Origin of the sequence: Pseudomonas viridiflava, assembly GCF_900602065.1 — a bacterium.
Classification (GTDB): domain Bacteria; phylum Pseudomonadota; class Gammaproteobacteria; order Pseudomonadales; family Pseudomonadaceae; genus Aquipseudomonas.
Genome location: NZ_UWFN01000285.1, coordinates 1 through 57,671, shown reverse-complemented (window position 1 = coordinate 57,671; position 57,671 = coordinate 1). Strand labels below are relative to the sequence as shown.

Below are 57,671 nucleotides of genomic sequence, written 5' to 3'. Positions count from 1 at the left end.
GTCTAGCCTATCGCTACTAAAGTGGATGTCGGCGCTGAAAGGATAAACCTGAGTCGGCGGTAGGAATTTTCTCTAAATATTGTTCGGTATAGCGAAAGGCTTACACGAGGAGGGGAATTTCGCTCTATGAACTGTCACATTTGAGCGCTAGATTGGATCCATCACCGCAGCGAAGGAAGCGCTTCGGGATCAAGGATGATCGACCATTGCCAGGACGGCTACTGACAGGATGTCGGAATGGTCATACAAAAAACCCGCTTCGGCGGGTTTTTTGTTGTCTGCGAGAAATGGAGTTGTCTTTCGTACATCCCTTTGCAGGAGCTGCCGAAGGCTGCGAACAGCAGTGTGTCAGGAGCAGTGCCTTCGCAGCCTTCGGCAGCTCCTACAAGAACTATTCAATCCGGAGCGCAGCCTTTGAGCACCAGCCGGATAATCGTCTGGGTCGCTGCTTCGTAATCGCTGTCATCCAGCTTCGTCTTGCCGGTGACGGTCGATATCTGCCAGTCGAAATCGGCGTAGGTCTGGGTCGCGGCCCAGATCGTGAACATCAGGTGATGAGGGTCCACGGGGGCAATCAACCCGTCGTCTATCCAGCCCTGGATGCACTCGATATTGTGTTTGGCCTGGCCGTTGAGTTGCTCCACCTGCTGCGCAGACAGGTGTGGCGCGCCATGCATGATTTCGCTGGCAAACACCTTGGAGGCGAAGGGCAGGTCGCGAGAGATGATTATCTTCGAGCGAATGTAAGCGCTGAGCACCTCGGCAGGTACGCCATCGCGATTGAAGGGCGTGGAGGCCCGCAGGATTGGCTCGATGATGCTTTCGAGCACCTCGCGATAGAGGTTTTCCTTGGACTTGAAGTAGTAATAGACGTTGGGCTTGGGTACGCCAGCCTTCGCTGCGATATCGCTGGTTTTACTGGCGGCAAAGCCTTTGTCGGCGAACTCCTCACTGGCTGCACGCAGGATCAGCTCTTTGTTGCGCTCGCGAATACTGCTCATAAACCAGAGGTTTCCTTGCCCGATAGGCGGTTGCGCATGGTAGCACCGGCTTCACGGGCCTCTCAAGATTAGCCATTTGCGCAATGTTGATGGTGAATCAATTGCGCAACGGCACCTCTATAGTGATCACTTACGATTGCTCAAGGATATTGACCGTGGCTGCTGGAAGCTTGCTGACCCTACTGGATGACATCGCGACGCTGCTCGACGATGTCTCTCTGGCTGCAAAGAAAACCGCCGGGGTGCTGGGGGATGACCTGGCACTCAACGCGCAACAGGTCACCGGTGTTTCTGCCGACCGCGAACTGCCCGTGGTATGGGCGGTGGCGAAGGGATCTCTGATCAATAAAGCGATTCTGGTGCCTGCCGCATTATTGATCAGCGCCTTCGCACCGTGGGCGATCTTGCCATTGTTGATGATTGGCGGCGCCTACCTGTGTTTCGAAGGTTTCGAGAAAATCTCTCATAAATGGCTGCATCCCGAGACCGCGCAGCAGCGTCAGCAACGCAAGGAAGCTGCGACTGATAAAAACGTGGACATGGTTGCCTTCGAGAAGGAGCGCATCAAAGGTGCGGTCCGTACGGACTTTATTCTCTCGGCAGAAATCATCGTGCTGGCACTTGGCGTCGTGTCCACGCGACCGTTTCTGGACCAGGTTGGCGTGCTGGTGATCGTTGCGGTGTTGATTACCTTGGGCGTTTACGGCCTGGTGGCGGGCATCGTCAAACTGGACGACCTTGGTCTTTATCTGAAGAAAAGCGCCAAGTCGGCCGTTCAACGTTGTGGTTCAGCATTACTGTGGCTGGCGCCGGTATTGATGAAAATCCTTTCCATCGTCGGCACTGCCGCGATGTTCATGGTCGGCGGCGGGATTCTCACCCATGGTGTGCCTGCTGCTCATCACTGGATTGAGGGCGTAACAGAGCATGCGGCCCAAACGGTCGGTGGTTTTTCGATGGTTGTGCCTACTCTGCTGGACGCAGTCGCCGGTATCATCGCAGGAGCATTGGTCCTGCTGCTGGTCACAGTGGCGGGGAAAGTCTGGAAACTCATCCGAGCCTGATGGCGGGTCGACTTGAATGAATAGCCCATTGTTTTCAAGTGTTGTCGCGTATGCCCAGCAATGTGAGCGCCAGTTGGTAGAGATCCTGCATTTGCGGCCCGGTCTGGATCGCAAGCAGGTGTCGGCCTGGGTCGATGAACAAAGCCACGCTCAAACCGAGAGTGATCCATTGGAGTTGCTGCGTGCGATCAACTCGAAAGTGCGGGCGGGTAAGCCGTTGCCGTGGGAGTAATACGCCAAACCTTGTAGGAGCTGCCGCAGGCTGCGATTCAATATGCCTGACATACCGTTTTCGCAGCCTTCGGCAGCTCCTACAAATGCGTGCACGGATCAGAAGAACACTTTCACCAGCAAACTTGCGGTGTTCTGGTTGGTATCAAAGAACTTGGTGTCTTCAATGCCGTATTTGTCTGACCAGTAATCGTATTCAATACCTACATACAGTTGGCGCTCAGGCAAATTGATTGCCTTGCCCAGGTCATATTTGATCTGCGGGTTGAAGTGCACGTTGGATTTGTATTCGCCGTTGTGATCGGACTTGTTGTCCACCACCCAGTCAATGAAACCGTCGATCAGGATGTCGGATTTACCCACCGGGATCGTGTACGACCAGACGGGCGTGACCTGCCAGGCGCCGTAGCCCGCGCGGTGACCATCGGTGTAACGCTTGTAGAAGTTCAACTGGAAGTAATCAAAGCCCGGGATGTTCAGGTCAAAGCCTGGACCGATCAGGTAGGACTCGTTGTCGCCTTCGCCGAACTCGTAAGTGGCCGCCAGCAAGACATCGGAAATCGGGCCGAACTCGAATTTCTGACCAAAGATCTTGCCCATGGACAGGCGCGGGGAGATCTCGCCGTAGTAGGTGTTATCGCCGTTGGTGGCGTCGCCTTTACCGTTGTAGAAAATCTTGTCGATGAACAGAAAGTTATCGCCGTATTTCCAGCCGTCAGCATGTTCGAAGGTGAAGGTTTGCTGATTTGACGGGTTGACTGTGAAGTCGCGACCGTTCAGATAAGTCAGGCTGTTGCTCTGCCATTGCAGCAAGCCGTCGGCCATGCTTTGCCCGGACGCCAGCAGGCTGCCGGCAACTATCGCGCTGGAAATAATACGGTTCATTCAATGCTCCCCTGATGGATCGATATGGTCTTTTTGGGTGCTCTTTTGTAGGCACCTTTTTCGCAGTTAAAACATGTCTGTTTGGTCAACTTTGACTACATAGCAAGAGCTGAGCCAACGCTGATTGAAAAGCGCACGAAAGTGCTATCGGCTGCATTTTTTGCGGTCGATTGAGGCTTTTTTCAGAAAACATGACACTTGACCGGTCGGTCAGTAAGTTGTCTGTTCAGTCAGCATCGCAACACGGCGGGTTTTAACGCGGCGGCGGAGGATATTGGCTGGGGAAGTTTCGTGCAAGTGCTCTGGGACAGGGCAGGGCGAACAATTGTGGGGCGTGGATGGAGGTTGTATGCACTCACTGTAGGAGCTGCCGAAGGCTGCGATGGCGGTGTACCAGGAAGATTGCCATCGCAGCCTTCGGCAGCTCCTACAGTTAGTTCGGCCAGAGATCAGTGGGTCTGCGCACCTGTGGTCACCCACGCTCCAATCAACTCCCTTTCCTGCTGAGTCATCTGGGTGATGTTGCCCAGTGGCATGATCTGCGAGGTGACGGCCTGGGCCTGAATGCGCGGCGCCATTTGTTTGATCTGTTCTGCGGTGTCGAACATCACACCGGCAGGCGCAGTGCTGAACAACTGGCTGGTGGGCCTGGCAGAGTGGCATACCGTACAGCGTTCATGAATCACGCTCTGCACCTTGCCGAAGTCTACGCCTTGATTAGCCGCAGCGACGTCGGCAACAGGTTCCGCAGGTGGCGCTGGCCGAACTTCGTCATGGCGATAGCCGCCGACTGCTGTACCCGGCAATGGTTGATACTCGATCCTGGCTGGCGCAGGTTCTGGCATTGGCGCAGGGCCGGTGACGTAAGCCAGACAAATCATGCCCAGAGCCGCGACTGGCAAGGTCCAGGCGAATTTATGGCTGTTGTGCCGCGTATTGAAATAATGGCGAACCAGCACCGCCAGCACGCCGATCCCGGCCAGGATCAGCCAGTTATACGAGCTGCCGTAAGTGCTCGGGAAATGGTTGCTGATCATGATGAACAGCACCGGCAGGGTGAAGTAGTTGTTGTGGCGTGAACGCAGCAGGCCCTTGGCGGGTAATGAGGGATCCGGTGTGCGGTTCTCGGCAATCGCTGCAACGAGGGCCCGTTGAGCGGGCATGATAATGCGAAACACGTTGCCGACCATGATCGTGCCGATGATGGCGCCGACATGCAGATAAGCCCCGCGACCGCTGAACACTTTGCTGAAACCGTAGGCCGCAGCGATCACCAGTACAAACAGAATCAGCCCGAGCAGAGCGGGGCGTTTGCCCAGCGCCGAATCGCAGAGAAAGCTGTAAACGAACCAGCCGACAAACAGCGAACCCAGCCCTAGTGCTACGCCTTCAATGCCCGACAGGCTGCTGCCCGGTGCAAGCAGATAAAGGGTCGGGTTGGTGTAAAACACCACGCACAGCAGTGCAACGCCCGACAGCCAGGTGAAATAGGCTTCCCATTTGAACCAATGCAGGTTCTCCGGCATGGTCGGCGGTGCGAGTTTGTATTTTTCGAGATGGTAGATGCCGCCACCGTGAATGGCCCATAAATCCCCGGACAGACCATCGCGCGGATTGACCCGGTTCAGGTTGTTCTCCAGCCAGACAAAGTAGAACGATGCGCCAATCCAGGCGATGCCGACAATCATGTGAATCCAGCGCACGCTGAGATTCAGCCATTCCATCAAATGTGCTTCCACGGTATTACCTCAAACCTGCGTCACTTGCCGGACGCTCAGGCTGTTACGGGTGGGGGTCGAGAACCAACTTCTGGCTCTCAGCGAAAAAATGCTCATCGCAGTTATTGCCAGTTCCACTGCGATCAACCACCAGGAAGTCATCCCGCTTTTCGATCGTCAGCACCGGATGGTGCCAGACGCCGCGATGGTAATTGACACCCTGCCTGCCATTGGAAATGAAGGCGCGGGTCAGCTCTGATTCAGGTTCATCGCCAATGGGCGCGACCACGATCAGAAAAGGGTTGCCGAGCAGCGGCACAAACGCCTGACTGCCCTGCGGATGACGCTCCAGCATGCTGATGATCAACGGCATCTGCAGCGCCTCGGCGCGAAAAATGCTGATGATTGCCTTGTCGTCCGGCGTCGCGGTTTGCACCTCGGCCAAGCGATGAAAGCGCTGGGTCGAGCCATTGTTGATCATGAAATGATCGCTGCCGTCGGTTTCAATGACATCACCGAAGGGGGCGAAAGCTTCTTTGGTCAACGGCTCGATGGTGAGTGTGCGCATGCTGGGTCTTCTGTTCTTTTGGAATTGATCAAAGCCCTGTAGGAGCTGCCGAAGGCAATACAACTGACAGACCGCTTTCGCAGCCTTCGGCAGCTCCTACAGGTAATACGTTATTTCGAGACTTTACCCAACACCCGAAGACGACTCACGCCACCATCCGGAAATACATTCAGACGGATATGGGTGATCGGGCCCAGTGCTTTGATCTGCTCGGCGAACTCGTGTTCGGCGTGCATGCTCAGTTTCTGGCTTGGCAACAGTTCGCGCCAGAACAGGCTCTGGGTTTCGATCTGGCTGTCGGTGCCGCCTTTGACGAAAGCGCCCTGGATCGAGCAACTGTCCGGATAGTTACCTTTGAAGTGCAGGGTATCGACGACGACTTTTTCCACTTCACCGGCGTGGCCCAGAGCGATGATCACCCAGTCGTTACCTGGCGTACGACGACGTGCAGTTTCCCAGCCATCGCCCATGTTCACGCCACGCCCTGGATTGAGGATGTTGCTCATGCTGCCGTAATGTTCATCGGAGCATGCCAGGGCGCGACCGCCGTTAAGGGCCGAGACCAGATCGATCTGCTCGGTTTCGCCTACAGCTGACCAGTCACGGAACGGCACGCCGTACACGCGCAGACGTGCAACGCCGCCATCGGGATAGATGTTGAAGCGCAGATGGCTGAAGGCTTGTTCGGCGTTTATTGCGTGGTAGTGATGGCTGTCGCCGTTCAACTCTACGGCGGACAGGATTTCAGTCCACTGAGTGTTCTCGTCCGGATCGCCACTGGCCAGGAAGCACGCTTCCAGCGAGGCAGAGGGCGGGTAGTTGCCGGTGAAGTACGACGTATCGATATCCACACCCTTGATCGAACCCGGCACGCCGAGGCGGATCACTGCGCTGTCATAGCCCTCGAAACGCTTGCGACGCGATTCCCAGCCATCCATCCATTTGCCGTTGTCGTCAAATACACCTTCTTTCCACACCGCCGGAGTCGGTTGGAAAAGGCGATTGGCGTCGGCGAACCAATCGTCGGTCACGGACAGGATTTTAGTGCCCAGGCGCGCATCGGCCAGGTTGACGAACTTCTCGAAGGGTGCGGCGTAAGCTTTCATTCTTTTAGGTCTGCCTTTTGATCAATGGCCTGGGTAGGGCGGTTAGAGGGCTTGCAAACGAAACAGGGCAATCTTGTTGATCTCGGCCAGCGCGCACGCAAATTCGGCGTCGACCGTATTATCGATGCGGGTCTCAAAGGCTGCGAGTATCTGATGCCGGTTACTGCCTTTGACCGCCATGATGAACGGGAAGGCGAATCGGGCTTTGTAAGCGTTGTTGAGTTCGGTGAAGCGTTGAAACTCTTCAGGTGTGCACTGGTGAATACCGGCACCTGCCTGCTCGTTGGTGCTGGCTTCGGTCAACTGGCCTTGCACAGCAGCTTTACCGGCCAGATCCGGGTGAGCATTGATCAGTGCCAGTTGCTGCTCATGATCGGCGTCGAGCAGGATGTGGCTCATTCGCACATGCAGGGTTTCTATATCGTCCAGCTCATCGACTGAGCCTTGATCGTAAGCGGCGGCTGCGACCCACGGCGAATGCTCGTAGATATCAGCAAAGGTGGCAATGAACTCATCGCGGCCCTGCGTCGACGGCTTTAGTGTCGTGAAATGACTCACCGCGCTGTCTCCGGCTGATAGGGATGTTCGGTGTGCCAATGGCGGGCGATGTCGACCCGGCGGGTAAACCAGACCTGCTCGTGGCTTTTGGCGTATTCGATGAAACGCTTGAGTGAAGCCAGCCGTGCCGGACGACCGATCAGGCGGCAATGCAGGCCGATGGAAAGCATTTTCGGCGCCTCGGCGCCTTCGGCGTACAGCACGTCGAAAGCGTCTTTGAGGTACTGGAAAAACTGATCGCCATTGTTGAAACCCTGCACTTGGGTGAAGCGCATGTCGTTGGTGTCCAGGGTGTACGGGATCACCAGATGCGCTTTGCCGGCCGGGTTGTTCGGCTCCCAATAGGGCAGGTCGTCGTCATAGGTATCGCAGTCGTAAAGGAAACCGCCTTCTTCCATGACCAGCCGCCTCGTGTTGGGGCCGGTGCGGCCGGTGTACCAGCCCAGTGGACGTTCGCCGGTGATCTCGGTGAGGATGCGGATCGCCTTGAGCATATGCTCGCGCTCCTTGGCTTCATCCATGTACTGGTAGTCGATCCAGCGATAGCCGTGGCTGCAAATTTCGTGACCGTCGGCGACCATGGCGCGGATAACATCCGGATGACGCTGGGCAGCCATCGCCACGGCAAAGATCGTCAGGGGGATATCGAAGTGTTTGAAAAGCTTGAGGATGCGCCATACGCCCGCGCGGCTGCCGTACTCATAGAGCGATTCCATGCTCATGTTACGCTCGCCCTGCAAGGGTTGAGCGGCGACCATTTCGGACAGGAATGCTTCTGACTCCTTGTCGCCATGCAGGATATTGCGTTCGCCGCCTTCCTCGTAATTGAGCACAAAGGACAGCGCGATACGCGCATTACCCGGCCAGCGTGGATGGGGCGGGTTGCTACCGTAACCGATCAGGTCGCGAGGATAGTCAGCGCTCACTGCAGTCTTCCTTATGTGCGGGGTAACAGAGACGATAACGGGATTGTATACAAAGCGTCTGACCGTTTGTAATTCTGTTCCGAAGGCCGCTGGCCTTGATTACTTTGCTAGCGACCTGCAAGAAACTTGCCTGACTGGTCAGAATATCGCGGGAAAAACCAATTAATTCCTTGAGTCCCGTTGAATCGGGATTGCGCAGGGTTTGAGTGGGGCTGTGCATGAGCGCGGTGGTTTTAATTGTGTACAGCTTTTTACGAAAGTGTCTTAATTCGGCATCTTTCCGTGGTCGTGGGCACTCAAATGGTGCGGTCACCGAATTTTCAATTCTCAGAATGGAGCGCTGATCTGCAATGGGTAAATTGACGACGCATGTTCTGGACGCTGCCCATGGTTGCCCCGGCAGTTCCATAGACATTGAACTGTACCGGGTTGAGGGCTTGAACCTTGTGAAAGTGGCTTCTGCCACAACCAATGCCGACGGCCGCTGCGATGCGCCGCTTTTGCAAGGGGACGCTTATCGGTCGGGGGTCTATCAACTGCAGTTTCACGCCGGCGACTACTACAGGGCGCGGGGCGTAACGCTGCCTGAGCCCGCTTTTCTGGATGTGGTGGTGTTGCGCTTCGGAATCGACGCGGCGCAGGAGCACTATCATGTGCCACTGCTGATTTCGCCCTACAGCTATTCGACCTACCGTGGCAGTTGATCATTTGCCGGACCCAGCAGGGTTGCTTTAGCCCCGCAATGCCGCCTTCATTGTGGCACGGTTAACCTTTTTAAATGCGACTGCGGTTCTTGATAAATATGTAGTCCCTTTTCAGGCCCGCGCTTCTTCAAGCTCCAGCGACTTTGATCAATGGAGCATGACCCCGTGAATGACTCACAAACCACAGCCATCCCCGCAACCCGTGACGAATGGACCGGCCTGGTCCGCGACCTGGTGGTATTCGACAGCCTCCCGCCGAGTTTCCCCGAAGACCTGAATCAATCCCGGATTGCTGAGCATCTGCAGCGCATTTTGAATTACGTGGGGAGCGCCTGTGAGCAGCGCGACGCCCTTGATATCTACCAGAACTGGCGCAGCCGCTTTCACGCCGCTGCACGGGCAGTCAACAGTCTGTTGGAGGCGCTGGGTCGTGTCGATCACATAAGCGGCGACGTGTTGCGGGCACTCAAAACATCGCTGGTTGAACAACGTCAGGCCGCAATGCTGGCTCAAGCACAATTGCAGATATGCGAGGGCACACTGAGCCCGGCTGATTTGCAGGCGCTTCACTATGCGCTGGGGCTTGCCGATGAGCCCGAAGACGACGTGTTACACCTTGAGGTCGGCCTCGGTGACCCGGATGAACCTGTCGTTTTCAATGGTGCGTTTATTGTCAGCACAGAACAGGCCCTGAAGAATCCGGCGCTTGATGAGCCAGCCTTGTTGTTCATGCCGGGGCTGGAGGGTGGGCTGCAAAAATTTGCCTCGTTGCAGGATTTGAAAGAACAACTGGTATTCACGTTGAGGGCGGGCGACGAAATCAGTCTTTGGCAGCATGTCAGTGACGCAGAGCGTGCATCCGCAATGGCTGCGCCGATCAAGCTGACTACCCGGGTCATTACCATGCAGCCTGTTCTCTATGGCGTGAACCGCCAACTCAGGGTGTTTGAAGCTGATAGCCAGGCTCAACAGGCGCGGACTGGCGAGGTAAGCATGGCACAGCGAGACACGCTGGCCAGGCTGTATCGGGCGCTTGCCCACAACGTGGGCGTGGCGCTCGACGAAACGCGCGAGCGAGCCATCGACCTGGTTGCCGAGCAGCAGAGAACGGCCGAGTTGGTGGCGCAGTTACCCGCCTGGTTGCTCAACGCATCGTTGGACGTCCGACAGGACTATGCACAGAAGCTGGTCGCATTTCACGCGGCGGCGGCGCGGCTGGAGTCCAGTCTCGAAACGCGATTGCCGACCTTCGAAGTGTTTACCGCGCGGTGCGTGAGTGCGCGAGTCAAACAGGATCTGGGGCTGGAAATCGATTCGGATCAACTGGTGATCGATCTCCCGAAAAGCGTCCACAAGCACGTCGACATCGATCCGCAGTATGGCAGCCCGTTGCATTACAAGCCCTGGACGGCCAGCGAGGCACGGGTTCAGTCGAGCCTGTCAGAGTTGGCCCGTCAGAATTTCGATGGCAAGGACGAATACACCAAAGCCCGCATGAGCATGGTACGAGTGTCTTATCCGCCGTCGCCAACACTATCAGGCTTGCAACGAATCAACGGTGATTACCTGCTCAGGATCGTGCCGCAGCTTGACGTCGCCGGGCAATACCGCACGTTGCTCCGCTCTGTGTTCCGCCTGCGTTCACCGGCCTCTGCCAGCGATGCTGGATTGATGCTCGACGCGTACGAGCAGCAAATCGTGCTCGACGGTTTTTGCGCCCGACAGCGCGGGCGTTTGAGTGTGGCGGGGTATTCACTGCTGACCCAGGCCGCGCGAGCCAGATCCACGTCGGCACTGAGCGTTGCCGGGGTTTATGTCAGTCGACTGGTGTTCAAGCCCGGTCAGGCCGTCACAGGGGCGCGCAGCACCCGGACATTACAAGGTTTGAGCGTCATCGAGCATCCGGCCAGTGGCAAGGTTCTGGTCTATTTGCCGAACGTGCCGGACGGTGAATGCTTCATAGAGACCGACAGTGTGCAGGATGCTCGCCAACGTCTGATCAGCAGCTTGCTACATCTGCCTGCCCGGGTCGCCTGGCTGGCTTCCTGCGTTGAAGAGGCCGGCGAGCATAAGGCCGCAGAGGCCTACATCCATGAGGCATTGCGGCGCGGCTTCGAGGGCTTCATCGCGATAGTGCCTGCCCTCGACCTGTTGCTCAGCGAACAGCAACTGCATTTACGTGAAGACCTGTTGTATGAGCATTCCCGCCGGGTAGCGCGCAGCAATCATGATCTCAAGGGCGAGGCCAACGAGCGCCGCAACGCGGTGTACCTGCTGTTTTTCAGAGGTGTGATTTCCTTCGTTCCGGGGCTTGGTGTGCTGTTCAGCGTGCAGGATGGGTGGAGCGATGGTCACGCCTCAGCGAAGGCGTTTCGTGAAGGTCAACTTGACGAGGGACTGCTGCTGGCAGGGAGCACCTTGATTTCAATGCTGGACGTGTTGCTTTCAGTCATCCCCGCAGGTTCCACCGTGACCGCGCTCGCAATCCTTGCGCGTCGTGCTACCCGCTTGCGTCAGGCCGCCGGGCTGACCCGCCCGCTGCCCTCGATGGTCCGACGCTCTTATGTCATCAAGCCCTTCATCGGCTATGAAGCTGATGTGTCCCTGCTCAACGCAGTGCCGCAAGTGGGACGCGATGCCGGTACCTGGCTGAAAGACGGTGAGCTTTTTATCTATCGTCAGGGCCGGGCTTACCGGGTCTACCGCCGACCGGGGGAGCAGACATTGCGCCTTAAAAAGAACGCTACGCACGGCTACGAAGCACCTGTGCAGCAGTTTGGCGGGCAATGGGTCTACCACACCGATGTCGGCCTCAAGGCGGGCGGACGTTCGTTCGTCGCTGAAATACTGCTTGTCGAGGCCCGTGGTGGTGGCGTTTTCAACCGCAAGCACGCCCGAGAACTATTGGACCAGTTTGCTTTTCCCGCCGATCAGCAACAGCGTATGGAATTGCTGGTGGCCGAGCATTACCGCAAGACCAAGTCCTTGCCTGACTGGGCTGAGCAATACCGCCGACCGCCAGAGCCCCTGGCCGCAACTGCACCGGTCAAGCGCAAGGAGCCTGATTCGCCACAGGTCGAACCTGACCGTCGTCCGCCACAGCCTGTTGCCGGTCCCTCACGGCCGGACGCCAGTGTGGACGCATGGAAGGGCTGGGAAAAAACAGTCGACAACCTAACTGTCATGGACCAGGTCAGTTTCAACCCGCCTGTCTTTCGGCTCGATTTCACTCACGACTATGACCTGATCCGTATCGGCCAGAAGTTCTACGAGATACTGCCTGCTGGCGGGCAACGCCGGACTAATACCGCGTTCATTCGTAACCCATCCACTCAGGCTCCTTGCCGCAACTTTGCGGAACTCGGTGAAGTGCTTCGGCGTAACCCCAACGCTCAGCCATTAATGGCAAAGTATCAGCCCGCGACTGGCCAGTGGGCGGTCGAAGGGCCGCTGTTCAACAGGAGAATCGAGACCTATGTCGCTGACGCACGCCCGGGGTTTACCGACATAACAAATGTTGTCCTGGCGCAAAAGCTGTTCGAACTGGCTGACACTTCCACCTCGGCTATCACTGCAACGCGGATGATCAACCTGAAGGCAACCCTGAATGCCTGGCGAGCTGGCCATGGCGCCCCACTCGCGCATTTGAATGACCCGTTGCTGATGCTTAACAAAGCGCAGTGGGTTCTGGAAAGTGGCGCGCGTCGGCGCTGGAATATCAGTTACGAGAGCTCGCTGCATACTTTTGAGCGTCTTGATTTTGCGACCGATAATCCTGTGACGGTCGAATGGCTGATCAGGCTCGTTTCCGATTCGGGGCCCGGAGCAGGTTCGACCGGGCTTCGGGGGTTGATGAGCGACGTATTGGGCCGTAACGGCTACACAATTATTCACAACGAATTGAAAGCGGGTGGACGTGATTTCATTGCGTTTCGGCGAGCCGGGCAGGATGAGATTTATCTGCTTTATCTTCGCCGCGCGCAAAACTCGAGGCTGACGACAATCTCAGCCGCAGAGCCCTTCAGCTCCACGCAAGGAGACGATCTGGTGGGGCTTCTGACGGCAAATTATGCCGGTCAACCCATCGCGCAGATCCTGGAGCAGGCTGCGCAACAAGGCAAAATCATCAAGCTTGTAGGAGGAACCAATACTGTCAGCCAATCCAGTCATGGGACGCAGGTCTTCATCATGCGCCTTTCCGATGACTTCTCGATAAGCACACGCTGAGAGGGCTGGGGGCAGGGGCATCGCGTCGTGCTGGCGCGATGTTAGCCCCCGCGACTCAAGACGTTCGTGCGCTGTGCACCATTTCCCCGGCCGAGTACGTTTCGCGTACCGTTCGGTCATCCCCCAGTGTCATCAGCACAAACAGCGTCTCGGCGATGTCCGTGGTCTGTTTCAGGCGGTAGGACAGCAGCGGCGTGGCGTTATAATCCAGCACCAGAAAATCGGCTTCATTTCCCACCTGCAAACTGCCAATGCGGTCATCGAGGCGCAACGCCCGAGCGCCGCCCAACGTAGCCAGATACAGCGATTTGAACGGGCTCAGTTTCGCACCCTGCATCTGCATGACTTTGTAGGCTTCGTTGAGGGTTTGCAGGATCGAGAAGCTGGTGCCGCCGCCGACATCAGTGCCAACGCCGACGTTGACCTTGTGCTTTTCCGCCATGGGCAGGTTGAACAAACCGCTGCCCAGAAACAGATTTGAAGTAGGGCAGAAGGCAATGGCCGAACCGGTCTCGGCAAGGCGTGCGCATTCGGCGTCGCACAGGTGCACGCCATGGGCAAACACCGAGCGTTCGCCCAGCAGTTTGAAATGGTCATACACATCCAGATAGCCGCTGCGTTCCGGGAACAGCGCTTTCACCCACTGCACTTCCTCGACGTTCTCACTGATGTGAGTTTGCATATACAAGTCGGGATATTCACGGAGCAACTGCCCGGCGCGTGTCAATTGTTCTGGAGTACTGGTCGGCGCAAAACGGGGCGTGACCGCATAGTGCAAGCGGCCTTTTCCGTGCCAGCGTTCGATCAATGCCTTGCTGTCTGCGTAGCCTGATTCTGCCGTATCAGTGAGGTAGTCCGGCGCGTTGCGATCCATCATCACCTTGCCTGCGATCATCCGCAGGTTGAGCTTTTCTGCGGCTTCAAAGAAAGCCTCGACCGACTCTTTGTGCACGCTGCCAAACACCAGTGCGGTGGTGGTGCCGTTACGCAGCAATTCCTTCAGGAAAATGTCCGCGACCTCGGCTGCATGGACCGGGTCGGCAAACTGTTTCTCGCAGGGGAAGGTATAGGTGTTTAGCCAGTCCAGCAGGCGCTCGCCGTAGGAACCGACCATGCCGGTCTGGGGCAGATGGATGTGGGTATCGATGAAGCCCGGGGTGATCAGCGCGTCCTTGTACTCAGTCACTTCGACGTCGTCACCGAGTGTTTTCAGCAGTTCGGTTGCGTCGCCAAGGGCGCAAATCCTGCCGTCCTCGACCAGCATCAGGCCATCAGCGAAGTACTGGTAAGACGCCTCGATGCCGACTTCAGCTGGATCGTCGATGCTGTGCAGGATGGCGGCTCGGTAGGCTTTTTTACTCGGGTTCATAGAGGTCCTGTCAAACAAAACGCAACGATCTTAATTGGAATACTTTTCTGTAGGAGCGCACGAGCAGCGCGAGGCCGCGATGGCGGTGTATCAGACAGAACGCTACCGCTGCCTCGCGGTGCTCCTGAGCTCCTACAGGAGACATGTTTGTTACATCTGGCTGCGGCGTGAAACCGGCAGCAGTTTGGCAACGGGTTCGGCGCTCGCGCTGTGCTGGCCGAAATTGACGTTGTAGGTGGCGATGATTTCGGCGGCAATCGATACCGCAATTTCGATGGGTAACTTGCCTTTGACTTCGCTAAGGCCCATCGGGCAGCGCATGCGCTGCACCAATGCTGGATCAATGCCGCGATCCCGCAGCCGATGCTCGAATTTGACCCGCTTGGTCTTCGATCCGATCAGGCCGAAGTAGGCAAAGTCGCCACGCTTGAGAATCGCAGCGGTCAGTTCCAGATCCAGTTGATGGTTGTGGGTCATGACGATGCAATAACTGCCCTTGGGCAGGTCATCGATTTCGTCCAGTGGGTCCTCTGTCAGGACCTTTCGCACGCCAGTGGGGATCTGCGCGGGAAACTCCTGTTCTCGGGAGTCAATCCAGCGTACCCGGCACGGCAAGCTGGCCAGTAGGGGGACCAGCGCCCGGCCGACATGACCGGCACCGAACACCGCGATCTGCGCCTGTGGCTGGCCCATGGGTTCGAACAGCAACACGTTTACACCGCCACAGCATTGACCCAGGCTCGCCCCGAGGCTGAAGCGCTCCAGTCGAGTATTCTGGTGGCCGCTGACGAGCATTTCCCGGGCAATTTCCATGGCTTTGTATTCCAGATGCCCGCCGCCGATAGTGTCGAAGATTCGCTCGGCACTGACCACCATCTTCGAACCGGCATTGCGCGGCGTTGAGCCACGCTCTTCTATGATGGTGACCAAGATGCAGGCTTCACCCTGGGTTTGCAGGTCGGCGAGGGCGCTGATCCATTTATTCATGTTGAACGCCCTCAATCGGGTGGGGACTTTGTGGGAGCGAATTCATTCGCGAATGCGTAGTGTCAGGTACCGACGATGTTGAATGTGTCATCGCCTTCGCGGATGAATCCGCTCCCACAGGTGGCTCGACATTTTTGGTCTTACGCATCTGCTCACACCCCCACAACACCCGTTCCGGCGTCGCAGGCGCATCGATCCTGGGTTGATGGCGATAGTCGCCCAGGCTCGCCACCGCATCCTTGATCGCGCACCATGCCGAGATGCCAAGCATGAATGGCGGTTCACCCACAGCCTTGGAGTGGAACACGGTGTCTTCCGGGTTCTTGCGGTTTTCCACCAGTTTTACCCGCAGGTCCAACGGCATATCCGAGACCGCCGGAATCTTGTAGCCCGCCGGGCCATTGGTCATCAGCTTGCCTTTGTCATTCCACACCAGCTCTTCCGTCGTCAGCCAGCCCATGCCCTGAATGTAGCCGCCTTCGACCTGACCAATGTCGATGGCCGGGTTCAAGGACGCACCGACGTCATGCAGGATGTCAGTGCGCAACATCTTGTATTCGCCAGTCAGGGTGTCGACGATTACTTCGCTGCAAGCCGCGCCAAAGGCGAAGTAATAGAACGGTCTGCCACGCGCCTGACTACGGTCGTAGAAGATCTTCGGCGTTTTGTAATAACCGGTGCTGGACAGCGAAACCTGGCCCATCCAGGCGAGTTGCGCCAGGGACTGAAATGACAGCACTTGCTCGCCAGCGCGCACATGGCCATTGCGAAACTCGACGTCTGGCTCTTCGACCTTGAAGTGTTTTGCCGCAAATTCCACCAGGCGCTGCTTGAGAATTTCTGCCGCGTTCTGCGCCGCTTTGCCGTTCAGGTCTGCACCGCTGGAGGCGGCCGTTGGTGAGGTGTTGGGCACTTTGTCGGTGTTGGTCGCAGTGATCTGAATCCGCTCAATGTCGACTTGAAACACCTCAGCCACCACTTGCGCGACTTTGACGTTCAAACCCTGGCCCATCTCGGTGCCGCCGTGGTTCAGGTGGATGCTGCCGTCGGTGTAAATATGAATCAGTGCTCCAGCCTGATTGAGAAAGCTGGCGGTGAAGGAAATGCCGAACTTGACCGGGGTCAGCGCCAGGCCTTTCTTGAGGATCGGGCTGCTGGCATTAAAAGCTTTTATCGCTTCCCGACGCTCGTGGTATTGACTGCTTTGTTCCAGTTCGGCAGTCATTTCTTCCAGCAGGTTGTGCTCGACGGTCTGGTAGTAATGGGTGACGTTGCGCTCGGTCTTGCCGTAGTAATTGGCTTTGCGCACTGCCAACGGGTCCTTGCCCAGGTAGCGGGCGATGGAGTCCATGACCTCTTCAATAGCGACCATGCCTTGCGGGCCGCCGAAGCCGCGATATGCAGTGTTGGACGCAGTATTGGTCTTGCAGCGATGGCCATTGATCGTGGCATCACCCAGGTAATAAGCGTTGTCAGCGTGGAACATTGCCCGGTCGACAATCGAGGCTGAGAGGTCCGGCGAGTAACCGCAATTGCCTGCCAGCTCAAGTTGAATGCCGTGGAGGCGGCCATGGTCATCAAAGCCGACGTCGTACTCGATGTAGAACGGATGGCGCTTGCCGGTCATCAGCATGTCTTCGACACGCGGCAGACGCATTTTGGTCGGCTGCCCGGTCAGGCGCGCAATCACCGCACACAGGCAGGCGGGGCTCGCCGCCTGGGTTTCCTTGCCGCCAAAACCGCCGCCCATGCGGCGCATGTCGACGACGATTTTATTCATCGAAACGTCCAGCACTTCAGCGACCAGTTTTTGCACTTCAGTGGGGTTCTGGGTCGAGCAGTAAACGATCATGCCGCCGTCTTCGGTGGGCATCACCGAGGAAATCTGCGTTTCGAGATAGAAGTGCTCCTGGCCGCCGATGTGCAGATTGCCCTGAATACGATGCTCGGCAGCGTTCAGCGCCGCGCTGGAATCACCGCGCTTGTGAGTGTGGCTGTCGAGCACGAAATGCTTGTCGCGCAACGCCTGGACTACATCCAGAACGGGCTCCAGATCTTCGTATTCAATTACCGCCGCCATGGCCGCCTGACGAGCGATATCGAGGCTGCGAGCGGCAACAGCGAGCACCGGCTGGCCGACGAACTCCACCTTGTCGATGGCCAGCAATGGATCGCCGGGCAACAAGGGACCGATGTCTTTCAGGCCGGGGATGTCTTCGTGGGTGATGACAATCCGTACGCCATCAAAGGCGTAGCAAGGGGCGGTATCGACGCTGAGGATCCGCGCATGAGCACGGTCTGAAAGGCGTGCGTACACATGCAACTGATTAGGGAATTCAAGGCGGTCATCGATGTACACGGCCTCGCCGGACACGTGTTTGTCGGCACTGTCGTGTTTGACACTGCGGCCAACGCCGGTGGTCAGGTCCTGCTGAAACAGGGCGATCATTTCGGCCTGTGACTTGATGACTGAATGGTTAGACATAAGCCGTCACCCGCGTCTGGAGGTGGGGCGTTTGCAACTCGATGAAGTATTTGCGCAACAGGTTTTGTGCGCTGAGCAGGCGATATTCCTTGCTGGCGCGAAAGTCTGACAGGGGCGTGAAATCTTCCGCCAGTGCCTGACACGCGTGTTCGACTGTTTCAGATGTCCATGGCGCGCCCTTTAATGCTTTTTCGCAGGCGGTGGCGCGCTTGGGAATTGCCGCCATCCCCCCATAGGCAACTCGCGCATCAACAATGCTGCCGTCCTCTACGTGCAGATTGAACGCCGCGCAGACTGCGGAAATATCGTCATCCAGCCGCTTCGAGACTTTATAGGCGCGGAAGGCCTGCTGCGCCTTGGCTTTGGGCACGATAACGGTTTCGATGAATTCGCTTTCCTGCCGTGCCGTCACCCGGTAATCAATGAAGTAGTCTTCAAGCGCCAAGGTGCGGCGGGTGTTGCCCTTGCGCAGCACAATCTGCGCGCCCAATGCGATCAACAGGGGAGGAGAGTCGCCAATCGGTGATGCGTTGCCGATATTGCCGCCCAGCGTGCCCTGATTGCGGATCTGCAACGACGCGAAGCGCTGCAGCAGTTCACCGAAGTCAGGGTACTCGGCGCTTAAGGCCGCGTAGCAGTCGGTCAGCGGCGTGGCTGCGCCGATTTGCAGTCGATCGTCAAAGTGCTCGATGCGTTTCAGTTCGGCGACATTGCCCACATAAATCATCACCGGCAGCGGCCGGTGGAACTGAGTGACTTCAAGGGCCAGATCGGTCCCGCCTGCCAGCAGTCGCGCCTGTGGGTGGGCTTCATACAGTTGCGCCAAATCAGCGACGGTCTGCGGCACCAGACAACGCTTGTCGCCGTCATTCAACTCGCCGGTTTGCGTGGGGGCAATGCTGCGCAGCCGGGCGATGGTCTGCGCCTCGCGCGCATCGAACTGGTCAGGCTGACGTTGGCTGCACGACTGCTCGGCGGCATCGAGAATAGGGCGATAGCCAGTGCAGCGGCAGAGGTTGCCCGCCAGCGCTTCGTGGGTTTTGTGACTGTCGGGCTGTGCGCTGTTCTTTTGCAGGGCGAACAGCGACATCACAAAGCCAGGCGTGCAGAAGCCGCATTGCGAACCATGGCAGTCGACCATGGCCTGTTGAACGCTGTGCAGCTTGCCTTGATGCTTGAGGTCTTCAACGCTGATCAACTGCTTGCCGTGCAAGGACGCCACAAAGGTCAGGCAAGAATTGAGGCTGCGATAACGCAGGCGGTCATCACCCTGTGCATCGGTTTCAAGTTCGCCGACTACCACCGTGCAGGCGCCACAGTCACCACTGGCGCAGCCTTCTTTGGTACCAGACTTGTGCAGATGTTCGCGCAGGTAATTTAGAACCGTCAGATTGGGGTCCAGGCTATGTTCGGTGCGCAGCTCATTGTTCAAGAGAAATTGGATCACGGAAGGTCCTCTACGCGTTACTGCTTGTCATCGAACATGAGGTCGAATTTATCAGGTCTGACTTTTCGGTCAATTTGTTTCTGACTCTTAAGTCAGGAAGTGTCGTTTTTAGAACGAGTGCCTGGTATTAAAGCGCTGCCAATGCGACGAACTGACATGATCTGTTGAACGTTTTGCTTATTTCGTGCCAGTTTCCACCCGTATGGCCCTGCGCCATTGGCTTCCGTTGAGATACACTGCGCCGCTTGGTTATAACCAGCATTTGGGATCGACATGACGTTCAAGGCTCCGGACAGCCTCGCCGAGCAAATTGCTCACCACCTTGCCGAGCGCATCATTCGTGGCGAACTCAAGCCCGCGGAGCGCATTCAGGAACAAAAAGTCACGCAGGCGTTGAACGTCAGCCGTGGCTCGGTGCGCGAAGCGTTGCTGATTCTCGAGCGCCGTCATCTGGTGGCGATTCTGCCGCGCCGTGGTGCGCAGGTTACAGTGCTCAACGCGCACAACGTGCAGAGCCTATGCACGCTGATGACTGAATTGTATGTGCTGCTGGGCATTGCGGTGGCTGAAAAGTGGCAGCATCAGAGCGATCTGGCCACGTTCCTGCAAATCCAGCAGCGGTTGATTGCCAGTTATGAGCGACAGGACGTTAAAGCCTTCGTTGAGGACAGCTTCAACGTGATGCGCGCGGCCTATCCGTTTGCCGACAACCCATACCTGCAGGAAACCGTCGACAACCTGCAGCCGTCCATGAGCCGCAGCTATTACCTGGCGCTCGATCAGCGCAAGGCCGAGATGCTTGACTACCTGACCCTGTTCGAGCAGTTGCTGGAAGCGGTCGTCGCCCGTGATACGGCGCGGGTTCGCAGCGTATTGACCGATTACGGCCAACGCAGCTGTCAGTTGGTGCTCTCGGCTCTGGAAGCGGGCTGATCCCATGCGGCTGAAGTGCATCAAGCTGGCGGGGTTCAAATCCTTCGTCGACCCCACCACGGTGAACTTCCCCAGTAACATGGCGGCCGTTGTCGGCCCTAACGGCTGCGGCAAATCCAACATTATTGACGCGGTGCGCTGGGTCATGGGCGAAAGCTCGGCCAAGAACCTGCGCGGCGAGTCGATGACCGACGTCATCTTCAATGGCTCCACCAGCCGCAAGCCGGTCAGCCAGGCGAGTATCGAACTGGTCTTTGATAACTCCGACGGCACCCTGGTTGGCGAGTACGCGGCCTATGCGGAGATTTCCATTCGCCGCAAGGTCACCCGCGACAGCCAGAACACCTATTACCTGAACGGCACCAAATGCCGTCGGCGAGACATCACCGATATTTTCCTCGGCACCGGTCTGGGCCCGCGCAGCTATTCGATCATCGAGCAGGGGATGATCTCGAAGCTGATCGAAGCCAAGCCTGAAGACTTGCGTAACTTCATCGAGGAGGCGGCGGGTATCTCCAAGTACAAGGAGCGCCGTCGCGAGACTGAAAACCGTATCCGCCGAACCCACGAAAACCTCGCGCGCCTGACCGACCTTCGTGAAGAGCTGGAGCGCCAGCTTGAGCGTTTGCATCGTCAGGCTCAGGCTGCCGAGAAGTATCAGGAATACAAAGCCGAAGAGCGCCAGCTCAAGGCGCAGTTGTCGGCGTTGCGCTGGCAGGCGCTGAACGAGCAGGTGAGTCAGCGCGAGGCGGTGATTGGCAATCAGGAGGTCGGTTTCGAGGCCCTGGTCGCCGAACAGCGCAATGCCGATGCCAGCATCGAGCGTTTGCGTGACGGTCATCACGATCTGTCCGAACGCTTCAATCTGGTTCAGGGGCGTTTCTATTCGGTGGGTGGTGATATTGCCCGCGTCGAGCAAAGTATCCAGCACGGTCAGCAACGGCTGCGGCAATTGCAGGATGACTTGCGTGAAGCCGAGCGCGCCCGCCAGGAAACCGAATCGCATCTGGGTCACGACCGCACGCTGCTGGCGACTTTGGGCGAAGAGTTGGAAATGCTTGAGCCCGAGCAGGAAATGACCAGCGCCGCCGCCGAGGAATCCGCCGCGTCGCTGGAAGATGCTGAAAGCGCGATGCATGGCTGGCAGGAGAAGTGGGACAGCTTCAACCTGCGATCCGCCGAGCCGCGGCGTCAGGCAGAAGTTCAGCAGTCGCGCATCCAGCAACTGGAACAAAGCCTTGAGCGCCTGGCTGAACGCCAGCGACGTCTGGGCGAAGAATTGCAATTGCTCAAGGCGGACCCGGAAGACGCGGCGATTCTGCAGCTGGACGAAGACCTTGCCACCCGGGAAATGTCTCTCGAAGAGCTGCATCTTGGCGAGGAGCAAGCGGTCGAGCGCCTGGAGCACCTGCGCAACGAGCTGCAGCAGGCCAATCAGGCACAGCAACAGGCTCAGGGCGAATTGCAACGGCTAAACGGTCGTCTGGCCTCCCTCGAAGCCTTGCAGCAGGCCGCGCTTGACCCCGACACCGGCACGGCCGAATGGCTGCGCGATCATGATCTGGCGGAGCGTCCCCGTCTGGCTGAAGGCTTGCGGGTTGAGCCGGGCTGGGAGTTGGCGGTGGAAGCCGTGTTGGGCGCCGATCTGCAAGCGGTGCTGGTGGATGATCTCAGCGGCCTGGATCTGGCCGGTTTTCAACAGGGCGATCTGCGTCTGGTCAGCGCCAGCACCGAGGGCACGCGGATCCCCGGCAGTCTGCTGGATAAAGTCGACAGCGACATGGATCTGACGAGTTGGCTCGGACTGGTTCGCCCCGTGGAGAGCCTCGACGAAGCGTTGGCCCAGCGCGGGCAGTTGGCTGCAGGACAGAGCTTGATCAGTCGCGATGGTTATTGGGTTGGTCGGCACTTCTTGCGGGTGCGCCGCGCCAGTGAAGCGCAAAGCGGTGTGCTGGCGCGTGGTCAGGAGTTGCAGCGGCTGGAGCTGGAGCGTGATGAGCGCGAAGCCACACTGGCCACGCTTGAAGAGCAGTTGTTGACCCTGCGCGAACAGCAATCGAAACAGGAAGAGGCCCGGGAAGAGTTGCGCCGCCGGGTGCAGGATGAAACCCGTCAGCAAAGCGAACTTCGTGCGCAACTGTCGGCCGCCAAAGTCAAGGTCGAACAGCTCACCTTGCGTCGTACCCGACTTGATGAAGAACTCGCCGAACTGGGCGAGCAGCGCGCCATGGAGCACGAGCATCTTGGCGAATCCCGCCTGCAATTGCAGGATGCGCTGGACACCATGGCGCTGGACACCGAGCAGCGTGAACTGCTTCAGGCTCAACGTGACAGCCTGCGCGAGCACCTTGACCGCGTGCGTCAGGAAGCCCGTCAACACAAGGACCACGCGCATCAACTGGCTGTGCGCCTCGGCTCGCTGAGGGCGCAGCACGATTCGACTCGGCAGGCGCTTGAGCGTCTGGAGATGCAGTCCGAGCGTCTGACCGAAAAGCGCGAGCAGCTCGATTTGAATCTGGAGGAGGGCGAAGCCCCGCTGGAAGAGCTGCGCCTGAAACTTGAAGAATTACTTGAGCGGCGCATGGCGGTGGACGATGAAATGCGTACAGCCAAGAATGCGCTGGAAGATGCCGATCGCGAATTGCGCGACGCCGAGAAGCGCCGCACCCAGGCCGAGCAGCAATCGCAGCTGCTGCGTGGTCAGCTGGAACAGCAGCGGATGGAGTGGCAGTCCCTCACGGTGCGCCGCACCACCTTGCAGGATCAGTTGCTGGAAGACGGTTATGACTTGCATGGCGTGTTGGCGACGCTGACCGCCGAGGCCAACGAAAAAGACGCCGAAGACGAACTGGAGCGCATCGCCGGACGTATTCAGCGCCTGGGCGCGATCAACCTTGCGGCCATTGATGAGTACCAGCAGCAGTCAGAGCGCAAACGTTATCTGGATGCGCAGAACGCGGATCTGGTCGAGGCCCTGGACACCCTCGAAAACGTTATTCGCAAGATCGACAAGGAAACTCGAAATCGCTTCAAAGAGACCTTCGATCAGATAAATAGCGGAATTCAGGCACTTTTTCCAAAAGTTTTCGGTGGTGGCTCAGCTTATTTGGAACTGACGGGCGAAGATTTACTCGATACAGGGGTAACAATCATGGCGCGCCCGCCGGGCAAGAAAAACAGCACGATCCATTTGCTGTCCGGTGGCGAGAAAGCGTTGACCGCTTTGGCGCTGGTTTTCGCGATTTTCAAACTCAATCCGGCACCGTTCTGCATGCTCGATGAGGTGGACGCGCCGCTGGACGATGCCAACGTTGGACGCTATGCGCGATTGGTCAAGGAGATGTCGCAGACCGTGCAGTTCATCTACATCACGCACAACAAGATCGCCATGGAAATGGCTGATCAACTGATGGGTGTGACGATGCATGAGCCGGGTTGTTCGCGGTTGGTGGCGGTAGATGTCGAAGAGGCAATGGCGCTGGTCGATGCTTGACCATCGTGGGTTTGACGGGGCAGAAATGGCCAGTTAATGGCTCTCAATGAACAACTCTGTGCGGTAGATATCGCTTTGCGCGCGAACCAGATGTAACAGACGGTGTAAAGTTACCTTTGGTCGTGCTAGTTTAATGTCCACTTTTTCTTTTTGCGTGGGCAAATTGCTAGTCAGAACATAGACTTGGCACCACGTTTTAAAGGGGTTTAGGCCCTTATTTTCAGCATTCTTCACTAGAGGCACTGGATTACATGGAAATCGGTCTGCGCGAGTGGCTGATCGTCATCGGCATAATTGTCATTGCCGGTATTCTTTTTGACGGCTGGCGCCGTATGCGCGGCGGCAAGGGGAAATTGAAATTCAGGCTGGACCGCAGCTTCTCGAACCTGCCGGACGACGACGAAAGCTCGTCCGCCGAGTTGCTGGGACCGCCGCGTGTACTGGATACGCACAAAGAGCCGCAACTCGACGAGGAAGATCTGCCGTCGATGAGCGCAACACCGCGGCAAGGCAAACGCAGTAACAAACGCAAGGATGAGCCGCAGCAAGGCGATCTCAACCTGGACATGGACGGTCCGAGCCTGTTCACCGGCCGTGACGATGATTTCCAGGACGACAAGCCTGCACAGCGCATCACTGAAGACAAGGACTTGGCGCCGGTCGAAGAAGTGCTGGTGATCAGTGTTATTTGTCGCGATGAAAGTGGCTTCAAAGGTCCTGCGTTGCTGCAGAACATTCTGGAAAGCGGTCTGCGCTTTGGTGAGATGGACATTTTCCATCGCCACGAAAGCATGGCAGGTAACGGCGAAGTCCTGTTTTCCATGGCCAACGCAGTCAAGCCCGGCGTGTTTGATCTGGACGACATCGACCACTTCAGCACCCGTGCCGTGAGTTTCTTCCTCGGCTTGCCAGGTCCGCGTCATCCGAAACAGGCTTTTGACGTCATGGTTGCCGCTGCTCGCAAGCTGGCTCATGAGCTCAATGGCGAACTCAAGGATGACCAGCGCAGCGTCATGACCGCGCAGACCATTGAGCATTATCGTCAGCGGATCGTCGAGTTCGAACGCCGCGCATTGACTCAGCGTCGTTGATTTATGCTTGGGTAAACATCCTGTGGGAGCGAGTTCATTCGCGAGAGGTCGGTAGATTCAACATCATCGTTGACTGATCTATTGCATTCGCGAATGAATTCGCTCCCACGGGTTATGCCCTGATAGACCGTACCAACATCTGAGCAGCCTAGGCTGCTCTTTTGCTTTTGAAGAGAACACCGCATGAAAGCCGCCGAAACCCGAATCCTTGAATTGCGCGCCGAACTGGATCAGCACAACTACCGCTATCACGTTCTCGACGAGCCCAGCATTCCGGATGCCGAGTACGACCGGCTGTTCCATGAACTCAAAGCCCTTGAGGCAGAAAATCCGCATCTGGTGACGCCGGATTCGCCTACCCAGCGGGTGGGCAGCGCGGCGCTGTCGGCGTTTACACAGGTGCGCCACGAAGTGCCGATGCTCAGCCTGGGTAACGCCTTCGAAGAAGTCGACATGCGGGAGTTTGACCGCCGCGTAACGGAAGGGCTGGATCTGCCTGTGGGCGATCTTTTCGGTAACGGCGCGAACGTGCAGTACAGCTGCGAGCCGAAGCTCGACGGTCTGGCGGTCAGCTTGCTGTATCGCGACGGTGCGCTGGTGCGTGGTGCGACACGTGGTGACGGTACTACCGGCGAAGACATCAGCATCAATGTGCGCACCGTGCGCAACATCCCGCTGAAGCTGCACGGTACGGGCTGGCCTGACGTGCTGGAAGTACGTGGGGAGGTGTTCATGTCCAAGGCGGGCTTCGAGCGGCTCAATGCGACTCAGGCGGAAATCGGCGGCAAGACCTTCGCCAACCCTCGGAACGCAGCGGCAGGTAGCCTGCGCCAGCTGGACTCGAAGATTACGGCCAATCGTCCGCTGGAATTCTGTGCGTATGGTCTGGGCCAAGTGTCTGCGGAAATTTCCGACACTCATATCGGCAACCTGAACCAGCTCAAGGAATGGGGCATGCCGGTCAGCCGTGAACTGAAACTGGCGAACGGCATCGACGAATGCCTGGCGTATTACCACGACATCGGCGAGCGGCGTCTGGGCCTCAGTTACGAAATCGACGGTGTGGTGTTCAAGGTCAACGATCTGGCTTCACAGCGCGAATTGGGTTTCCGTGCCCGGGAACCGCGTTGGGCCATCGCTCATAAATTCCCGGCGATGGAAGAGCTGACGGAGTTGCTCGACGTCGAGTTTCAAGTAGGCCGCACGGGCGCTGTTACGCCGGTGGCACGCTTGAAACCCGTCAAGGTGGCCGGTGTGACAGTCGCCAACGCCACGCTGCACAACATGGACGAAGTGGCGCGCCTGGGCTTGATGATTGGCGATACCGTGATTATTCGTCGCGCAGGGGATGTGATCCCGCAGGTCGTTCAGGTGGTGCTGGAGCGTCGACCCGAAGACGCCCGTGCGGTGGAAATCCCGCAAACCTGCCCGGTGTGCGGTTCTCATGTCGAACGCACGCAACTGATCAAACGCAGCAAGGGCAAAGAGACGGTCAGCGAAGGCGCGGTGTATCGCTGCGTTGGTCGTCTGGCCTGCGGTGCGCAACTCAAGCAGGCGATCATCCATTACGTCTCTCGTCGGGCGATGGATATCGAAGGTCTGGGCGATAAAACTATCGAGCAATTGGTGGACGAAAAACTGATCGGTTCGCCAGCCGATCTGTACGCACTGACGTTCGATCAGATCGTCGATCTGGAGGGCTTTGCAGAAATATCCAGCAAAAAACTGCTCAAGGCGATTGAAGACAGCAAGCAACCGACACTGGCGCGTTTCATCTACGCGCTGGGTATCCCCGATGTGGGCGAGGAGACGGCCAAGGTGCTGGCCCGCTCACTGGCCTCTCTTGAGCGAGTCAAACAGGCCTTGCCTGAGGTGCTGACCTATCTGCCGGATGTGGGCCTGGAAGTGGCTCACGAAATTCACAGCTTTTTCGAAGACGAGCATAACCAGAACGTCATTGACGCGCTCTTGGGCGAGCGTGGCCTGCAATTGCAGGATGAGGGCGAACTGGGCGCTGAATTCGCTGCCAGCGCGACGCTGGGCGGCATGATCGACAAACTGAACATCCCTTCGGTGGGCCCCGGCGCCGCGCAGAAGCTGGCCGACAAGTTTGGCTCGCTGGAAGGCATCATCAACGCTGACTGGCTGGACATGCGCCAGGCCTTGCCGGAGAAACAGGCCAAGGCGGTCCGGGAGTTCTTCGATAAACCGGAGAACGCCGAGCGCGGCATGGCCATCGAAGCCCAGTTGAAGGACTTCGGCATGCATTGGCAGAGCGAGAAAAAAGTCGTCGAAGGCTTGCCCTTGACCGGTCAGACCTGGGTCCTGACCGGTTCTCTGGAACTGATGAGCCGCGATGTCGCCAAGGAAAAGCTCGAAAGCCTGGGCGCCAAGGTGTCCGGTTCGGTCTCCGCCAAAACCCATACCGTGGTTGCTGGTCCGGGTGCAGGATCGAAGCTGACCAAGGCCAATGAGCTGGGTTTGAAGGTGCTGGATGAAGAGGCGTTTGTCGGATTTTTGGCTAAACATGGTATCGCGGTGGATTGAACGGCCATGCGCTTGCATTGCGGCGTAAGGGCTTTTTGTGGGATGCCCGTGTTTGCCTGCAGACTGATGTGCGATGCAAATCCTGCGGGGCCGAATTTATTCGGGAAGGCGGTATTTCAGACGAGACACAGGCTGCGTATGTATCGGCCCCTTCGCGAATGAATTCGCTCCCACGACGTTTGCGCAGTCCCTTTATCTGTGGACGCCCCCACGGGGCGTCATCGCCCAGGCGACCGATGTTTCAGCAACGATCCACGTCACGCATCAACTCCACGGAACGACCACCACCGGCGGTGATCTAGTGCTTGCTGGCCCACCAGGAGATCGCCATGTACCGGTTTTTCGAGCAACTCAGTTCGCGCATTGCTGCACCCTTTGTCGGCGAAACCCGACGTAACAGTAAGGTCTGGCAATGCCGGTGCGGCCAGTCAGTATTCTTTCCCAATACCCGGTGCCTGGCCTGCTCGGCGGCGCTGGGTTATCTGCCGGAGCAGGGGCGAATTGCGGCCCTTGAGCCCGGTCCCGATCAAGATACCTGGCGGTTGAGTGACGAACCCGGAGCCGGGTTGTATCGGCGTTGCGCCAACCTTGATACTCCTGCTGCCTGCAACTGGCTGTTTCCAGCCTATGACAGCGGCGAATTTTGTATCGCCTGTAGCCTCAACCGAACCATTCCAGACTTGTCGATCCCGGAAAACGGTGAGCGTTGGTGCAAAGTAGAAACGGCCAAGCGCCGACTGGTTGCGCAGTTGATCTCTCTCGGGCTGAAAGTCGTCCCCAAAACCCAGGATGAAGAGCGTGGGCTGGCGTTTGAATTTTTAGGCGTCGACCTGGAAGGCAATGCACCCACCACGGGCCACGCCAATGGGCTGATCACTCTGGACATAAAGGAGGCTGACGACGCGCATCGCGAAAAAATTCGCGTGCAGATGCACGAGCCTTACCGAACGTTGCTCGGACATTTTCGTCATGAAGTGGGCCATTATTATTGGGACCGTCTGGTTGCCAATACCTGGTGGCAGGACGGGTTTCGCAACCTGTTCGGCGATGAGCGCGCCAGCTATGCCGAGGCGCTGGATCATCACTATCAAAACGGTGCGCCTGCTGACTGGCAGCAAAATTTTGTCAGCGCTTATGCCACTATGCATCCTTGGGAGGACTGGGCTGAAACCTGGGCGCATTACCTGCACATGATGGATGCGGTCGATACGGCGCTGGGTTTTGGCATGAGCGCCCGTGACATGGATCTGGATTATCAGCCGTTTCCGCTGGAGACACTCTACGACCCCCAGCACCCCGGTGGGCCGGCCTTCCTGTCGTTCGTCAACGCCTGGATCGAGTTGGCGGGCATGCTCAACGAACTGTCACGCAGCATGGGGCAGCCGGACTTTTACCCTTTCGTTTTGCCACCCGCGGTGATCACCAAACTGCATTTCATTCACTTGGTGATTCAGGATGCGGGTGGTAAAGCGGATGAGGTGTTGCAAGCGCAGTAGGGACTTGCGCCATCACGCAGATCTGTAGGAGCTGCCGAAGGCTGCGATGCGGTGAGTCAGGGAGAATGGTTTCGCAGCCTCCGGCAGCTCCTACAGATTGAGTTATGGCAACGAGTTGCTCACTCCAAGACTAGACCTTCAGCACCAACTTCCCGAAGTTCTCGCCCTTGAACAACTTCTGCAATGTTTCGGGAAAGGTTTCCAGTCCGTCAACGATGTCTTCACGACTCTTGAGTTTGCCCTGGGCCATCCATCCGGCCATCTCCTGGCCTGCAGCGGCGAACTTGCTCGCGTAATCCATGACCACGAAGCCCTCCATGCGGGCCCTGTTGACCAGTAGCGACAGGTAATTGCTGGGTCCCTTGACCGGCGATGTGTTGTTGTACTGGCTGATTGCGCCACAGATCACGACTCGCGCCTTGGGTGCCAGGCGGCTGAGCACCGCATCAAGAATGTCGCCACCCACGTTGTCGAAGTAAACGTTCACGCCATTGGGGCATTCACGCTTCAACCCTGCCAGCACATCTTCGCTCTTGTAATCGATAACGCCATCGAATCCCAGCTCATTGATCAGCGACTCACATTTCTGCTTGCCGCCAGCGATGCCGATGACGCGACAGCCTTTCAATTTGGCGATTTGCCCGGCCACGCTACCTACTGCGCCCGCCGCACCGGAAATGACTACAGTGTCGCCACTTTGCGGCGCGCCGACATCCAGCAGGGCGAAATAGGCGGTCATGCCGGTCATGCCCAGGGCGGACAGATAACGGGGCAGCGGGGCGAGGTTCGGGTCTACCTTATAAAAGCCTTTGGGCTCACCCAGAAAGTAATCCTGAACACCCAGCGCACCCTGGACAAAATCACCCACGGCGAACTGATCATTTTGCGAGGCAATAACTTCGCCGACGCCCAGCGCCCGCATTACGTCACCGAGGCCGACTGGAGCAATGTACGATTTGCCCTCGTTCATCCAGCCGCGCATTGCCGGGTCCAGCGACAGATAGTGATTTCGGACCAGAATCTGCCCACTGTTCAGTTCACCGACCGGTACTTCCTGATAGGTGAAGTCTTCGCGGCTTGCTTCACCGACCGGGCGTTTAGCGAGCAGGAATTGGCGGTTGGTCTGGGGGCTCATGGCAGCTCCTTGTGAAGGTTAAACGTTTATTGAAGTCTCTGAGTCGGTGCCCGGCAAGTGAAGATCAGTTTGCGAATACGATTCGATCCAGTTCGATGATGAGGCGCCGTATATAAAAGGCTCCGTTTTTTCAAGCACGGAAGGTAATTCCAGTGTGATTAATGTGTAAGTTTTTACGGGTGTGTATGCAAGTATGACTAAATCGCTGTTTGGAAATGTGCAGTAAGATTTGCGTGGTATTGCAGGGTGTTGTGACCTCTTCATTTATGGAAAAGTGCCGCTCCCCGAGTGGGGGGCACACTATTTAATGGAGTCATACATGAAGAAGACAATAAGCTCTCTTGCCGCGCTGGTCATGGCGGTTTCGTTCGCTACTCAGGCAGTCGCTAATCCTGCGGATCCTCTGCATATCTCCGGTGACTATACCTGCACAGGGTTCGATAGCCATGACGGCGCTTTCAAAGGCGCCTTGACGTTAAAACTGGACGAGCAGGCCAGTCATTTTCAGCAGGGCTTTGGTGCTTATCAATTCAAGCTGGACGTTGATATCAATGGGGATGCCTCAACGTTCTCTGGGTATGCCGCAGCACAGGGGCATACCCTGGCGATGTATTTTGCCAACGACAGCAAACAGGCACCCACGGATCGTGGCGTCGGCTTGGCATTGATTAGCCATGATCAGGATTCAGGCGGAAATTATATTACAACGTTACACAAGTCTTATTACCTGCCGGATTACATGCGTACTTCAAAAGAGGGGAAAGGGCCCGGTGGGCGAGGCACAGAAGTCTGCACTAAGGTTATAAAGCGATAGTTGGCGATACAGGCTTCCACCTCAGAGGGGGGGCCGCTGCTTGATCAGGAATTGCTGAATAAAGCTTAAGGGGTAGGCTCACCGCTGCCGGTGTGCAGAGGGATGACAAGACGCTCGATATTCCAGGGTAAATAGTTATGCAGGTAGATCAATAGCCGAGACTGATCTACATTGGTCGCATTGCCTGAAACTTGAGTTGCCGTAATGTCTTCCATCTGTATGCCTACCCTCTACCCGAACGTCCTGCGCCCTGGAGATGCAGTCGCCCTGGTTTCACCGGCTGGCCCGGTCGCGGCTGCGAAGGTCGAAAGTGCGGCCGAGGTTCTTAAGGGCTGGGGTCTCAAACCTAGAATCTACCCTCACGCACTGGACACTCATTCCTTCTATGCCGGCACAGATGAACATCGGCTTGCTGACTTCAATGCTGCGCTGGCTGATCCGGAAATTCGCGCAATATTCTGTAATCGTGGTGGCTATGGCGCACAACGTATCGTTCAACACCTGGACTTCGATGCTGTAAGGCGTGATCCAAAGTTGGTGATCGGGTTTTCCGACATCACGGCTTTTCACGCTGCGCTCTGGGAGCACGCCCGACTGGCAACCCTCCACGGTCCGGTGGCCAGCCAGTTGGAACGGGGAGGCGTATTCGTCAGTGGCCTGCGGCACGCGACCATGAGCACCGAACCGGTTTTGGTGACAGCCAGTCCAGCCGAAGCCACTTTTGATGTGCGCACGCGGGGCAGCGCCCGCGGCGTATTGCTGGGCGGCAATCTGAGCATCCTGAGCAGCAGCGTGGGCACTGATTACATGCCGGATCTGAACGGCGCCATTCTGTTGATCGAAGATGTGAGCGAAGCCGCCTACCGCGTCGACCGTCTGCTTACCCATCTGCTTAACAGCGGCGCTTTAGAGGGCCTGGCGGGGGTCGCTGCAGGTCAGTTCAGTGAGCCAAAGGGCTCTACAGGTTCGATCACCCACTCAAGTGTATTGATGGAACGACTTGGCGATCTGGGCATTCCTGTGTTGGGTGGCCTGTCTATCGGTCATGACGCCGTCAATTACGCAGTGCCACTGGGCGTAGAGGCCATTCTTGACGCAGATGCCGGTACGTTGCGCGTAGGTGCTGCCACTCGCTGAACATTGCCTTGCACATGTTCAGCGCTCGAACTTTGGTCATTGCTTCAAATTGGGCTTTTATCAGGCGTTCGAGCAGTCGGGGCGAGCGGGTTTAGCTGAAAATTTCAGTGTCGTGGACTGGATGTGGTCAGCGAAGTATGCCGAATCCATCCTGAAAACGACTCCGGTATAGCTATTAGCCATTATCTCGGCGTCAATCTCTTGTACATCTCCTCGGCCGTTGCGAATCTGCACGATTATTGAATGGCGTGATGAAAGGTCCTGATTCAGTGGCCTTCACGCCTTGAGTGATCGAACGGAGATGAGCGCTATGATTTCGGCCGTGCAAGCTCGCGTAGCCAACCTCGGCATGGCAAAAAAACTGGGCGTTGGTTTTACGCTGGTTTTGCTCCTGACTGCGTTGGTGGCGGCCATTGGTGTCTGGTCGCTTAAAAGTATCAGCGTGCACTTCGATGGGTTGAAGCAGATGTCATCCCTGAACAGCGGGCTGCTCAGGGTTCGATTGCTTGAGCAGGAATACGCTCTGCGTAGCGACCCTAAGTTGGTTGAGCAACTGCACACTGGCGTCGATGAGTTGAATGCACTGGCTGAACAACTGAAAAGCCAGTCCCCCGCCAGCGAGTCGCGCATGACCGAGGTCCAGCAGACGCTGGTTGCTTATCGCAAGTCCTTCGATCAATTCGTCGATATTAGCCAGAGCAAGGATATTGCTCTGGAAATGGCCAGTTGGTCAGTCTCAAGTGTTGCCAACAATCTGGACGTCTTGCAGGCCGGGCTGGCAGATGACGGCGCCTATGGACTCAAGGACTCGAAGGGCGAGCAGGGCTCGGAGTTCATTGAGCAGGCCAATCAGGTCAGTCAGGTCTCCAGATTGATGATGCAGGCCATGGACGAGGCTCGCGTGCGCCTCGACAAAAGTCGCAAGACAGGCTCGGGTGACGAGATTAAAACCGGCCGGATCGAACAGGCCGATGAGGCCAAGGCGTTGGCTGAAGAACTCAAAGGGGTGGTCAAGGATGAGGGGTACCTGACGGTGCTGGGCGAGGTCAGCACGCATATCGTCAACTTCACTGAAAAGCTCAACGAGTACACCGGTCTGCTTGCCAGCGAGGCGCAGGTCTCGCTGCAGTTGGCAGCCAATGCAAGGCAGGTCGTCGAGCAGGTCAAACAGGCCTACGCTGCCGAAGATGAGTTCATGCAGACTCAGCTTGGCATCAACACCCTGCAGATTATTGGTTCCTCGGTAGTAGCTTTGTTGGTGGGAGTCATTGCGTCGCTGTTGATCACCCGCCTGATTGTTCGGCCGTTGCGCAGTGTGATTGCCATTGCGCAGCGCATTGCTGCGGGTGATCTGAGCGGTAGCGTTGATGTACAACGTCGGGATGAAATCGGCCAATTGATGCTCGCCATGCAGCAGATGGGCGCCGGGTTGAGCGGCATTGTCCGGGGGCTGCAAGCAGGCATCGATCAACTGGCCGGTTCGGCGAACGCTCTTTCGGCCGTGACCGAGCAGACCCATCGCGAAGTCAGTAGTCAGCAGGAGGAAACCGACCAGGTTGCGACCGCCATGAACCAGATGACGGCAACGGTGCATGATGTCGCTCGCAACGCCGAGGAAGCGGCGTTTGCTGCACAGAGCGCCGACGATAAAGTTAACAGCGGTCAGACCGTGGTACGCCAGAGCCTGCAGCGTATCGAGCAACTGGCTAGTTCGGCGGCATCAGCGAGCAGCAGTATCGAAAAGCTGAGCGCCGAAATCCAGAACATCGGCACTGTGTTGGGGGTGATCAAAAGCGTAGCCGAGCAGACCAATCTTTTAGCGCTCAACGCCGCCATTGAAGCTGCGCGCGCGGGTGAGCAGGGAAGGGGTTTTGCAGTCGTTGCCGATGAAGTGCGGGCGCTGGCCAAGCGTACTCAGCAGTCCACTGAAGAAATCGAACGCCTAGTCAGCAGCCTTCTCAGTGGTGCGTCCACTTCTGTGGCACAGATCCAGAGCAGCGGTGAGCTGGTCAAACTTGCGGTCAGCGATGTGCTGCAAACCGAAAGTGCACTGGGCAGCATTGCGTCGGCAGTGTCGATGATTCAGCAAATGAACCAGCAAATCGCAGCCGCGGCACAAGAGCAGACTTCAGTGGCTGAAGAGATCAACCGCAGCGTCACCAGCATTCGCGCGAGCGCTGATCAGTCTGCCTTGGCCATGCAAGGCAATGCGACGTCGAGTGTCGAGCTGGCCTCGCTGGGAACCGAACTGAAAGGGATGGTTGGGCATTTCAGGTTGTAGGGTGACTGAGTTTTTGCGGGCCTGTAGGAGCTGCCGAAGGCTGCGAAGCACTTAGCGCTGATGCAGCGCCATCGCAGCCTTCGGCAGCTCCTACAGGTCGCATGTATTCGAAGCGACCGGCTTCTACCTGCCTCTACCGGCGTGAACGCCCATTCAGGATCACCAACGTCAGAACCCCCGCCACAATCCCCCAGAACGCAGAGCCAATGGAGAGCAGGGTCAGTCCCGAGGCGGTCACCATGAAGGTGATCAGTGCCGCTTCGCGCTCTTTGGGTTCGTTCATGGCGACTGTCAGGCCATTGATGATCGAGCCGAACAGCGCAAGGGCGGCAATCGACAACACCAGCTCCTTGGGAAACGAGGCAAACAGCGCGGCTAACGCTGCGCCATAGATCCCTGCAATGGCGTAGAACACTCCGCACCAGACTGCAGCCGTGTAACGCTTGTCACGATCTTCATGAGCATGGGCTCCGGTACAAATAGCTGCACTTATAGCGGCGAGGTTTATCCCGTGGGAGCCGAACGGTGCCAGGACCAGTGAGGCGATGCCGGTTGCTGAAATCAGCGGCGAGGCCGGCACGTGATAACCATCCGCGCGTAACACTGCGACGCCCGGCATATTCTGTGAAGTCATGGCGACCACAAACAGCGGAATACCAATGCTGACGGTCGCCGCCAGGGAAAACTCTGGCGTGGTCCAGACGGGCATCGCCACTTCAAGTTTGAACCCGCTGAAATCCAGTAAGCCGAGCCATCCGGACAGTGCCGTACCCACCAGCAGAGCGGCCAGCACTGCGTAGCGTGGGGAGACCCGCTTGATCAGCAAATAGGTAAAGAACATGCCCAGTACCAGCGCGGTGCGGTGTTGGGCGGCGACGAAGATTTCACTGCCAATCTTGAACAGGATGCCTGCCAGTAAAGCCGCTGCAAGGGATGCCGGAAGCTTTTTTACCAACCGGTCAAAGCTGCCGGTCACGCCGCAGATGATCACCAAAACTGCGCAGGTAATGAAGGCGCCGATCGCTTCGGGATACGCCACGCCGCCCAGGCTGGTAATCAGCAGCGCTGCGCCGGGGGTCGACCATGCCACGGTGATGGGTGTTCTGTAGCGTAAGGACAGGCCGATGCTGCACACGGCCATGCCCATGAACAATGCCCAGATCCACGAAGAAATTTGCCCACTGGTGAGCCCCGCGGCCTGGCCAGCCTGGAACATCAGCACCAGCGAACTGGTGCAGCCCGTCATCATGGCAATGAAGCCTGCGACGATGGCGGCGGGCGACGTATCGGCGAGAGGGCGCAGACGAGTGGGGTTTGAAGCGTTCATCGATCCATCCTTGAGCGTGTGCAACGGCAGGCAGCAAGCGTAAACGTAGTGCTATCAGAGTGTTGCGATACAGCGGCATTCGTAAACGTGAGTACAGTTACGATGTACTCAGGGCGATCGTTCAGCTCAGCAACAGAGAACCCGCAGGACCGGCTTTAGCCGGGAGGGCAATACTTCTGGCGAAGGATTATCTGCGAATGGACCGGCCTCTTTCGGCTAAAAACGAGGCCTACAGGTCCGGTGCTGGATTTTCAATCATCCTCACGAGAAACAGGCCGTGCGCCGCTCTGCAACGTCTTGCCCAGCGCCTCGTTGACTTGCAGCCAACCGTCGACCGCCTCGCGACCCGCCTCGGCAAACACGCGCTGCAACAGCTTCACCTGTTCGCGGCGCAATGCCTGTTCGAACTTCACGCCTTCGTCGGTCAGGCCGAGTAAACGCTTGCGCTTGTCGCTGTCCGGGGCGGTGCTGTGTACCAGTTCCATAGCGATCAGTTGGCGCAGCGGTGCATTCAGCGCTTGCTTGCTCACGCCAAGCACACTGAGCAGCTCTTTCACGCTCAAGCCGGGGTAGCGGGCAATGAAAAAGACGATGCGCTGATGCACGCGGCTGAAGCCTCGTCGGGCAAGCATTTCGTCGGCTTTGGCCGTGAATGCCTGGTAGCCGAAGAAGAAAGCTTCCATGGCGACTTGCTGAGATGCAGAATTTTTAAGGTCAAGCATATTGACGTATCTAGGTCCGGCGTCGTAATTTCGGTCAACCAGTTTGACTTATTTCCAATTACTTCGGCTAGCGGTGATCTCAATGGCTTTCTCCGAACGCGTGTCCCGGCTTAAAAGTTCTCTGATTCGTGAAATCCTCGCCGCAGCGCAGCGTCCGGAAGTGATGTCCTTCGCGGGTGGCCTGCCTGCCGAAGCGATGCTGCCTCGGGTGGAGTGGGCGGACATGCCTGTTGCGCTCGGCCAATACGGCATGAGTGAGGGCGAGCCCGGATTGCGCGAGGCCTTGGCTGCTGAGGCGCGGGCGATTGGTCTGCAGTGCGATGCCAGCCAGGTGCTGATTGTTAGCGGTTCGCAGCAGACACTGGATCTGGCCGCCAAGCTGTACATCGATAAAGGCACGCAGATCGTGCTTGAGGCGCCGACTTATCTCGCGGCGCTGCAAATATTCCAGTTGTTTGGTGCTGACTGCCTGACCGTCCCGCTACAGGCCGACGGCCCTGATTTACCTGCCTTGCGACAGCAACTGGAGCAGCACAACCCTGCGTTCGCTTACTTGATTCCGACCTTCCAGAACCCGTCCGCAGTGCGTTACAGCGAAGCCAGTCGTGAGGCGGTCGCGGCCTTGCTCGATGAGTTTGGCGTGACCCTGATCGAAGACGAACCCTATCGTGACCTCACTTTTGATGGGGGCAGTGCCAGACCTATCGCCAGCCGTTTGCAAAAGGCCAGTTGGATCTACACCGGCACCGTGTCGAAAACGCTGCTGCCGGGTCTGAGGGTCGGTTACTTGATCGCTAGCCCGGATCTGTTCCCGCATCTACTGCGTTTGAAGCAGTCGGCGGATTTGCACACTAACCGGTTGGGCCAGTGGCAGGCGCTGCAATGGATTGGCACCGAGCACTACCGTGAGCACTTGTCTGAGTTGCAGAGCTTCTACCGTCAGCGTCGGGATGCATTTGAGGCTGCACTGAAACGACATTTTGCCGATATAGCTGACTGGAACCGTCCGCAAGGTGGTCTGTTTTTCTGGCTTACGCTCAAGCAGCCAATGGACACACGGAGCTTGCTCGACGAAGCGCTGAAGCAGGATGTGGCGTTCATGCCGGGGGAGCCTTTTTTTGCTGATCCGGATGCCAACCTTGGCTACCTGAGGCTGAACTTCAGTCATATTGATCCGGCCCGTCTGGACGAAGGCCTGAAAAGATTGGCAGCGGTCGTGCGTCAGGCCCGTTTAGAGCAAGTCGCGTAATGGCGTGGACCAGGCGAAGCATTGAAGGAGAAGGGTATGTATAAGGTTTACGGCGATTACAATTCGGGCAACTGCTACAAGATCAAGCTGATGCTTAGCCTGTTGGGTGTTGAATACCACTGGGTGCCGGTGGACATTCTCAACGGTGAAACCCAGACCGCCGCGTTTCTGGAAAAGAACCCCAACGGCAAGATCCCTGTGCTAGAACTCGAGGACGGGACTTGCCTGTGGGAGTCCAATGCGATTCTCAATTTCCTGGCCGATGGTAGCCAGTACCTGCCGGGTGAGCCGCGGTTGCGTACGCAGGTGTTGCAATGGCAGTTCTTCGAGCAATACAGCCATGAGCCGAGTATTGCCGTAGCACGCTTTATCCAGTTTTATCTGGGCTTGCCTGAAGAGCGGCTTGAAGAGTATCGCTCGCTGCACAAGGCCGGTTACCGCGCCTTGGCGGTGATGGAGCAGCAACTGAAGCGCACGCCGTTTCTGGTGGGGGAGACCTTCTCCATCGCCGATATCGCGCTGTACGCCTACACCCATGTTGCCCATCAGGGCGGCTTCGATCTGACGCCTTACCCAGGCATCGTGCAGTGGCTGGAGCGAGTGAAGGCGCAGCCCGGCTATGTCGGCATGCTGGATTGATCGTCAGTGGCACCAGAAGAAACCGGTCACGCAACATGACCGGTTTTTTTATGTCCGATTGTTTTAGCAGGCTGAAATCGCTGGGTCGGGCTGGCACTGGCCGTTAACCTTCGCGCCGGTCGGGGCCAGTTTTGCCAATTCATCACAATCACTCTCGGAAAGGAGTTCCACATGCGCTTTTCAATGATGGCCGTTTTGACTTTTATGGCGCTGGGCATCGGCTGCTCCGCTTCTGCCCAGACAGCAGATTGCAATGCCAACCAGGCGGCCATGAACCGCTGTGCAGGTCAAAAGCTGGCTGCGCTCGATGCTGAGTTGAACAAGCAGTACAAGGCGCAAATGGCCTATTTGCAGAGCCCGGCAAAAAAACAGGCGCTCAAGGGCGCGCAGCAGAAATGGATCGCTTTTCGTGATGCGGATTGTCTTTATCAGGTCGGCAAGGCTGAGGACTCCGGCTCGATCTGGCCGCTGCAGCAGTCTCAATGTCTGGCCGAACATACTCAAGTGCGGGTCGAGCAGCTGAAGGCGTATTCGACGTGCCGTGAGGAAGGCTGCCCGAACTGATGTCGGGCAGTCAGCATTGAGTCAGACGGCTGCGAAGCGCTGATTCAGATAGTCGATGATCACTTTGGACTCGTACATCCAGGTGGTCTTGCCGTCCTCTTCAATACGCAGGCAGGGCACTTTGATCTTGCCGCCTTCATTGAGCAGTGTCTGACGATCCTGTTCATTGTTCTTGGCGTCGTGCAATGCAACCGGGACATTGAGTTTATGCAGGGTGCGGCGCGTCTTGACGCAGAACGGGCAGGCATTGAACTGATACAGGCTGAGGTTCTTTGCCGATTGCTCGACGGCAGCCTGAGCCTCGGGCGTGCGTTTTTTCTTCGCCGGGCGGGTGATGAAGTCGATGAAGATGACCAGTTGGCCCAGACCAACCCTTAATGCCTTGATAAACACGTGAAGACCTCGCAGAAGACAGGCGTGAAGTGATCGCCCCTGCCCGGCGAATGTTCAGCCGGGCAGGGCGTCAATCACTTGATGAGGCTGAGGAACTCGCCGCGGGTTGAAGCGTTATTGCGGAATTCACCGAGCATGACCGAGGTGATCATTGAAGAGTTCTGCTTTTCAACGCCGCGCATCATCATGCACATGTGCTTGGCTTCGATCACCACCGCCACACCCAGCGCACCGGTCACCTGCATGATCGCTTCGGCGATCTGACGGCTGAGGTTTTCCTGGATCTGCAGGCGGCGAGCATACATGTCGACGATGCGAGCGACCTTGGACAGCCCCAGTACTTTGCCATTGGGAATGTAAGCAACGTGCGCCTTGCCAATGAACGGTAGCAGGTGGTGTTCACACAACGAATACAATTCGATGTCCTTGACCATCACCATTTCGCTGGCATCGGAGCTGAACAGGGCACCGTTGGTGACCTCTTCCAGAGTTTGTTCATAACCGCGACACAGGTACTGCATCGCCTTGGCAGCGCGCTTGGGAGTGTCGAGCAGACCTTCGCGGGAAACGTCTTCCCCCAGTTGGCCAAGGATCGCGGTGTAGTTCTGTTCCAGTGTCACAGGGGCTGTTCCGTAAAAAGTAATGCCGTCAGCAACAGCGCCGTAACGATAACGAACATTCGTACGCCACAATGAGACAGATCGGCAAAAGATGCAGGGCGTGCCTGCGTTGCGCGACATAGTAACGTAGGACAGGCGGCAGTTGTATCGCTTGATGTCGGGAGCTTGTCTTTGTGTCCGATGTAAGTGACCTGTGGATTGCCCACCCACAAGCTGGAGGCTACTTGGTATTGGGCAGCAAACGTACTTCTACTCGTTGCCCCAGAGCGCGCGCCGCACTGGCCAGTGTTGCCAGGGTCATCCCTGAATCGCTCTCATCAAGGGCACGGTCAACGACTGTCCTGCTGGTATGCATCCGTTCGGCGAGGTCTTTCTTGGTTACTTTCTGACGTTTCATTGTCTCGGCAAGCTGCCAGGATATAACTCGTTTAAGCGCAGCAGCGGTTACCTCTTCGGCAAGATCCTGTTCTAAGAGGAAATCGTCGAAGTCAGACCCTATGTGCTTGTTCATATTTGCTCCTTACAGCCGCGATTTGCGTTGTCGTGCGGTCGTTAACTCGGTCAAGGGCGTTTTCTGGCTCTTTTTGACGAAACCGTGAAGCAGCACCATTTCGCGAGCCATGACAGTAAACAGCACTCGAGCGATGGTATCCCCTAGGTCGATCCTGACCTCCCATAGGCCCGCTTCAAGTTTTCTCACGATGGACATTCCCACCGGCCAGCCCATCTGGACTGCTTTGATATCAACGCCAATCAGCCGTTTGTGATGACGTGGAAGATCTGTTAGCCACCCGCGAACCTGCTCATTGCCAGTGTCTGTGCAGAAAAAACGTACGGCGAGAACAGGCGTGTCTTCGGACATGAAGGTCTAGTGTACCTAAATAGGTGCATATGGCAATCGCGGGAGCATCGACTTGGGCACTCTACCCAGCGGCACCTGTTTTCAAGCGATAGATATGTATCTATTTCCTTACCAGGCCCTCACCAACCCGCTACAGACTTAACACCCCTCGCAATGTCTGAATGAGCAGGTAACAAGTACCTGTCGCATGAGAGAGTGAATTGATGTCTGGTCGAATGTTGAAAGTGGCAATGGTGGTTGCAGTGCTGTCTGCAGTTTCAGGCTGTTGGCCGTTCTGGGGTCCAGGCGGACCCGGCGGGCATGGAGGCGGGGGTGGGCATGGCGGCGGTCACTACGAAGGTGGTGACCGCGGTGGTCCAGGCGGTGGCGGCCCTGGCGGGCGTGCGTAACGCCCTCTGGGTTGATTCGGGCTGCGACGGACTATTCGTCGCGGCCCTCCATCATGGTCCGTTTGAGCATGACGTACACTGCACCTGCGCCGCCATGTTTAGCCTGGCACGAGCAGAAGCCCAACACTTGCGCGTGTTGGCGCAACCACGTGTTGACGTGGCTTTTGATCATCGGCCTCTTGCCATCCAGGCGCACTGCCTTGCCATGGGTAACGCGCACGCAGCGGATTTCCAGTTTGGTCGCTTCTGCAAGAAACTCCCACAAGGTTTCCCGTGCGACCTCAACGGTCATGCCGTGCAGGTCCAGGCTGCCTTCGAAGCTGATCTGGCCAAGCTTCAGCTTGCGCATCTGGCCTTCCTGAACGCCATCGCGCGACCAGCTGAGTACATCCTCTGGTCCGACATCGATCACGAACTGATCAGACAATCCGTCGACTCTTGTTGAGTCGGTGCGCACAGTGGCGGACTGGCGCAATTTGGCCAGGAGTTTGCGGTCGGTTTTCGGTTTGCCTACATCGGCATATTCTTGCTTGATGGGCTTGACGCCGCGTAACTCGTTTTTGAACAGGGAAAAGTCGTCGTCTTGCATGTCAGCCTCCGCGAAGGAGGCTAGTTTAACCAAGTCGCGGTGGGAGCGCTGGTGTGATCCCGATATAGGTCACACGACATCACATGCACGGCATATCAGTCATGCTTCTTCATCAAATGCGGTGACATGTTCAGCCCATTCCTGCGGCGTCGGCCCAGTCGGCACCGGCGCCATAGCCAGACGCCTGAATAGAGGACCAATAGCCCTGCAAACACAACCAATGCTGCGCCAAGCGGGCTGGCGTTGAGTTCACCCAGCGCTTGAGGGTGGCCGATCAGGCTGGAAACACCTGCCATCGCCAGCAACACGCCGAAAGTCGCCAACAGGGCAGCAATGGCTGAACCAATGCGGACGCCCCAACTCCCCGATCCTTTTGGACGCAGGCGACGGGCATCAAAACCGTCGGATACTTTCATTCTGATTTCCTCCAGAGTATCGGGGTCTGACCCGGATAAGCGTCAGCGGGTTCCCCCAGTCAGGGAATCGGAGGCAAATGGTGGGTATTAATGGATAGGCGGTAATGTGAACAGCGTCACATGACCGCGCAAACGACACAGCTATGGACAGGCAGCCAGACGTGGGGCAGTCCGGCATTGAGCGATCATGCTCGTAGCCGGGCAGGGCAGATAATTCAAGAGGTGCAGCGATTCAGATCAGGTCTTTGGTAAGGGCAAGCGTCGCGAAGTTATCGTTCATGATCGCCATTTCAGTGCGATGAACGATATGTGCGCTCACGACACCATCCGGGCTTGGCAGGTCGCGCGTCGCACAGGCATCGTCTACCAGGGTGCAGCGATAGCCATAATCCTTTGCCGCACGCACCGTGGTGCTGATGCTTGAGTGGCTCATGAAGCCGCAGACAATAAGGTCCAGATGACCAAGGCTTTGCAGCAAATCGTCGAGCCCGGTGCCGTTGAAGGCGTTTGGCAGGCGTTTTTCAACCACCTGTTCACCTTCGAGTGGCTTCAGGTCGGGCATGAATTCACCGCGCTCACCTTGAGGGTCGAACAGGCCGCCCACAGTACCGAGGTGGCGGATGTGCACAATCGGGTTCTTACCCGCGCGAGCTGCGCTGACCAGTTTGTAGATATTGGCTGCCGCCTCATTCACGCCGGTCAGAGCCAGCGGACCACTGAGGTATTCTTTTTGTGCATCGATAATGATCAGCGTGGCATTGCTCAAAGTGGCCGCTGCATAGCCACGGCCGCTGAGTTGAAACATGGTCTTTGGATCGGACATCTGGGGCTCCTTTGTGTGGGGCTTTTGCGACATTCTCCTCCGCTTGAGCGGTTCTGGGAATGGCGGCGATGAGAAGCTCCGGTTTCTCTGGCCTTTAGCGGCATAGATGTTTCTCGGCGGCCAGCATTATGCCTTGATTAAAAAGCTGCGTATTCAAAACCATCGTCGAACGTGAGGCAGGTCAGTAATGGCACTCGGGCATCGTGTGTTACGGTCATGGCTGCTAGAATCTCAAGACGTATTCCAAGGAGCTTGCCCCAGTGATCACATCCCGCTTGCGCACTGTGCGCGACCATATCCGTTGGGCGGTCAGTCGCTTTCACGAAGAAGACCTGTTTTTCGGACATGGCACCGATAACGCCTGGGACGAGGCGCGCCAGTTGGTTCTGGGTGCACTCCATCTGCCTTGGGAAATTGCCGACAGCTATCTGGATTGCCGTCTGGAGCTTGATGAAATCTCCGAGCTGCAGCGTTTGATTGCACGCCGTATTGACGGGCGTGTGCCAACCCCTTACTTGTTGGGCGAGGCGTGGTTCTGCGGCATGTCGTTCATCGTTGATGAACGGGTATTGATCCCGCGCTCACCGATTGCCGAGCTGATTGAAAACCACTTCGCGCCTTGGCTGGCGGATGAGCCGGCACGCATTCTCGACTTGTGCACGGGATCCGGTTGCATCGGTATTGCTTGCGCTGACGAGTTTCCAGAAGCCGAAGTGGTATTGGCCGATCTGTCTTTCGAAGCGTTGGAAGTTGCCAACCAGAACATCGAGCGCCACGGGGTGGATCAGCGTGTCTACACCGTTCAGGGCGATGGCTTTGACGGTCTGCCAGGTCAGCGCTTTGACCTGATCGTCTCCAATCCGCCTTATGTTGATTCCGAAGATTTCGCAGACATGCCGGATGAGTACCAGCACGAGCCGGAACTGGCCCTGGCCTGCGGCAGTGACGGTCTGAATCTGGTACGGCGGATGTTGAGCCAGGCGGCAAATCATCTGACCGAGAAGGGTCTATTGATCGTTGAAGTGGGCAACAGCCAGGTTCACGTCCAGGCGCTGTACCCGGAAGTTGAATTTGCCTGGCTGGATTTCCTGCGCGGCGGCCACGGCGTGTTCATGCTCAGTGCTGCCCAGTGTCGCGAGCATCAGGCACTGTTTGAATCACGGGTCTGATTGATCAAGACAGAAGGCGCTCGCGATGAGCGCCTTCGGTTTGAAGATTAGCGGTGCGTTGCAATCCAGATCAACAATCCGGCCTGGAAGACTGCAAACGTTACCAGGCAGGCGATGGTGAAGCGCAAGCCGCTGTCTTCACGCTTGTACTTGCCGACCCGATCCTCGTGCTGACGGATCAACACTTCTTGCTCGATCATTTTTTTCTCGGCGTTTTCGAGCATCTGTGATGCTTCGAGAATCTCGATAATCTGAATCTTGTCGTTATTCCAGGTGCTGTGCAGGTTGCCCACCTGGACTTCCTTGAAGCTGCCTTTCATGTGCTGCGCGTCGGCGTAGGCGACTTCGAAGCCCTGAGTCTTCAGAAAGTGGTCGCGACGCAGGCGAGTGTCTTCGTTCAGGCCGTCCTTACTGGGTAGAGCGAAGGTTTCGACCTTGTAACCCGACCATTTTTTCTGTGCCCAGTGGATGCCTTGAGCGATCAGAAAGCGTCCGATACCCCGGTTCCACGGTTCGATCTGCAAGCCTGAATCCGGGCCGAAGCGCACGATATGCTTTTCATGATCCACCCAGACGTCCAGATGGTTCTGCTCGCGACGCACCCGTTGCCCGGGCAACTGGATGTTCAGGCGCAGCAGGCTCACTTCCTTGCTGTGACGTTCGGCACGGCCAAACTGCACAAAGCGCAGCGGACGGCCGCCCGTAGCACGATCGGTCTGCAGCGGGGCCAGACGCAGCATCAAAAAGTGTTCTGGCTTGACGTCGTCCCACAGTTGCGCAGGCGCTGAAGCTTGCGCTTCAGCGACTTCGGTATCTTCAGTGGTTTTGGGTAGCGCGGTTGTTTCTGTCATGTTTACGGCAATCCTGTCCTTGACCCTGTGCAGCAAACACAGCGCCAGCAAATCCCTATCGGCCGTTTTTACGAGTCCTGAAGGGTCTCCATGATTTCCTGACGTCAAATTTCCTTGATCACGCCGCAGGCACCGCTTCGATAAAGCGCAGAATTCGAGTGGAAAGCTCACTCGACAGAGGGAGCTGCGGATTCTTGTAAGACGCCAACTGACGTTTGATGTCGTTCGGCACGATGCGCAAGACGTGATTCATGCCCTCGATCAAGGCCAGCTCGGCATCGGGTTTGGCCTTCTTCAATAACTCTGCGTCACCGACACCCACCTGAATGTCATGGCGACCCTGCACGATCAGTGCGGGGACCTGCAGTTTGCCGAATGCGGCGGCAGGGTTTTGCCGGAACAGTGAAATCAGATACGGCTGAACGCTGGGGCGGAATACAACTTCCAGTTCGGCGGGCACGTCGTTGTCGGTCTTGCCGGCCTTTATTTCATCAATCAATTGATTGCTGCGCTGCAACAAAGGTGGCGGCAAACGGTATTGCAACTGTTCACGCAATACTTCGTCCACCGGGCGCCCGGTCCCTGCTACTGATATCACCGCAGCGGCCCCGGCTTTTTCAGCGGCCAGGGACGCGACCAGCGCGCCTTCGCTATGGCCCAGCAGGATCAATTGACCCAGGCGCGGGTCGGCCTTGAGTTTCTGGCCCCACGCCTCGGCGTCGGCAACGTAGGCTTCAATGCTCAGATTGCGCTCGTCAGGTGTTGCGGCCTTGCTGGCGGCGACACCTCGCTTGTCGTAGCGCACGCTGGCGATGTTGTGTTTGGCGAGGATGCGCGCCAGCCGTTTCATGCTGTCGTTGCGCCCGCCGTCCGGGTTGTTGCCATCACGATCGGTAGGGCCGGAGCCGGCAATGATCAATACCACCGGCACCGGGGCGTTGGATCTGGGCAGCAACAAGGTACCTGCCAACTCGCCTGTCGGAGTTTGCAGGACGATGGGGCGCTGCAGGACTGACGGAGTGGCCGCGTGAGCAAGCCCGGTGAGCAGGGGAAGAATCAAAGCGATAACGCGTAGCATCGTTGGGCCACTATCTGATGGGATGCCGATTGGACGCGGCCAGACGAATAAGGTTCGAGGATGAACTACGCGAGCAGCCTGCGTATACTGGCGGGTCTGTTTTTATCGATCTGGTTTTTTCGCTGATTTATCGGAGCGTCCGCATGTCCGGCAACACCTTCGGCAAGCTGTTCACTGTCACCACTGCTGGCGAAAGCCATGGTCCGGCGCTGGTTGCCATCGTTGACGGCTGCCCGCCGGGCCTTGAGCTGTCGCTGCAGGACCTGCAAGTTGATCTGGATCGGCGCAAGCCTGGCACCAGTCGGCACACGACCCAGCGTCAGGAAGCCGATGAGGTGGAAATCCTCTCCGGCGTGTTCGAAGGCAAAACCACCGGCACCTCGATTGGCCTGCTGATTCGTAACACCGATCAGAAGTCCAAGGACTATTCGGCGATCCAGGACCAGTTCCGTCCAGCGCATGCCGATTACACCTACCACCATAAATACGGTGTTCGCGATTATCGCGGCGGCGGTCGCAGTTCTGCGCGGGAAACGGCCATGCGCGTTGCCGCCGGGGCTATCGCCAAAAAGTATCTGGCGAAGATGGGCATCGTGGTCCGCGGCTACATGAGCCAACTGGGACCGATTGAAATTCCTTTCAAGACCTGGGATTCGGTTGAGCAAAACGCGTTCTTCTGTCCCGATCCAGACAAGGTTGCGGAGCTGGAAGCCTACATGGACCAGCTACGCCGCGACCAGGATTCGGTCGGCGCGAAGATCACCGTTGTTGCCGAAGGTGTGATGCCCGGTCTGGGCGAGCCGATATTCGACCGTCTGGACGCCGAACTGGCTCACGCGCTGATGAGCATCAACGCGGTCAAGGGCGTGGAAATCGGCGCCGGTTTCGCCAGCGTTGCGCAGCGTGGCACCGAGCATCGTGACGAGTTGACCCCCGCAGGTTTCACCTCGAACAATTCGGGCGGGATTCTCGGCGGTATTTCATCGGGGCAGCCCATTGTTGCGCACCTGGCTCTCAAGCCGACCTCCAGCATCACTACGCCAGGCCACTCGATCGATGTGCACGGCAATCCGGTGGATGTGATCACCAAAGGGCGTCATGACCCTTGCGTAGGCATCCGCGCCACACCGATTGCCGAAGCAATGATGGCCATCGTGCTGTTGGATCATCTTCTGCGCCATCGCGGTCAGAATGCCGATGTGCAGGTGACAACGCCCGTGCTGGGTCAGCTGTAATGCCCGATGGCGTTGCAGCTGCCAGGGCCAACTGACGTGACGCATCCCCCCGCTGGACAGCTGCCTTATTGGCGGCTGTCCAGTTTTTACGTGTTTTACTTCGCTTTACTGGGCTCCACAGCACCGTTTCTGCCGTTGTATTTCAGTCATCTCGGGTTTTCCAGCGCGAGAATCGGTGAGCTGGTGGCGATCCCGATGCTGATGCGCTGTATTGCGCCCAATCTCTGGGGTTGGCTGGGGGATCACACCGGGCGTCGTCTGATCATCGTGCGCTTGGGCGCCATCTGTGGATTGCTCGCTTTTTCCTTGATTCTGGTTGAGCAAAGCTATGCTTGGCTGGCGATGGTCATGGCGCTGCACGCCTTCTTCTGGCACGCAATCCTGCCGCAATTCGAAGTCATTACCCTGGCGCATTTGCGAGGCCAGACGTCCCGCTACAGCCAGATTCGGTTGTGGGGCTCCATCGGTTTTATTCTTACCGTAGTCGGCGTGGGGCGTTTATTCGAGTGGTTGAGCCTCGACTATTTCCCTTATGTGCTGGTAGCAATCATTTTCGGGATTGTCATCAGCAGTTGGTGGGTGCCCAATGCGCACCCCGTCGTGTCGACGACTCATCCGGAAACGGGTGGTTTTTTCCGGCAACTGAGGCAGCCAGGAGTACTGGCTTTCTATGCCTGCGTCGGGTTGATGCAATTGAGTCACGGCCCGTATAACACCTTCCTGACCCTGCACCTGGACCAGCTAGGTTACGGTCGCGGATTGATCGGGGGGCTCTGGGCGGTCGGCGTGGTTGCTGAAGTATTGATGTTCATGGCCATGAGCCGGGTATTGCAACGCTTCTCGGTGCGCCAGGTATTACTGGTCAGTTTTCTGTTGGCCTCGTTGCGCTGGTTACTGTTGGGCAATTTTGCCGACCATCTGTCAGTGCTGCTCTTTGCCCAATTGCTGCATGCCGCCACATTCGGCAGCTTTCACGCGTCTGCCATCCACTTCGTGCAACGTAGCTTCGGCCCGCAGCAACAAGGCCAGGGGCAAGCGCTGTACGCGGCGCTGGCCGGTACGGGCGGTGCATTGGGGGCGCTTTACTCCGGCTACACCTGGAACTTCCTTGGTGCCGGCTGGACATTTACCATCGCCAGTGTCGCGGCATTGGCCGCTGCCGTCATGGCGGCTACACGAATGAAAGAGGAGCGGGCATGAGCCGCGAACAATTGAGTCAGGCAATTATCGACGCCGGACGTTTTCTATACGGTCGCGGCTGGTCTCCCGCCACCAGCAGTAACTATTCGGCGCGGCTGTCAGCCAGCGAGGTATTGCTGACCGTCTCTGGCAAGCACAAAGGGCAGCTGGGCATCGACGACGTCCTGGCCACCGATCTTGACGGCAATAGCCTGGAGCCGGGGAAAAAACCTTCGGCGGAAACCTTGCTGCACACGCAACTCTACCGCTGCAAGCCGGAGGTGGGGGCCGTACTGCACACTCATTCGGTCAACGCGACCGTTCTCTCTCGTCTGACCGAGGCAGATCACCTGGTCTTCGAAGATTACGAACTGCAGAAAGCGTTCAGTGGCGTTGTCACGCATGAATCACGGGTCGTGGTGCCCATCTTCGACAACGATCAGGACATCGCGCGTCTGGCGGCTAAAGTGCAGCCCTGGCTAGATGCGCATCCCGATTGCGCCGGTTACCTGATTCGCGGCCATGGTTTATATACCTGGGGCGCGAAGATGAGCGATGCGCTGCGGCAAATCGAGGCGTTTGAGTTTCTCTTTGAATGCGAACTCAAGACCCTGGCCATACTGAACCGATAACGTTTTAGCATTCAGCCCGAGCGACCTGTAAAAGTCGCGGGACAAACCGAACCGAGCCGAGGAGCGCAGCCATGAGCAGCCTGTATGTTTATCACCAGTCCAGCCCTGAGCAGCCACATAAAGTCCTGACCCATGTCGAAGATATCGCTTCGACCCTGGCCGAGCATGGCGTGGGCTTTGACCGCTGGCAGGCCGCTACGCCGATTACCCCGGGTGCCAGCCAGGAAGAAGTGATCAGCGCCTATCGTGTGCAAATTGACCGGCTCATGACCGAGCGCGGTTATGTCACTGTTGACGTCATCAGCCTCAACAGCGATCACCCGCAAAAAGCCGAATTACGTGCCAAGTTCCTCGATGAACATCGGCACTCCGAAGATGAAGTGCGTTTCTTCGTCGCCGGGCGGGGTTTGTTCACATTGCACATCGGTGAGTATGTCTACGCCGTACTGTGCGAAAAGAATGACCTGATTTCAGTACCCGCGGGCACTCCACACTGGTTCGACATGGGCGAGAATCCGCATTTCGTGGCGATTCGTCTGTTCAACAATCCTGAAGGCTGGGTCGCGAATTTCACAGGCGAAAAGATCGCCAGTCAATTCCCGCAGCTCGACGATTTATAGGATTCGGTTTCCATGACAATCAAAGCGGTCCTGACCGATATCGAAGGCACTACCAGCGCGGTCAGTTTTGTATTCGACGTGCTGTTCCCGTTTGCGGCGAAGCATTTGCCGGATTTTGTTCGCCAACAGGCGTCACGCCCTGATGTCGCCGCGCAGTTGCAGCGGGTGCGCGAGGACAGCGCGGAGCCGGACGCCGATGTCGAGCGCGTCATCGTGATTCTGCTCGCGTGGATAGCCGAAGATCGCAAGGCGACCCCGCTCAAAGCGTTGCAAGGCATGGTCTGGGAGCAGGGCTATAACGCCGGTCAGCTCAAGGGCCATGTTTACCCCGATGCAGTCGAAGCACTCCAGCGCTGGCATGAGCAGGGTTATGGCCTTTATGTTTATTCCTCGGGCTCGATTCAGGCGCAGAAGCTGATTTTTGGTTGCGCCGAGGCAGGAGATCTTTCAGGGCTGTTCAGTGGCTATTACGACACCACCTCCGGTGCCAAGCGTGAGGCGCAGTCGTATCGCAACATCACCCAGGCCATTGGGCTGCCAGCCGGGGAGATTATTTTCCTGTCGGACATCGTCGAAGAGCTGGACGCCGCAAAGGCCGCAGGAATGGCTACTTGCGGGCTGGTGCGGGAGGGCGGCAAATTGCCCGGGCACATCAACGTGGTGAGCTTCGCCGACATCGACCTGTCTGCATTCTAACGGCGAGGGAGTGCTCCCCTTGTAGGCATCTTCGGGCCGCACTCTGCTGATTCGAAGGGGGCCGTGAGTTCAGTTGAGTAAGCCCCATCCTGCGGAAAAGTAGGATGGGGCTTTTATTTGGGTAGGTAACACCTTTTTATTTCGAGTGTTGTTCTTCAACACTTTTAATCGTGTAGTTTTCTGATTGATCCAGCTCTGGCGCAGCCTGACCAACAATCAATTCAATCCTGCGCCGTGACTGGACAGAGGAGCGAATTGCGATGGGAAGTGCAGAGTCAATCAACTCGACCGAAAATCCACTCATACAACAGATGGTCAGAAGCATTCATGAACTGGACAGTCATCAGGCCATCGAAAATGCGCTGGAGTGGTTGCGGCAGGAATGTGAGTGTAAACGGGCGATATTTTGCCAGTTCAGAGGCTCGATGCTACTGACGCTGGTGACCTCCAATGTCGATGCTCGATGGAGTCAGGACTACCGAAGGCAACTGCTGCTGATGGAGGATCCGGTGGTCAACCATTACCGCGAACAATTAGGGTTTGTCGACTGGAAGGCCGCATTCAAGCGTTATCCGGCCCCGGCCAGTTATGACCTGGCGGTGGAAAAGTATGAACTGACACCCGCGTGTTCCTATGGGTACACCAGTCCGGCCCGCAGCTTTCAGGGCGTCACATCGATTTGCTCGCTCAATGGTTTGAGCCGGGGGCTTAAAGGCGCAGACAGGTACCTGCTTTCCAGTCTGGTGCCTGTACTCCATCTGGTCGGCAGAGGGACGAAGTTGCGTTCCAGAGGGCTGAGCGACAAGGAAATCGAGATACTTGAGTGGGCTCGCGACGGCAAGACAGCCTGGGAGATTGCCACGATTCGACAGGTGTCTGAGGCCACCGTCAAATATCACCTGAAGAGCATCTACAGCAAACTCGGGGTTTCCAACAAGGCACAAGCGGTAGGCGAGGCGTTATGTCAGGGGATTATCAAATGAATGACACCTGTGACCTGAACCGTAGCCGTAAGGTTTACTGCTGAGGTCTCGGCTGCGGGCGAAACGCTCAGGCAAAAAAAAGCCGTGAAAGCCAACAGGCAGTCACGGCTAAACAAAGGGAGCGAAGCGTTTGAATCGGTGCAGCGTGAAACGGACAGTTAAAACTCTCGAAGCTCTGGATCAACAGACCCCGGATCAACGGGTGTGATACGTCGGCAAGTCAAAGCGATGCTGGCTTTGCAGCATGGAAATTGCCGGCAGGTCACTTGCCTGGCCAGCCAGGTCACGGCGAATGGCGCTGATTACCCACTCAAGTTGCACCGGCGTGTGAAGCTGGGCGTAGGACACAGAGCGGCGGATTTGCTTGCCCTCATTGTTGCGCAGGGAGAGCAGCACACCACCATCTGGGCGGGCTTGAGTGGTGACGTCGAATTCGGAAAATACGGAAGCGAATTTTTCTTGGATAAAAGTCATGTCTAGCGGCTCCATTGCTCATGGGATAACAAGCTTGGTAGTACTAGTGCAGTGACTGTGCCAGTATTTGAATAAAAAAATTTCCTTTAAAAACAATATCTTACGGTGATCACGTTTTTTCGGATTCGTGCAATCTGCATGAATGGCCATCGGGCATCCTGCATTTTGCGGTTTTTTTCAGGTTTTTTTCAGCGGCGAGGGAACTTTGCTGCGCAGAGCAGAAAGGATTCAGCGGGTAGGTAGTGGCATGTTGCGTGAATACTCCGACCGCGCTTTCCGGATTTTATTCGGGTATTCAATAAAAAAGATGGGACGAACGTCTCATCAGTCGATGAACGGTGTGGGTGGCTCTCCACCTTGACCCGTGACGAACGGCTCTGGAGACTTGTGGTCATTAATAAACTGAAGGAAGTCATCATGCGGATGCTCTTCTTATATCCAGACTGCAGGAGTCACCCATGTCAGACCACCCCACCAGCAACCAGCCTGTGCAAATGAACGACGAGGAAGCTCTGGAGTTCGCCGAGCAGGTTTTTGATGTTGCCCGTCGCGGTGACGCGGTGATGCTGGACAGGTTGCTTGAGAAAGGTCTTACGCCTGATTTGCGCAACCACAAAGGCGACACGCTGTTGATGCTCGCCAGCTATCACGGTCATCAGGATGCGGTACAGGTTTTACTCAAGTACCAGGCGAACCCGGAAATCCGCAATGACAATGGTCAGAGCCCCATTGCCGGTGCCGCGTTTAAAGGTGACCTGGCCGTCGTCAAGCTGCTGGTCGATGCAGGTGCTGAAGTCGAGGGTGCTTCCGCTGACGGTCGCACGGCATTGATGATGGCGGCCATGTTCAATCGGACCGAGATTGTCGACTACTTGATCAGCAAAGGCGCCAATCCCAATGCACGTGATGCAAAGGGTGTGACTCCGCTGGCTGCCGCGCAGACCATGGGCGCAGCAGACACCGCCGCGCAATTGGCCCGACTTGCCGGCTGAAACGTAATACCGCCTTAAGTGATAGAGGCGCGAAGGATTTGTCGGTATCCTTCGCGCCTTTATTTTGCTCGACATCAGGACCTCCCATGAAGAATCAACTCATCGAATTAATCGGCAAAATCAGTTCGGGGTGCATGGGGGATCAGGACATCGAACGCGTCGCCGATGAGGCCGCCCAGGCGTACGCGGACCCTTCGGCATTTCTGGTGGCCAATCCCGATATCAATTACGACGACACGTTCCCTATCCCGTTGGGCGAATGGGTCGTGGTGGGGAGCCTCCCGGACACCGTTCTGTTTCAGGCCGACACTTACGTGGACCTGTTCGCCCAGATCGTCGACTCATTCGGGAAAGATGTCGCGTTCAACATCAAGCCTAAACAATTGGCAAAGGTTGATGCCCTGGTAGCGCTCAACCGCATTCAGATCCAGTTGGGCAGCATGAATAAGGAAAACGGCGGCTATGTGCTGATGAATTTCAGCCAGCCGTTGGACGATGAACTGCAGACAGTGTTGGTCTATGGCAACGATCAGGCACGGGTGCTGGAGTTGTGTGCCGCATTGAACATTCACGCAGCGCCTGCGCTGGAGGCACTGCGCAGTCTTTAAGCATTAGCCCAGCGCTGTATCGAGGAACATCATCACCGCAAAGCCGCCCATCAGCCCCAGCGTTGCTGAAGTCTGATGGCCATTGCGGTGGGTTTCCGGAATGACTTCGTGGGATACCACAAAGATCATCGCGCCCGCAGCCAGACCCAGGCTGACGGGGTAAGCGATGGCAAAGCCGCTGGATATCCCCAATCCGATCAGCGACCCGATAGGCTCCATCAAGCCGGAGCCTATCGCGACCAGCATTGCCTTCATGGCAGACAAGCCGGTAACGCGCAGCGCAAGTGCGATCGCCAGACCTTCGGGGATGTCCTGAATTGCAATAGCAGTGGCCAGCGGGATACCGACTTCCATATCGCCATTGGCGAAACCGACACCAATGGCCATGCCTTCAGGCAGGTTGTGCAAGGTGATCGCCAGCACGAACAGCCAGACCCGGTTGATGCGCTCTGAATGCGGCCCCTGCCGGCCAACGCTTTCATGTTCATGGGGCGTAAATTTGTCCAGACCGAGCATCAGCAGCACGCCCAGCCCCAAACCGACGACCACGGTGCCCGCAGCGAGTGGCCCGCTGTCGGTTATCTCACGAGCAGCAGCGAGCCCCGGCAGGATCAGTGAAAACGAGCTGGCCGCAAGCATCATGCCTGCGGCGAAGCCCAGCATGACGTCCTGGGTCCGCTGGGCAACATCTCTTAGCGCCACCGCCATGACTGCGCCCAGCGCTGTCGCGGCGAAACCGGCTGTGCCGCCCAGAAGCGCATAATGCAGGTTGTCCTGATTGGTGCCATAAACAGCGTTGTAGCCGCTGGCAATAAACAGCCCGAGTACGACCAGTATCACCAGCAGAAACCCCAGACTGAGCAGGGGCGTGGACTGAGCATGTGCCAGCCACGAGGCCCAGAGCGATCTTGGTTGTGCGGGTGTTTGCATGACTGGCTGACCTGTCTGGAAAATCTGAACGTCAATGCGTAAATGCGGACGTGACTCGATTCGGAACGCAAAAATATGCCGTTGGTTCAACGGAACCCTGTAGGAATGCCACTATCCTAAAGGGGCAATTATTCAATCTGGAGTGACATCATGGGTTCTACGTTTAATAGTCTGGTAGGGCTGATCATATTGGCCCTCGATATCTGGGCCGTCATCCACGTATTGAAAAGTGGCGCCGAAACCGGGATCAAAGTCCTCTGGATATTGCTGATCGTGTTGATGCCTGTGCTGGGTCTGGTCATCTGGGCTCTCGCTGGCCCGCGGGGTAATGTGCGGATTTGATCGAGCTTGAGCCATGGGCTATGCCGCGCTTTTCAATAGCGGTATAGGCCATGGTTCAAGTGAAGATCTGTTTATCAGGCGATTTTTTGAATCGGGTCGACGGCAACCTTCGCTAGTCGCGCGGCTTTCCGGATATCAGCCAGTTGCAGCCACTCAGTGAGCAAAACGTCCAGGTCTTCGCGGTCGGCCTGATCGCCGAAGACGTCTTTCCAACTGATGACACTTTCAGCCTGTGCTTGCAGACGTTTACGGGTGCGTTTGAGTTGTTTTTCTTCGCTGGCAGCCAGCGCAGTGACGCGAGCACGTGCATCGTGGAATAGCGCTTGCAATTCCAGTTGAGTCAGGCCTTTCAGACGCGGGTCGTTGCCGCTGTGAACGCGGGAATAGAACTCGGCATAAGTATTGGGCACCCAGGCCTTGAGCTCTGCCTCAATGTCCCTGACCTGCTGGGTAAGTAGTTCGGTTTCCTTGAAACTGAATAGCTTGCCTTTGCGGTCGATCACACTGGCGCGCCAGCGCAGCAAGTTGGCGAGGGCTGCCGGTGCATAGCCGATATGGCTGGAGTGATCGGCAGAGCTCATTACGGTTTCGGCAAACGATACCCGATCGGGCATGTCGCCCTGCAACTGCAATTCAGCCGCGTATTCGGCGCAAATCAGTTTTTCGATCATTGCGCAGCCCGGTTGCCACAGCACCATCGCTTCCGGGCTTGCGCCGGGTTTGCGCGGTATGAAATGCCGTTGCTCGCCGTGGTGCTCGTAATCGTCGCCTTCCATATTGACGAGGCTGGCAACGACGCCTCCCATACCCACTAAGCCTAATGGCCCGGCGGCAACGCTAAGCACGGCAGACGGGATCAGGGTTTTCCACTCAGAGTCCAGCCAGGTGAAGGGCACGCCGGGGACGGGGTCATTGTGGTTGACCATGCGGTGGTGAGTGAGGCCTTTGGCTTCGCGGACGAAAGTGGCGTCAGCGGCTCGGGGGGCGCCGAAGGTGTAGAGGATGACTTCGGGTTTTTCCGGAAAGCGTCGAATCCACTCCGCAGCCAATAGTGCAATCGCACCGCCTAGGCTGTGGCCTACTACGATAACTGTATGTTCCTTGGTGAAAAACGCCCTCAGGTACCGATCAAGGAAGCTTTTTGCTGAGGTAAACGCATCATGAAAGCCTCGGTGAGCTTGGCCCGGGCCGTCACTATAGGGAATCTGCCGCGCATCTGCGTCACGTAATCCATCCCCTAAACCGGCGGTGCCGCGTATGGAAATCAGCACGACTTTATCGTTGTGGGTGATAAAAGCCTGGGTGTCGGATTCGTTGTGCAGGAAGTGTGTGTTCTCCGGGTAGTCCCAGCCCTGCTCCTTTTCTTCGGTATAACGAACGTTGTCCCAAGGCACGATCTCCAGACGTTTGGAATACGGCACTTCCTCGCAGAGCAAGTGAAAAGGCCCCGCATTGTTAAATCGTGTCGGTTTCTTCAGATGCGCCAGCTCGTTGTGCAGGACCTGGCCAATCGAAGCAATCCGGTCGCCGTAGTAGGGCGGCGGTGCAGGCTGCTCGTCATGCTCACGCTCCTGATTGAATGGTGCATAGACAAAGGTGCTCATCACCGCCAGGTGATAACAGTTCAGCGCGCAAAAGGCCTTGGCCCGGGAAAAGATCGGGCTGTAAGCGCGCAAGGCTTTGACTTCAATCACGTGGTGTCGGCAGGGCGCTAATGGAATGCCCGCCTTTTCCTCTATGCCACGCTTTTTAAATAGCGCTTTGCATTCCGCCACCAGAAAAGGGCTGGGGAAGTGTTTGTCGATCGTGTGCTCGGGCAAATGCGCTGCCGCTGAATTGAGCACGAAGTCCCTTATCTGAACGTGATAGTAGAGGGCGTCTTCTTCCTTGGCGCGCACTTGCGGTAAATGCGGATCGCCGGGTTTGCGGTGGGCAGCAGGGGTTTGCTCGGCGGCAACCTGTATTGCGGTCAGTGGTATTTTGAATTTATCGCGTGACTTCAACCTGTCGTACCACGGATCTACTGCGCCTTCGTAGGGAGAAGACAAGTCGAGGAATAAAGGCCCAAGATAGTAATCATCCACGCGTGCAAATCCGTCGATGTCCGTCTCGCCCCTATAAGCTTGACCCTGGCTGTCATACGCCATGAAGCTTAATCCGGCGTAAGGTTCTCCCTTTCCGTGCTCGTCAACCAAACGGAAGCTGGCCCAATGTCCTCTTATGGGACATGTTTCTTGTAACCGCGGACCTATCATCGGCATTTGTTATTGCTCCTTGCAATTGGGATAGACCGTACAGGTCTGTCCGTTCATTTCGAAAGTTTTAAACACGGGTGGGGATTGGCACTTTATCCATCCACCCTCTTTGGGGAGGCATGGTTTCCAACCATTGTCGAACTTGATCCATGTCTGGTCGTAGTAGGGCCGTTCCTCGGTACTTACGTTTATATTGAGATGCACGGTTTTGTTTGCCAGCTCTGTTTTGTCCAGCTCCAGTCGTGCGGATCTACACCGCATCAGTTTGTCTATGCCGACATTCAGTGAGCTCTCTTTGAATGTGAAGCTACAATCTGCGTTCACATTGATAGTATTTACCTTCCCGAAGGAGAAGGTTTTGTCGGTGCCGTTTTGGCTAATTAAAAAATTACCGTCCGCATAAGTTTTTTGCCATTTCTCTTTTCCGTACCGCACATTGATTTCCAGCTTCACTCGCCCAAGCCTCATCCCGCACAGACCCTTGTAGTAACTCAGCGGTATTTCAAAACTAAACGCCTGAGGCTGCGCCTGAATCTCGGCGGTGTATCGCTGCGTATGACGCCGGGTGATGGTCTTGCCGGGTTCAAATGATTGTGTCTGACAACTGGCTTTACCCGGTTCATGGGGGCTATAGAAAGCAATGGCATCAATGCCAAACTCCGCAGGCAGCTGCCCCTTGAACGTAAACGTATCCCAGCCGCGACGGCTGGTGGCTGAGACTGCGGCCTCCTTGACAAGTGTTGCGACTAAATCACAGGCACTCAAGCTCAGCGTTAATACGCCAATACCCAGTATCCGAAGTGCAGTGCTGATTACCTCGGCAGATGTTCG

General features: G+C 57.0%; 52 protein-coding genes and 1 pseudogene. 26 read left to right on the top strand and 27 right to left on the bottom strand.

Features of this window, described 5'->3' with window-relative positions; translation table 11 throughout:
• Nucleotides 1-395 precede the first annotated feature (395 nt).
• Nucleotides 396-1,001, bottom strand: a complete 606-nt coding sequence (locus tag EE949_RS18570; RefSeq protein ID WP_122665632.1) for a TetR/AcrR family transcriptional regulator — start codon at nucleotides 999-1,001, stop codon at nucleotides 396-398.
• 155 nt (nucleotides 1,002-1,156) lie between these two features.
• Here EE949_RS18570 and EE949_RS18565 point away from each other — a divergent pair, with 155 nt between their 5' ends.
• On the top strand, nucleotides 1,157-2,065 hold the full coding sequence (locus tag EE949_RS18565) for a DUF808 domain-containing protein (protein WP_122665631.1): 909 nt from the start codon (nucleotides 1,157-1,159) through the stop codon (nucleotides 2,063-2,065).
• Nucleotides 2,066-2,081: 16 nt separating this feature from the next.
• Entirely contained in the window at nucleotides 2,082-2,297 is a 216-nt protein-coding gene (locus tag EE949_RS18560) for a hypothetical protein (RefSeq protein ID WP_240350671.1), read from the top strand.
• A gap of 98 nt (nucleotides 2,298-2,395) precedes the next feature.
• Here EE949_RS18560 and EE949_RS18555 read toward each other — a convergent pair whose 3' ends face one another.
• The 6 genes from EE949_RS18555 to puuE all read right to left on the bottom strand — a co-directional run bounded on the left by EE949_RS18555 (nucleotide 2,396) and on the right by puuE (nucleotide 8,057).
• Nucleotides 2,396-3,181 carry an outer membrane protein OmpK gene (locus tag EE949_RS18555; protein ID WP_122665630.1) on the bottom strand — a complete coding sequence of 262 codons (786 nt, stop codon included), beginning with the start codon at nucleotides 3,179-3,181 and terminating at the stop codon, nucleotides 2,396-2,398.
• 449 nt (nucleotides 3,182-3,630) lie between these two features.
• A complete protein-coding gene (locus EE949_RS18550) occupies nucleotides 3,631-4,920 on the bottom strand; it encodes a urate hydroxylase PuuD (protein ID WP_122665629.1) in 1,290 nt (429 codons plus the stop codon).
• A 43-nt stretch (nucleotides 4,921-4,963) separates the two neighbouring features.
• Complete coding sequence (locus EE949_RS18545) at nucleotides 4,964-5,467, bottom strand: ureidoglycolate lyase (protein ID WP_122665628.1); 504 nt, start codon at nucleotides 5,465-5,467, stop codon at nucleotides 4,964-4,966.
• Between the two features lie 110 nt (nucleotides 5,468-5,577).
• Entirely contained in the window at nucleotides 5,578-6,573 is a 996-nt protein-coding gene (gene alc, locus EE949_RS18540; RefSeq protein ID WP_122665627.1) for an allantoicase, read from the bottom strand.
• A 42-nt stretch (nucleotides 6,574-6,615) separates the two neighbouring features.
• Nucleotides 6,616-7,131, bottom strand: a complete 516-nt coding sequence (gene uraD, locus EE949_RS18535; protein ID WP_122665626.1) for a 2-oxo-4-hydroxy-4-carboxy-5-ureidoimidazoline decarboxylase — start codon at nucleotides 7,129-7,131, stop codon at nucleotides 6,616-6,618.
• Nucleotides 7,128-8,057, bottom strand: coding sequence for an allantoinase PuuE (gene puuE / locus EE949_RS18530; RefSeq protein ID WP_122665625.1), 930 nt, complete (start codon nucleotides 8,055-8,057; stop codon nucleotides 7,128-7,130). The genes uraD and puuE overlap by 4 nt, the downstream gene beginning before the upstream one ends.
• 350 nt (nucleotides 8,058-8,407) lie before the next feature.
• Between puuE and uraH the strand changes: the two genes are divergently transcribed.
• Together uraH and EE949_RS18520 are read left to right on the top strand one after the other, a co-directional pair.
• A complete protein-coding gene (gene uraH, locus EE949_RS18525) occupies nucleotides 8,408-8,761 on the top strand; it encodes a hydroxyisourate hydrolase (RefSeq protein ID WP_122665624.1) in 354 nt (117 codons plus the stop codon).
• Between the two features lie 165 nt (nucleotides 8,762-8,926).
• Nucleotides 8,927-12,988, top strand: a complete 4,062-nt coding sequence (locus tag EE949_RS18520; protein WP_122665623.1) for a dermonecrotic toxin domain-containing protein — start codon at nucleotides 8,927-8,929, stop codon at nucleotides 12,986-12,988.
• A gap of 55 nt (nucleotides 12,989-13,043) precedes the next feature.
• Here the strand turns inward: EE949_RS18520 and guaD are convergent, their stop codons facing one another.
• From guaD to xdhA, 4 genes are all read right to left on the bottom strand, one after another.
• Nucleotides 13,044-14,357 carry a guanine deaminase gene (guaD, locus tag EE949_RS18515; protein ID WP_122665622.1) on the bottom strand — a complete coding sequence of 438 codons (1,314 nt, stop codon included), beginning with the start codon at nucleotides 14,355-14,357 and terminating at the stop codon, nucleotides 13,044-13,046.
• Between the two features lie 150 nt (nucleotides 14,358-14,507).
• On the bottom strand, nucleotides 14,508-15,344 hold the full coding sequence (gene xdhC, locus EE949_RS18510; protein WP_122665621.1) for a xanthine dehydrogenase accessory protein XdhC: 837 nt from the start codon (nucleotides 15,342-15,344) through the stop codon (nucleotides 14,508-14,510).
• On the bottom strand, nucleotides 15,337-17,829 hold the full coding sequence (xdhB, locus tag EE949_RS18505) for a xanthine dehydrogenase molybdopterin binding subunit (RefSeq protein WP_240350670.1): 2,493 nt from the start codon (nucleotides 17,827-17,829) through the stop codon (nucleotides 15,337-15,339). Before xdhB ends, xdhC begins: the two co-directional genes overlap by 8 nt.
• Complete coding sequence (gene xdhA, locus EE949_RS18500; protein ID WP_122665620.1) at nucleotides 17,822-19,276, bottom strand: xanthine dehydrogenase small subunit; 1,455 nt, start codon at nucleotides 19,274-19,276, stop codon at nucleotides 17,822-17,824. Before xdhA ends, xdhB begins: the two co-directional genes overlap by 8 nt.
• A 273-nt stretch (nucleotides 19,277-19,549) precedes the next feature.
• Between xdhA and EE949_RS18495 the strand changes: the two genes are divergently transcribed.
• The 5 genes from EE949_RS18495 to EE949_RS18475 all read left to right on the top strand — a co-directional run bounded on the left by EE949_RS18495 (nucleotide 19,550) and on the right by EE949_RS18475 (nucleotide 28,836).
• Complete coding sequence (locus tag EE949_RS18495) at nucleotides 19,550-20,209, top strand: GntR family transcriptional regulator (RefSeq protein ID WP_122665619.1); 660 nt, start codon at nucleotides 19,550-19,552, stop codon at nucleotides 20,207-20,209.
• A 4-nt stretch (nucleotides 20,210-20,213) separates the two neighbouring features.
• Nucleotides 20,214-23,702, top strand: coding sequence for a chromosome segregation protein SMC (gene smc / locus EE949_RS18490; protein ID WP_122665618.1), 3,489 nt, complete (start codon nucleotides 20,214-20,216; stop codon nucleotides 23,700-23,702).
• 251 nt (nucleotides 23,703-23,953) lie between these two features.
• Nucleotides 23,954-24,793 carry a cell division protein ZipA gene (gene zipA / locus EE949_RS18485; protein ID WP_122665617.1) on the top strand — a complete coding sequence of 280 codons (840 nt, stop codon included), beginning with the start codon at nucleotides 23,954-23,956 and terminating at the stop codon, nucleotides 24,791-24,793.
• 183 nt (nucleotides 24,794-24,976) lie between these two features.
• Nucleotides 24,977-27,340 carry an NAD-dependent DNA ligase LigA gene (gene ligA / locus EE949_RS18480; protein ID WP_122665616.1) on the top strand — a complete coding sequence of 788 codons (2,364 nt, stop codon included), beginning with the start codon at nucleotides 24,977-24,979 and terminating at the stop codon, nucleotides 27,338-27,340.
• 329 nt (nucleotides 27,341-27,669) lie between these two features.
• Complete coding sequence (locus EE949_RS18475; RefSeq protein WP_122665615.1) at nucleotides 27,670-28,836, top strand: zinc-binding metallopeptidase family protein; 1,167 nt, start codon at nucleotides 27,670-27,672, stop codon at nucleotides 28,834-28,836.
• A gap of 130 nt (nucleotides 28,837-28,966) precedes the next feature.
• On the opposite strand, the gene EE949_RS18470 is transcribed toward EE949_RS18475, so the two are convergent.
• A complete protein-coding gene (locus tag EE949_RS18470) occupies nucleotides 28,967-29,971 on the bottom strand; it encodes an NADP-dependent oxidoreductase (protein ID WP_122665614.1) in 1,005 nt (334 codons plus the stop codon).
• A gap of 319 nt (nucleotides 29,972-30,290) precedes the next feature.
• Here EE949_RS18470 and EE949_RS18465 point away from each other — a divergent pair, with 319 nt between their 5' ends.
• The 4 genes and pseudogenes from EE949_RS18465 to EE949_RS30295 all read left to right on the top strand — a co-directional run bounded on the left by EE949_RS18465 (nucleotide 30,291) and on the right by EE949_RS30295 (nucleotide 34,203).
• Nucleotides 30,291-30,785 carry a hypothetical protein gene (locus tag EE949_RS18465; RefSeq protein WP_122665613.1) on the top strand — a complete coding sequence of 165 codons (495 nt, stop codon included), beginning with the start codon at nucleotides 30,291-30,293 and terminating at the stop codon, nucleotides 30,783-30,785.
• Between the two features lie 204 nt (nucleotides 30,786-30,989).
• Nucleotides 30,990-31,922 (top strand): S66 peptidase family protein, encoded by a 933-nt coding sequence (locus EE949_RS18460; RefSeq protein WP_122665612.1) that lies wholly within the window; start codon nucleotides 30,990-30,992, stop codon nucleotides 31,920-31,922.
• Between the two features lie 301 nt (nucleotides 31,923-32,223).
• Nucleotides 32,224-33,342 (top strand): annotated as a pseudogene (locus EE949_RS30300) (HAMP domain-containing protein); the annotation flags it as partial.
• Nucleotides 33,322-34,203, top strand: a complete 882-nt coding sequence (locus EE949_RS30295) for a methyl-accepting chemotaxis protein (RefSeq protein WP_430735983.1) — start codon at nucleotides 33,322-33,324, stop codon at nucleotides 34,201-34,203. The pseudogene EE949_RS30300 and the gene EE949_RS30295, both read left to right, overlap by 21 nt.
• Nucleotides 34,204-34,336: 133 nt before the next feature.
• Here the strand turns inward: EE949_RS30295 and EE949_RS18450 are convergent, their stop codons facing one another.
• On the bottom strand, nucleotides 34,337-35,530 hold the full coding sequence (locus EE949_RS18450) for a benzoate/H(+) symporter BenE family transporter (RefSeq protein WP_122665610.1): 1,194 nt from the start codon (nucleotides 35,528-35,530) through the stop codon (nucleotides 34,337-34,339).
• A 251-nt stretch (nucleotides 35,531-35,781) separates the two neighbouring features.
• Nucleotides 35,782-36,252, bottom strand: a complete 471-nt coding sequence (locus tag EE949_RS18445; RefSeq protein ID WP_122665609.1) for a MarR family transcriptional regulator — start codon at nucleotides 36,250-36,252, stop codon at nucleotides 35,782-35,784.
• A gap of 82 nt (nucleotides 36,253-36,334) precedes the next feature.
• Between EE949_RS18445 and EE949_RS18440 the strand changes: the two genes are divergently transcribed.
• The 3 genes from EE949_RS18440 to EE949_RS18430 all read left to right on the top strand — a co-directional run bounded on the left by EE949_RS18440 (nucleotide 36,335) and on the right by EE949_RS18430 (nucleotide 38,704).
• A complete protein-coding gene (locus EE949_RS18440) occupies nucleotides 36,335-37,501 on the top strand; it encodes a PLP-dependent aminotransferase family protein (RefSeq protein WP_122665608.1) in 1,167 nt (388 codons plus the stop codon).
• Between the two features lie 36 nt (nucleotides 37,502-37,537).
• Complete coding sequence (locus EE949_RS18435; protein WP_122665607.1) at nucleotides 37,538-38,140, top strand: glutathione S-transferase family protein; 603 nt, start codon at nucleotides 37,538-37,540, stop codon at nucleotides 38,138-38,140.
• A 171-nt stretch (nucleotides 38,141-38,311) separates the two neighbouring features.
• Complete coding sequence (locus EE949_RS18430; RefSeq protein WP_122665606.1) at nucleotides 38,312-38,704, top strand: lysozyme inhibitor LprI family protein; 393 nt, start codon at nucleotides 38,312-38,314, stop codon at nucleotides 38,702-38,704.
• Between the two features lie 21 nt (nucleotides 38,705-38,725).
• Here the strand turns inward: EE949_RS18430 and EE949_RS18425 are convergent, their stop codons facing one another.
• From EE949_RS18425 to EE949_RS18395, 7 genes are all read right to left on the bottom strand, one after another.
• Nucleotides 38,726-39,097 (bottom strand): glutathione S-transferase N-terminal domain-containing protein, encoded by a 372-nt coding sequence (locus tag EE949_RS18425; protein WP_162874707.1) that lies wholly within the window; start codon nucleotides 39,095-39,097, stop codon nucleotides 38,726-38,728.
• Nucleotides 39,098-39,171: 74 nt separating this feature from the next.
• Nucleotides 39,172-39,717 carry a GTP cyclohydrolase I FolE gene (gene folE, locus EE949_RS18420; RefSeq protein ID WP_122665605.1) on the bottom strand — a complete coding sequence of 182 codons (546 nt, stop codon included), beginning with the start codon at nucleotides 39,715-39,717 and terminating at the stop codon, nucleotides 39,172-39,174.
• Between the two features lie 220 nt (nucleotides 39,718-39,937).
• Nucleotides 39,938-40,228 carry an XRE family transcriptional regulator gene (locus EE949_RS18415; protein ID WP_122665604.1) on the bottom strand — a complete coding sequence of 97 codons (291 nt, stop codon included), beginning with the start codon at nucleotides 40,226-40,228 and terminating at the stop codon, nucleotides 39,938-39,940.
• A gap of 9 nt (nucleotides 40,229-40,237) precedes the next feature.
• Nucleotides 40,238-40,579 carry a type II toxin-antitoxin system RelE/ParE family toxin gene (locus EE949_RS18410; RefSeq protein WP_122665603.1) on the bottom strand — a complete coding sequence of 114 codons (342 nt, stop codon included), beginning with the start codon at nucleotides 40,577-40,579 and terminating at the stop codon, nucleotides 40,238-40,240.
• 420 nt (nucleotides 40,580-40,999) lie between these two features.
• On the bottom strand, nucleotides 41,000-41,557 hold the full coding sequence (locus tag EE949_RS18405; RefSeq protein ID WP_122665602.1) for a Smr/MutS family protein: 558 nt from the start codon (nucleotides 41,555-41,557) through the stop codon (nucleotides 41,000-41,002).
• A gap of 95 nt (nucleotides 41,558-41,652) precedes the next feature.
• Nucleotides 41,653-41,973 carry a hypothetical protein gene (locus EE949_RS18400; RefSeq protein ID WP_122665601.1) on the bottom strand — a complete coding sequence of 107 codons (321 nt, stop codon included), beginning with the start codon at nucleotides 41,971-41,973 and terminating at the stop codon, nucleotides 41,653-41,655.
• A 232-nt stretch (nucleotides 41,974-42,205) separates the two neighbouring features.
• Complete coding sequence (locus EE949_RS18395) at nucleotides 42,206-42,796, bottom strand: cysteine hydrolase family protein (RefSeq protein WP_122665600.1); 591 nt, start codon at nucleotides 42,794-42,796, stop codon at nucleotides 42,206-42,208.
• Nucleotides 42,797-43,056: 260 nt separating this feature from the next.
• Between EE949_RS18395 and prmB the strand changes: the two genes are divergently transcribed.
• The gene (prmB, locus tag EE949_RS18390; protein WP_122665599.1) at nucleotides 43,057-43,965 is read left to right on the top strand and encodes a 50S ribosomal protein L3 N(5)-glutamine methyltransferase; all 909 of its coding nucleotides are present in this window, start codon (nucleotides 43,057-43,059) and stop codon (nucleotides 43,963-43,965) included.
• Nucleotides 43,966-44,012: 47 nt separating this feature from the next.
• On the opposite strand, the gene EE949_RS18385 is transcribed toward prmB, so the two are convergent.
• Both EE949_RS18385 and EE949_RS18380 read right to left on the bottom strand, forming a co-directional pair.
• Nucleotides 44,013-44,816, bottom strand: a complete 804-nt coding sequence (locus EE949_RS18385) for a hypothetical protein (protein ID WP_122665598.1) — start codon at nucleotides 44,814-44,816, stop codon at nucleotides 44,013-44,015.
• Between the two features lie 118 nt (nucleotides 44,817-44,934).
• Complete coding sequence (locus EE949_RS18380) at nucleotides 44,935-45,894, bottom strand: alpha/beta hydrolase (protein ID WP_122665597.1); 960 nt, start codon at nucleotides 45,892-45,894, stop codon at nucleotides 44,935-44,937.
• A gap of 143 nt (nucleotides 45,895-46,037) precedes the next feature.
• Between EE949_RS18380 and aroC the strand changes: the two genes are divergently transcribed.
• From aroC to EE949_RS18350, 6 genes are all read left to right on the top strand, one after another.
• Nucleotides 46,038-47,129, top strand: a complete 1,092-nt coding sequence (aroC, locus tag EE949_RS18375; RefSeq protein WP_122665596.1) for a chorismate synthase — start codon at nucleotides 46,038-46,040, stop codon at nucleotides 47,127-47,129.
• A gap of 36 nt (nucleotides 47,130-47,165) precedes the next feature.
• Nucleotides 47,166-48,329, top strand: coding sequence for an MFS transporter (locus EE949_RS18370; RefSeq protein ID WP_240350669.1), 1,164 nt, complete (start codon nucleotides 47,166-47,168; stop codon nucleotides 48,327-48,329).
• Nucleotides 48,326-48,940 (top strand): methylthioribulose 1-phosphate dehydratase, encoded by a 615-nt coding sequence (locus tag EE949_RS18365; RefSeq protein ID WP_122665594.1) that lies wholly within the window; start codon nucleotides 48,326-48,328, stop codon nucleotides 48,938-48,940. Before EE949_RS18370 ends, EE949_RS18365 begins: the two co-directional genes overlap by 4 nt.
• Nucleotides 48,941-49,011: 71 nt before the next feature.
• Nucleotides 49,012-49,560, top strand: coding sequence for a 1,2-dihydroxy-3-keto-5-methylthiopentene dioxygenase (locus tag EE949_RS18360; protein WP_122665593.1), 549 nt, complete (start codon nucleotides 49,012-49,014; stop codon nucleotides 49,558-49,560).
• A gap of 12 nt (nucleotides 49,561-49,572) precedes the next feature.
• Complete coding sequence (gene mtnC, locus EE949_RS18355) at nucleotides 49,573-50,256, top strand: acireductone synthase (RefSeq protein WP_122665592.1); 684 nt, start codon at nucleotides 49,573-49,575, stop codon at nucleotides 50,254-50,256.
• Between the two features lie 260 nt (nucleotides 50,257-50,516).
• Nucleotides 50,517-51,239: a helix-turn-helix transcriptional regulator gene (locus EE949_RS18350; protein ID WP_122665591.1), complete on the top strand. Its 723-nt coding sequence runs from the start codon at nucleotides 50,517-50,519 to the stop codon at nucleotides 51,237-51,239.
• A 195-nt stretch (nucleotides 51,240-51,434) separates the two neighbouring features.
• Here the strand turns inward: EE949_RS18350 and EE949_RS18345 are convergent, their stop codons facing one another.
• Complete coding sequence (locus EE949_RS18345; protein ID WP_122665590.1) at nucleotides 51,435-51,713, bottom strand: DUF3509 domain-containing protein; 279 nt, start codon at nucleotides 51,711-51,713, stop codon at nucleotides 51,435-51,437.
• 458 nt (nucleotides 51,714-52,171) lie between these two features.
• On the opposite strand from EE949_RS18345, the gene EE949_RS18340 reads away from it, so the two are divergent.
• Both EE949_RS18340 and EE949_RS18335 read left to right on the top strand, forming a co-directional pair.
• Nucleotides 52,172-52,705, top strand: a complete 534-nt coding sequence (locus tag EE949_RS18340; protein WP_162874706.1) for an ankyrin repeat domain-containing protein — start codon at nucleotides 52,172-52,174, stop codon at nucleotides 52,703-52,705.
• An 86-nt stretch (nucleotides 52,706-52,791) separates the two neighbouring features.
• Complete coding sequence (locus tag EE949_RS18335; protein WP_122665589.1) at nucleotides 52,792-53,313, top strand: hypothetical protein; 522 nt, start codon at nucleotides 52,792-52,794, stop codon at nucleotides 53,311-53,313.
• 3 nt (nucleotides 53,314-53,316) lie between these two features.
• Here the strand turns inward: EE949_RS18335 and EE949_RS18330 are convergent, their stop codons facing one another.
• Entirely contained in the window at nucleotides 53,317-54,243 is a 927-nt protein-coding gene (locus tag EE949_RS18330) for a ZIP family metal transporter (protein ID WP_122665588.1), read from the bottom strand.
• Between the two features lie 150 nt (nucleotides 54,244-54,393).
• Here EE949_RS18330 and EE949_RS18325 point away from each other — a divergent pair, with 150 nt between their 5' ends.
• Nucleotides 54,394-54,585: a PLDc N-terminal domain-containing protein gene (locus tag EE949_RS18325; protein WP_099267294.1), complete on the top strand. Its 192-nt coding sequence runs from the start codon at nucleotides 54,394-54,396 to the stop codon at nucleotides 54,583-54,585.
• A 74-nt stretch (nucleotides 54,586-54,659) separates the two neighbouring features.
• Here EE949_RS18325 and EE949_RS18320 read toward each other — a convergent pair whose 3' ends face one another.
• Nucleotides 54,660-56,669: a lipase family protein gene (locus EE949_RS18320; RefSeq protein ID WP_241152860.1), complete on the bottom strand. Its 2,010-nt coding sequence runs from the start codon at nucleotides 56,667-56,669 to the stop codon at nucleotides 54,660-54,662.
• 180 nt (nucleotides 56,670-56,849) lie between these two features.
• Nucleotides 56,850-57,671: hypothetical protein (locus EE949_RS18315; RefSeq protein WP_122665587.1), on the bottom strand; the 822-nt coding region annotated here is incomplete at its 5' end.

Coding starts and splice junctions, on each gene's coding strand:
- EE949_RS18330 (WP_122665588.1), bottom strand. CDS start 54,243: ATGCAAACACCCGCACAACCAAGATCGCTCTGGGCCTCGTGGCTGGCA.
- EE949_RS18345 (WP_122665590.1), bottom strand. CDS start 51,713: ATGACTTTTATCCAAGAAAAATTCGCTTCCGTATTTTCCGAATTCGAC.
- EE949_RS18400 (WP_122665601.1), bottom strand. CDS start 41,973: ATGAAAGTATCCGACGGTTTTGATGCCCGTCGCCTGCGTCCAAAAGGA.
- EE949_RS18360 (WP_122665593.1), top strand. CDS start 49,012: ATGAGCAGCCTGTATGTTTATCACCAGTCCAGCCCTGAGCAGCCACAT.
- EE949_RS18545 (WP_122665628.1), bottom strand. CDS start 5,467: ATGCGCACACTCACCATCGAGCCGTTGACCAAAGAAGCTTTCGCCCCC.
- zipA (WP_122665617.1), top strand. CDS start 23,954: ATGGAAATCGGTCTGCGCGAGTGGCTGATCGTCATCGGCATAATTGTC.
- EE949_RS30295 (WP_430735983.1), top strand. CDS start 33,322: ATGCTCGCCATGCAGCAGATGGGCGCCGGGTTGAGCGGCATTGTCCGG.
- EE949_RS18380 (WP_122665597.1), bottom strand. CDS start 45,894: ATGCTACGCGTTATCGCTTTGATTCTTCCCCTGCTCACCGGGCTTGCT.
- guaD (WP_122665622.1), bottom strand. CDS start 14,357: ATGAACCCGAGTAAAAAAGCCTACCGAGCCGCCATCCTGCACAGCATC.
- EE949_RS18335 (WP_122665589.1), top strand. CDS start 52,792: ATGAAGAATCAACTCATCGAATTAATCGGCAAAATCAGTTCGGGGTGC.
- uraH (WP_122665624.1), top strand. CDS start 8,408: ATGGGTAAATTGACGACGCATGTTCTGGACGCTGCCCATGGTTGCCCC.
- EE949_RS18325 (WP_099267294.1), top strand. CDS start 54,394: ATGGGTTCTACGTTTAATAGTCTGGTAGGGCTGATCATATTGGCCCTC.
- EE949_RS18495 (WP_122665619.1), top strand. CDS start 19,550: ATGACGTTCAAGGCTCCGGACAGCCTCGCCGAGCAAATTGCTCACCAC.
- mtnC (WP_122665592.1), top strand. CDS start 49,573: ATGACAATCAAAGCGGTCCTGACCGATATCGAAGGCACTACCAGCGCG.
- EE949_RS18340 (WP_162874706.1), top strand. CDS start 52,172: ATGTCAGACCACCCCACCAGCAACCAGCCTGTGCAAATGAACGACGAG.
- smc (WP_122665618.1), top strand. CDS start 20,214: ATGCGGCTGAAGTGCATCAAGCTGGCGGGGTTCAAATCCTTCGTCGAC.
- EE949_RS18440 (WP_122665608.1), top strand. CDS start 36,335: ATGGCTTTCTCCGAACGCGTGTCCCGGCTTAAAAGTTCTCTGATTCGT.
- EE949_RS18395 (WP_122665600.1), bottom strand. CDS start 42,796: ATGTCCGATCCAAAGACCATGTTTCAACTCAGCGGCCGTGGCTATGCA.
- EE949_RS18350 (WP_122665591.1), top strand. CDS start 50,517: ATGGGAAGTGCAGAGTCAATCAACTCGACCGAAAATCCACTCATACAA.
- alc (WP_122665627.1), bottom strand. CDS start 6,573: ATGAAAGCTTACGCCGCACCCTTCGAGAAGTTCGTCAACCTGGCCGAT.
- EE949_RS18475 (WP_122665615.1), top strand. CDS start 27,670: ATGTACCGGTTTTTCGAGCAACTCAGTTCGCGCATTGCTGCACCCTTT.
- EE949_RS18410 (WP_122665603.1), bottom strand. CDS start 40,579: ATGTCCGAAGACACGCCTGTTCTCGCCGTACGTTTTTTCTGCACAGAC.
- EE949_RS18365 (WP_122665594.1), top strand. CDS start 48,326: ATGAGCCGCGAACAATTGAGTCAGGCAATTATCGACGCCGGACGTTTT.
- EE949_RS18465 (WP_122665613.1), top strand. CDS start 30,291: ATGAAGAAGACAATAAGCTCTCTTGCCGCGCTGGTCATGGCGGTTTCG.
- EE949_RS18460 (WP_122665612.1), top strand. CDS start 30,990: ATGTCTTCCATCTGTATGCCTACCCTCTACCCGAACGTCCTGCGCCCT.
- ligA (WP_122665616.1), top strand. CDS start 24,977: ATGAAAGCCGCCGAAACCCGAATCCTTGAATTGCGCGCCGAACTGGAT.
- EE949_RS18470 (WP_122665614.1), bottom strand. CDS start 29,971: ATGAGCCCCCAGACCAACCGCCAATTCCTGCTCGCTAAACGCCCGGTC.
- xdhB (WP_240350670.1), bottom strand. CDS start 17,829: ATGTCTAACCATTCAGTCATCAAGTCACAGGCCGAAATGATCGCCCTG.
- EE949_RS18445 (WP_122665609.1), bottom strand. CDS start 36,252: ATGCTTGACCTTAAAAATTCTGCATCTCAGCAAGTCGCCATGGAAGCT.
- aroC (WP_122665596.1), top strand. CDS start 46,038: ATGTCCGGCAACACCTTCGGCAAGCTGTTCACTGTCACCACTGCTGGC.
- EE949_RS18415 (WP_122665604.1), bottom strand. CDS start 40,228: ATGAACAAGCACATAGGGTCTGACTTCGACGATTTCCTCTTAGAACAG.
- EE949_RS18555 (WP_122665630.1), bottom strand. CDS start 3,181: ATGAACCGTATTATTTCCAGCGCGATAGTTGCCGGCAGCCTGCTGGCG.
- EE949_RS18435 (WP_122665607.1), top strand. CDS start 37,538: ATGTATAAGGTTTACGGCGATTACAATTCGGGCAACTGCTACAAGATC.
- EE949_RS18385 (WP_122665598.1), bottom strand. CDS start 44,816: ATGACAGAAACAACCGCGCTACCCAAAACCACTGAAGATACCGAAGTC.
- EE949_RS18405 (WP_122665602.1), bottom strand. CDS start 41,557: ATGCAAGACGACGACTTTTCCCTGTTCAAAAACGAGTTACGCGGCGTC.
- EE949_RS18430 (WP_122665606.1), top strand. CDS start 38,312: ATGCGCTTTTCAATGATGGCCGTTTTGACTTTTATGGCGCTGGGCATC.
- xdhC (WP_122665621.1), bottom strand. CDS start 15,344: ATGAATAAATGGATCAGCGCCCTCGCCGACCTGCAAACCCAGGGTGAA.
- EE949_RS18450 (WP_122665610.1), bottom strand. CDS start 35,530: ATGAACGCTTCAAACCCCACTCGTCTGCGCCCTCTCGCCGATACGTCG.
- EE949_RS18570 (WP_122665632.1), bottom strand. CDS start 1,001: ATGAGCAGTATTCGCGAGCGCAACAAAGAGCTGATCCTGCGTGCAGCC.
- EE949_RS18560 (WP_240350671.1), top strand. CDS start 2,082: ATGAATAGCCCATTGTTTTCAAGTGTTGTCGCGTATGCCCAGCAATGT.